The organism is Pseudomonas sp. FP2309 (genome assembly GCF_030687575.1).
Taxonomy (GTDB): Bacteria; Pseudomonadota; Gammaproteobacteria; order Pseudomonadales; family Pseudomonadaceae; genus Aquipseudomonas.
The window spans coordinates 2,440,084-2,495,797 of sequence record NZ_CP117439.1 but is presented as its reverse complement, the minus strand read 5'-3'; the positions used below and the strand labels follow the sequence as shown (position 1 = coordinate 2,495,797).

General features: G+C 62.3%; 58 protein-coding genes and 1 pseudogene (2 of these 59 running past the window's edge). 17 read left to right on the top strand and 42 right to left on the bottom strand.

Translation table 11 applies throughout. The annotated features are described in order from the left end of the window. The 6 genes from PSH59_RS11425 to PSH59_RS11400 form a co-directional block, all read left to right on the top strand. On the top strand, positions 1-53 hold the final stretch of the coding sequence (locus PSH59_RS11425) for an extracellular solute-binding protein (RefSeq protein ID WP_248082577.1). The gene continues 1,777 nt to the left of window position 1, outside the view; the window shows 53 of its 1,830 coding nt (coding positions 1,778-1,830); the start codon falls outside the window, past its left edge; it ends in the stop codon at positions 51-53. Continuing rightward, on the top strand, positions 50-1,888 hold the full coding sequence (locus tag PSH59_RS11420; RefSeq protein WP_305395084.1) for an extracellular solute-binding protein: 1,839 nt from the start codon (positions 50-52) through the stop codon (positions 1,886-1,888). Before PSH59_RS11425 ends, PSH59_RS11420 begins: the two co-directional genes overlap by 4 nt. Continuing rightward, the gene (locus PSH59_RS11415; RefSeq protein WP_305395083.1) at positions 1,889-2,962 is read left to right on the top strand and encodes a microcin C ABC transporter permease YejB; all 1,074 of its coding nucleotides are present in this window, start codon (positions 1,889-1,891) and stop codon (positions 2,960-2,962) included. A gap of 1 nt (position 2,963) precedes the next feature. Continuing rightward, complete coding sequence (locus tag PSH59_RS11410; protein ID WP_305395082.1) at positions 2,964-3,983, top strand: ABC transporter permease; 1,020 nt, start codon at positions 2,964-2,966, stop codon at positions 3,981-3,983. Position 3,984: 1 nt separating this feature from the next. Continuing rightward, positions 3,985-5,586: an ABC transporter ATP-binding protein gene (locus PSH59_RS11405; RefSeq protein ID WP_305395081.1), complete on the top strand. Its 1,602-nt coding sequence runs from the start codon at positions 3,985-3,987 to the stop codon at positions 5,584-5,586. A gap of 169 nt (positions 5,587-5,755) precedes the next feature. Beyond that, positions 5,756-6,631 carry an AraC family transcriptional regulator gene (locus PSH59_RS11400; protein ID WP_305395080.1) on the top strand — a complete coding sequence of 292 codons (876 nt, stop codon included), beginning with the start codon at positions 5,756-5,758 and terminating at the stop codon, positions 6,629-6,631. Here the strand turns inward: PSH59_RS11400 and PSH59_RS11395 are convergent. Next, positions 6,573-7,160 carry a LysE family translocator gene (locus PSH59_RS11395; protein ID WP_305395079.1) on the bottom strand — a complete coding sequence of 196 codons (588 nt, stop codon included), beginning with the start codon at positions 7,158-7,160 and terminating at the stop codon, positions 6,573-6,575. The genes PSH59_RS11400 and PSH59_RS11395 overlap by 59 nt on opposite strands. A 161-nt stretch (positions 7,161-7,321) precedes the next feature. Between PSH59_RS11395 and PSH59_RS11390 the strand changes: the two genes are divergently transcribed. Beyond that, positions 7,322-7,924 (top strand): TetR/AcrR family transcriptional regulator, encoded by a 603-nt coding sequence (locus PSH59_RS11390; RefSeq protein WP_248082590.1) that lies wholly within the window; start codon positions 7,322-7,324, stop codon positions 7,922-7,924. Here the strand turns inward: PSH59_RS11390 and PSH59_RS11385 are convergent. Next, complete coding sequence (locus PSH59_RS11385) at positions 7,921-8,550, bottom strand: ribonuclease T2 (RefSeq protein WP_248082592.1); 630 nt, start codon at positions 8,548-8,550, stop codon at positions 7,921-7,923. The two genes, PSH59_RS11390 and PSH59_RS11385, sit on opposite strands and share 4 nt — an antisense overlap. A 37-nt stretch (positions 8,551-8,587) precedes the next feature. Then, entirely contained in the window at positions 8,588-9,568 is a 981-nt protein-coding gene (locus PSH59_RS11380; protein WP_305395078.1) for a Gfo/Idh/MocA family protein, read from the bottom strand. A gap of 127 nt (positions 9,569-9,695) precedes the next feature. Here PSH59_RS11380 and PSH59_RS11375 point away from each other — a divergent pair, with 127 nt between their 5' ends. Continuing rightward, complete coding sequence (locus tag PSH59_RS11375; protein ID WP_305395077.1) at positions 9,696-10,058, top strand: NUDIX hydrolase; 363 nt, start codon at positions 9,696-9,698, stop codon at positions 10,056-10,058. 72 nt (positions 10,059-10,130) lie between these two features. On the opposite strand, the gene PSH59_RS11370 is transcribed toward PSH59_RS11375, so the two are convergent. From PSH59_RS11370 to PSH59_RS11315, 12 genes are all read right to left on the bottom strand, one after another. Then, entirely contained in the window at positions 10,131-10,598 is a 468-nt protein-coding gene (locus PSH59_RS11370) for an SCP2 domain-containing protein (RefSeq protein ID WP_248082599.1), read from the bottom strand. Further along, the gene (locus PSH59_RS11365) at positions 10,592-11,482 is read right to left on the bottom strand and encodes a U32 family peptidase (RefSeq protein ID WP_248082601.1); all 891 of its coding nucleotides are present in this window, start codon (positions 11,480-11,482) and stop codon (positions 10,592-10,594) included. Before PSH59_RS11365 ends, PSH59_RS11370 begins: the two co-directional genes overlap by 7 nt. A gap of 10 nt (positions 11,483-11,492) precedes the next feature. After that, positions 11,493-12,488 (bottom strand): peptidase U32 family protein, encoded by a 996-nt coding sequence (locus PSH59_RS11360; protein WP_248082603.1) that lies wholly within the window; start codon positions 12,486-12,488, stop codon positions 11,493-11,495. Between the two features lie 9 nt (positions 12,489-12,497). Continuing rightward, positions 12,498-13,724, bottom strand: a complete 1,227-nt coding sequence (glp, locus tag PSH59_RS11355; RefSeq protein ID WP_305395076.1) for a gephyrin-like molybdotransferase Glp — start codon at positions 13,722-13,724, stop codon at positions 12,498-12,500. Then, complete coding sequence (gene moaB / locus PSH59_RS11350) at positions 13,721-14,275, bottom strand: molybdenum cofactor biosynthesis protein B (protein WP_305395075.1); 555 nt, start codon at positions 14,273-14,275, stop codon at positions 13,721-13,723. Before moaB ends, glp begins: the two co-directional genes overlap by 4 nt. An 81-nt stretch (positions 14,276-14,356) precedes the next feature. Continuing rightward, entirely contained in the window at positions 14,357-15,004 is a 648-nt protein-coding gene (gene pdxH, locus PSH59_RS11345; RefSeq protein WP_305395074.1) for a pyridoxamine 5'-phosphate oxidase, read from the bottom strand. A 101-nt stretch (positions 15,005-15,105) separates the two neighbouring features. Continuing rightward, positions 15,106-15,522: a hypothetical protein gene (locus PSH59_RS11340; RefSeq protein WP_305395073.1), complete on the bottom strand. Its 417-nt coding sequence runs from the start codon at positions 15,520-15,522 to the stop codon at positions 15,106-15,108. 10 nt (positions 15,523-15,532) lie between these two features. Then, positions 15,533-16,723, bottom strand: coding sequence for an NnrS family protein (locus PSH59_RS11335; protein WP_305395072.1), 1,191 nt, complete (start codon positions 16,721-16,723; stop codon positions 15,533-15,535). Positions 16,724-16,877: 154 nt separating this feature from the next. After that, entirely contained in the window at positions 16,878-17,360 is a 483-nt protein-coding gene (locus PSH59_RS11330) for a periplasmic heavy metal sensor (RefSeq protein ID WP_248082622.1), read from the bottom strand. Beyond that, entirely contained in the window at positions 17,357-17,788 is a 432-nt protein-coding gene (locus PSH59_RS11325; protein WP_305395071.1) for a hypothetical protein, read from the bottom strand. Before PSH59_RS11325 ends, PSH59_RS11330 begins: the two co-directional genes overlap by 4 nt. Further along, on the bottom strand, positions 17,785-18,363 hold the full coding sequence (locus PSH59_RS11320) for an RNA polymerase sigma factor (protein WP_248082626.1): 579 nt from the start codon (positions 18,361-18,363) through the stop codon (positions 17,785-17,787). The genes PSH59_RS11325 and PSH59_RS11320 overlap by 4 nt, the downstream gene beginning before the upstream one ends. 18 nt (positions 18,364-18,381) lie before the next feature. Continuing rightward, the gene (locus tag PSH59_RS11315; protein WP_248082628.1) at positions 18,382-18,681 is read right to left on the bottom strand and encodes a YXWGXW repeat-containing protein; all 300 of its coding nucleotides are present in this window, start codon (positions 18,679-18,681) and stop codon (positions 18,382-18,384) included. Between the two features lie 222 nt (positions 18,682-18,903). On the opposite strand from PSH59_RS11315, the gene PSH59_RS11310 reads away from it, so the two are divergent. Next, entirely contained in the window at positions 18,904-19,044 is a 141-nt protein-coding gene (locus PSH59_RS11310) for a hypothetical protein (protein ID WP_248082630.1), read from the top strand. A gap of 373 nt (positions 19,045-19,417) precedes the next feature. On the opposite strand, the gene PSH59_RS11305 is transcribed toward PSH59_RS11310, so the two are convergent. The 5 genes from PSH59_RS11305 to PSH59_RS11285 all read right to left on the bottom strand — a co-directional run bounded on the left by PSH59_RS11305 (position 19,418) and on the right by PSH59_RS11285 (position 24,804). Beyond that, entirely contained in the window at positions 19,418-19,747 is a 330-nt protein-coding gene (locus PSH59_RS11305) for a hypothetical protein (RefSeq protein ID WP_248082632.1), read from the bottom strand. Positions 19,748-19,840: 93 nt separating this feature from the next. Then, positions 19,841-22,342, bottom strand: a complete 2,502-nt coding sequence (locus PSH59_RS11300) for a TonB-dependent siderophore receptor (RefSeq protein ID WP_305395070.1) — start codon at positions 22,340-22,342, stop codon at positions 19,841-19,843. A 266-nt stretch (positions 22,343-22,608) separates the two neighbouring features. Beyond that, complete coding sequence (locus PSH59_RS11295; protein WP_248082636.1) at positions 22,609-23,046, bottom strand: DUF3995 domain-containing protein; 438 nt, start codon at positions 23,044-23,046, stop codon at positions 22,609-22,611. Between the two features lie 161 nt (positions 23,047-23,207). Beyond that, positions 23,208-24,227 (bottom strand): ABC transporter substrate-binding protein, encoded by a 1,020-nt coding sequence (locus PSH59_RS11290; RefSeq protein ID WP_305395069.1) that lies wholly within the window; start codon positions 24,225-24,227, stop codon positions 23,208-23,210. A gap of 127 nt (positions 24,228-24,354) precedes the next feature. Beyond that, the gene (locus tag PSH59_RS11285) at positions 24,355-24,804 is read right to left on the bottom strand and encodes a hypothetical protein (protein ID WP_053256453.1); all 450 of its coding nucleotides are present in this window, start codon (positions 24,802-24,804) and stop codon (positions 24,355-24,357) included. A 420-nt stretch (positions 24,805-25,224) separates the two neighbouring features. On the opposite strand from PSH59_RS11285, the gene PSH59_RS11280 reads away from it, so the two are divergent. The 3 genes from PSH59_RS11280 to PSH59_RS11270 all read left to right on the top strand — a co-directional run bounded on the left by PSH59_RS11280 (position 25,225) and on the right by PSH59_RS11270 (position 26,144). Further along, positions 25,225-25,491, top strand: coding sequence for a hypothetical protein (locus tag PSH59_RS11280; RefSeq protein WP_248082639.1), 267 nt, complete (start codon positions 25,225-25,227; stop codon positions 25,489-25,491). A gap of 114 nt (positions 25,492-25,605) precedes the next feature. After that, complete coding sequence (locus tag PSH59_RS11275) at positions 25,606-25,836, top strand: hypothetical protein (RefSeq protein WP_248082640.1); 231 nt, start codon at positions 25,606-25,608, stop codon at positions 25,834-25,836. Positions 25,837-25,907: 71 nt separating this feature from the next. Next, positions 25,908-26,144: a DUF2789 domain-containing protein gene (locus PSH59_RS11270; RefSeq protein ID WP_248082642.1), complete on the top strand. Its 237-nt coding sequence runs from the start codon at positions 25,908-25,910 to the stop codon at positions 26,142-26,144. A 5-nt stretch (positions 26,145-26,149) separates the two neighbouring features. Here PSH59_RS11270 and PSH59_RS11265 read toward each other — a convergent pair whose 3' ends face one another. The 14 genes and pseudogenes from PSH59_RS11265 to iolC all read right to left on the bottom strand — a co-directional run bounded on the left by PSH59_RS11265 (position 26,150) and on the right by iolC (position 40,966). After that, complete coding sequence (locus PSH59_RS11265; RefSeq protein WP_305395068.1) at positions 26,150-26,353, bottom strand: hypothetical protein; 204 nt, start codon at positions 26,351-26,353, stop codon at positions 26,150-26,152. Positions 26,354-26,469: 116 nt separating this feature from the next. After that, positions 26,470-27,699, bottom strand: a complete 1,230-nt coding sequence (locus PSH59_RS11260) for a methyl-accepting chemotaxis protein (protein ID WP_370694419.1) — start codon at positions 27,697-27,699, stop codon at positions 26,470-26,472. A 548-nt stretch (positions 27,700-28,247) separates the two neighbouring features. After that, entirely contained in the window at positions 28,248-28,652 is a 405-nt protein-coding gene (locus tag PSH59_RS11255; protein WP_003191666.1) for a TraR/DksA C4-type zinc finger protein, read from the bottom strand. Between the two features lie 336 nt (positions 28,653-28,988). Then, entirely contained in the window at positions 28,989-30,011 is a 1,023-nt protein-coding gene (locus tag PSH59_RS11250) for an ABC transporter permease (protein WP_248082647.1), read from the bottom strand. A gap of 58 nt (positions 30,012-30,069) precedes the next feature. Continuing rightward, positions 30,070-31,623, bottom strand: coding sequence for a sugar ABC transporter ATP-binding protein (locus PSH59_RS11245; protein ID WP_305395066.1), 1,554 nt, complete (start codon positions 31,621-31,623; stop codon positions 30,070-30,072). A gap of 65 nt (positions 31,624-31,688) precedes the next feature. Continuing rightward, positions 31,689-32,618, bottom strand: a complete 930-nt coding sequence (locus PSH59_RS11240) for a sugar ABC transporter substrate-binding protein (protein ID WP_305395065.1) — start codon at positions 32,616-32,618, stop codon at positions 31,689-31,691. A 48-nt stretch (positions 32,619-32,666) separates the two neighbouring features. Then, positions 32,667-32,843, bottom strand: a complete 177-nt coding sequence (locus PSH59_RS11235; protein WP_305395064.1) for a hypothetical protein — start codon at positions 32,841-32,843, stop codon at positions 32,667-32,669. Between the two features lie 127 nt (positions 32,844-32,970). Further along, positions 32,971-33,999, bottom strand: a complete 1,029-nt coding sequence (locus tag PSH59_RS11230) for a Gfo/Idh/MocA family oxidoreductase (protein WP_305395063.1) — start codon at positions 33,997-33,999, stop codon at positions 32,971-32,973. A 73-nt stretch (positions 34,000-34,072) separates the two neighbouring features. Next, positions 34,073-35,083, bottom strand: coding sequence for a Gfo/Idh/MocA family protein (locus PSH59_RS11225; RefSeq protein ID WP_305395062.1), 1,011 nt, complete (start codon positions 35,081-35,083; stop codon positions 34,073-34,075). A 20-nt stretch (positions 35,084-35,103) separates the two neighbouring features. Then, positions 35,104-37,035 (bottom strand): 3D-(3,5/4)-trihydroxycyclohexane-1,2-dione acylhydrolase (decyclizing), encoded by a 1,932-nt coding sequence (iolD, locus tag PSH59_RS11220; protein ID WP_305395061.1) that lies wholly within the window; start codon positions 37,033-37,035, stop codon positions 35,104-35,106. A gap of 100 nt (positions 37,036-37,135) precedes the next feature. Further along, positions 37,136-37,237, bottom strand: a pseudogene (locus PSH59_RS26295) (xylose isomerase); the annotation flags it as partial. A 23-nt stretch (positions 37,238-37,260) separates the two neighbouring features. Beyond that, positions 37,261-38,049, bottom strand: coding sequence for a 5-deoxy-glucuronate isomerase (gene iolB, locus PSH59_RS11210; protein WP_305395059.1), 789 nt, complete (start codon positions 38,047-38,049; stop codon positions 37,261-37,263). After that, positions 38,046-38,939 carry a myo-inosose-2 dehydratase gene (iolE, locus tag PSH59_RS11205; protein WP_305395058.1) on the bottom strand — a complete coding sequence of 298 codons (894 nt, stop codon included), beginning with the start codon at positions 38,937-38,939 and terminating at the stop codon, positions 38,046-38,048. Before iolE ends, iolB begins: the two co-directional genes overlap by 4 nt. Before the next feature lie 89 nt (positions 38,940-39,028). Then, positions 39,029-40,966: a 5-dehydro-2-deoxygluconokinase gene (gene iolC / locus PSH59_RS11200; RefSeq protein ID WP_305395057.1), complete on the bottom strand. Its 1,938-nt coding sequence runs from the start codon at positions 40,964-40,966 to the stop codon at positions 39,029-39,031. 284 nt (positions 40,967-41,250) lie between these two features. Here iolC and PSH59_RS11195 point away from each other — a divergent pair, with 284 nt between their 5' ends. Further along, positions 41,251-42,159, top strand: a complete 909-nt coding sequence (locus PSH59_RS11195) for a MurR/RpiR family transcriptional regulator (RefSeq protein ID WP_248082671.1) — start codon at positions 41,251-41,253, stop codon at positions 42,157-42,159. Positions 42,160-42,322: 163 nt separating this feature from the next. Here the strand turns inward: PSH59_RS11195 and PSH59_RS11190 are convergent, their stop codons facing one another. Further along, positions 42,323-43,222 (bottom strand): hypothetical protein, encoded by a 900-nt coding sequence (locus PSH59_RS11190; protein ID WP_305395056.1) that lies wholly within the window; start codon positions 43,220-43,222, stop codon positions 42,323-42,325. A 288-nt stretch (positions 43,223-43,510) separates the two neighbouring features. Here PSH59_RS11190 and PSH59_RS11185 point away from each other — a divergent pair, with 288 nt between their 5' ends. Beyond that, a complete protein-coding gene (locus PSH59_RS11185) occupies positions 43,511-44,194 on the top strand; it encodes a response regulator transcription factor (RefSeq protein ID WP_005787712.1) in 684 nt (227 codons plus the stop codon). Beyond that, positions 44,172-45,566: a HAMP domain-containing sensor histidine kinase gene (locus PSH59_RS11180; RefSeq protein ID WP_248082673.1), complete on the top strand. Its 1,395-nt coding sequence runs from the start codon at positions 44,172-44,174 to the stop codon at positions 45,564-45,566. Before PSH59_RS11185 ends, PSH59_RS11180 begins: the two co-directional genes overlap by 23 nt. Before the next feature lie 82 nt (positions 45,567-45,648). On the opposite strand, the gene PSH59_RS11175 is transcribed toward PSH59_RS11180, so the two are convergent. From PSH59_RS11175 to PSH59_RS11160, 4 genes are read right to left on the bottom strand one after another with little or no spacing between them, the layout of a single operon-like run. Further along, positions 45,649-46,065, bottom strand: a complete 417-nt coding sequence (locus PSH59_RS11175; RefSeq protein WP_248082674.1) for an SRPBCC family protein — start codon at positions 46,063-46,065, stop codon at positions 45,649-45,651. A gap of 55 nt (positions 46,066-46,120) precedes the next feature. Further along, entirely contained in the window at positions 46,121-47,416 is a 1,296-nt protein-coding gene (locus PSH59_RS11170) for an FAD-binding oxidoreductase (protein WP_305395055.1), read from the bottom strand. After that, complete coding sequence (locus PSH59_RS11165) at positions 47,413-48,501, bottom strand: polyamine ABC transporter substrate-binding protein (protein WP_248082676.1); 1,089 nt, start codon at positions 48,499-48,501, stop codon at positions 47,413-47,415. The genes PSH59_RS11170 and PSH59_RS11165 overlap by 4 nt, the downstream gene beginning before the upstream one ends. 23 nt (positions 48,502-48,524) lie before the next feature. Beyond that, positions 48,525-49,883, bottom strand: a complete 1,359-nt coding sequence (locus PSH59_RS11160) for a glutamine synthetase family protein (protein ID WP_305395054.1) — start codon at positions 49,881-49,883, stop codon at positions 48,525-48,527. Positions 49,884-50,021: 138 nt separating this feature from the next. On the opposite strand from PSH59_RS11160, the gene PSH59_RS11155 reads away from it, so the two are divergent. Next, positions 50,022-50,918: a helix-turn-helix domain-containing protein gene (locus tag PSH59_RS11155; protein ID WP_248082679.1), complete on the top strand. Its 897-nt coding sequence runs from the start codon at positions 50,022-50,024 to the stop codon at positions 50,916-50,918. A 49-nt stretch (positions 50,919-50,967) separates the two neighbouring features. Here the strand turns inward: PSH59_RS11155 and PSH59_RS11150 are convergent, their stop codons facing one another. Genes PSH59_RS11150 through PSH59_RS11140 form a run of 3 tightly spaced genes read right to left on the bottom strand, consistent with a single transcriptional unit; the run spans position 50,968 to position 54,091 of the window. Then, the gene (locus PSH59_RS11150) at positions 50,968-52,071 is read right to left on the bottom strand and encodes an acetoin dehydrogenase dihydrolipoyllysine-residue acetyltransferase subunit (RefSeq protein WP_305395053.1); all 1,104 of its coding nucleotides are present in this window, start codon (positions 52,069-52,071) and stop codon (positions 50,968-50,970) included. After that, positions 52,068-53,087 carry an alpha-ketoacid dehydrogenase subunit beta gene (locus PSH59_RS11145; protein ID WP_248082683.1) on the bottom strand — a complete coding sequence of 340 codons (1,020 nt, stop codon included), beginning with the start codon at positions 53,085-53,087 and terminating at the stop codon, positions 52,068-52,070. Before PSH59_RS11145 ends, PSH59_RS11150 begins: the two co-directional genes overlap by 4 nt. A 23-nt stretch (positions 53,088-53,110) precedes the next feature. After that, the gene (locus PSH59_RS11140) at positions 53,111-54,091 is read right to left on the bottom strand and encodes a thiamine pyrophosphate-dependent dehydrogenase E1 component subunit alpha (RefSeq protein ID WP_305395052.1); all 981 of its coding nucleotides are present in this window, start codon (positions 54,089-54,091) and stop codon (positions 53,111-53,113) included. A 309-nt stretch (positions 54,092-54,400) separates the two neighbouring features. Here PSH59_RS11140 and PSH59_RS11135 point away from each other — a divergent pair, with 309 nt between their 5' ends. Further along, positions 54,401-55,714, top strand: the 5' portion of a protein-coding gene (locus tag PSH59_RS11135; RefSeq protein WP_305395051.1) for a sigma-54-dependent Fis family transcriptional regulator. The gene runs 549 nt beyond the window's last position; only the first 1,314 of its 1,863 coding nucleotides appear in the window; its start codon is at positions 54,401-54,403; its stop codon lies off the right edge, out of view.

Here is a 55,714-nt window from a genome sequence, read left to right as displayed (position 1 = left end):
ACAGCCTGGGCCTGAGCGCATGGTGGCTGAAAGCTTCGGAGAAAGCCCAATGATGTATTTGCGTACTTCACTGTTTGCCGGCCTGTTGCTGTGCAGCGCAGCCCAGGCGGCACCGCAGCATGCGCTGACCCTGTACAACGAGCCGCCCAAATACCCGGCCAATTTCAAGCACACCGACTACGTCAACCCGGACGCCCCCAAGGGCGGCACGTTCCGCGAATCGAGCCTGTCCGGCTTTGACAGCTTCAACCCATTTATCAGCAAAGGCGTACCCGCCGACAATATCGGCCTGATCTACGACACCCTGGCCACCCAAAGCCTGGATGAGCCGTTTACCGAATACGGCCTGGTGGCCGGCAAGATCGAAAAGGCCCCGGACAACAGCTGGGTGCGCTTTTATCTGCGGCCCGAGGCGCGTTTCCACGACGGCCACCCCATGCGGGCCGACGACGTGGTGTTCAGCTTCCAGACCTTGATCAAGGACGGCACCCCGCTCTACCGCACCTACTACGCCGATGTCGACGAAGTGATTGCCGAAGACCCGCTGCGGGTGCTGTTCAAGTTCAAGCGCACCAACAATCGCGAATTGCCGCTGATCCTCGGCCAATTACCGGTACTGCCCAAACACTGGTGGGCCACCCGCGACTTCAGCAAGGGCAACCTGGAGATTCCGTTGGGCAGCGGCCCTTACCGCGTCGCCGAGGTCAAGGCCGGGCGCTCGGTGAGCTACGAGCGGGTCAAGGATTACTGGGGCAAGGACCTGCCGATCAACAAAGGACTGTACAACTTCGATCGGCGCGTGACCGATTATTACCGCGACGCCACCGTTGCACTCGAAGCCCTCAAGGCCGGGCAGTTCGACTATTGGGCGGAGTTCAGCGCGAAGAACTGGGCAAATGCCTATAACGTGCCCGCCGTCGTGCAGGGCCGACTGATCAAGGAAGAGATCCCCAACGGCAACCCCACCGGCATGCAGGGCTTTGTGTTCAACCTGCGCAAGCCCATGTTCCAGGATGTGCGGGTGCGCAAGGCCATCAGCCTGTTGCTCGACTTCGAGTGGAGCAACAAGCAACTGTTCAACGGTGCGTACACCCGCACCCGCAGCTATTTCGAAAACTCCGACATGGCCGCCACCGGCTTGCCCGGGCCGGATGAGCTGAAAATTCTCGAACCGCTGCGCGACAAAATCCCGCCCCAAGTGTTTACAGAAGCCTTCGAGCCGGCCAAAACCGACGGCAGCGGCATGATCCGCACTCAGCAGCGCGAGGCTTACCAACTGCTGCAGGAAGCCGGATGGAGGATCGTTGACGACAAGATGGTCGACACCACCGGCAAACCGGTAACCATCGAATTCCTGCTGGCCCAGACCGAGTTCGAACGCATTCTGCTGCCGTTCAAGCGCAACCTGGCGGACTTGGGCATCGACCTGGTGATACGCCGGGTGGACGTGTCCCAATTCGTCACCCGCCTGCGTTCGCGGGATTTCGACATGCTGGTGGGCAGTTTCCCGCAATCCTCTTCGCCGGGTAATGAGCAGCGTGAGTTCTGGAAATCCACCAGCGCCGACAAGCCTGGCAGCCGCAATTACATGGGTCTGAAAGATCCGGCCGTCGATGAGTTGGTGGAGCAACTGATTGATTCCGACACCCGCGCCAGCCTGATCGCACACGCCAAATCCCTGGATCGCGTGCTGCAATTTGGCTACTACGTGATCCCCAACTGGCACATCAAAACCTTCCGCGTGGCCTACTGGAACAACCTGGGCCATCCCAAAGTGTCACCGCTGTACGACGTCGGCATCTCCACTTGGTGGAGCAAACCCAACGTACCTCCGGCCGTGGCCCCGGACACTCAAACGAGCGCCGATCCGGCGAGCGGAGGCGATTAAATGCTGGCCTATATTGTTCGCCGTCTGTTGCTGATCATCCCCACCCTGTTCGGGATTTTGCTGATCAATTTCATCATCATCCAGGCCGCCCCCGGTGGGCCCGTGGAGCAGATGATCGCCAAGCTCGAAGGCTTTGACGGCGCCACCAGCCGCATTGCCGGCGGCGGTGCCGAAGTGGCGGTGGCCGGCTCCAGCTACCGCGGCGCCCAGGGCCTGGACCCGGCGCTGATCAAGGAAATCGAAAAGATGTACGGCTTCGACAAATCAGCGCCGGAACGCCTGTGGATCATGGTCAAGAACTACGCCCGGCTGGATTTTGGCGACAGTTTTTTCCGTGACGCCAAGGTCATCGACCTGATCAAGGAGAAAATGCCGGTGTCCATCTCCCTCGGGTTATGGAGCACGCTGATCATGTACCTGGTGTCGATCCCGCTGGGCATCGCCAAGGCCACGCGCCACGGCAGCCACTTCGATGTGTGGACCAGCTCGGCGATCATCGTCGGCTATGCGATCCCGGCCTTTCTGTTCGCCATCCTGCTGATCGTGGTGTTTGCCGGCGGCAGTTATTTCGACTGGTTCCCGTTGCGCGGGCTCACCTCCAACAACTTCGACGAGTTGAGCTGGGGCGGCAAGATCCTCGACTACTTCTGGCACTTGGCGCTGCCGATCACCGCGCTGGTGATCGGTAACTTCGCCACCATGACCCTGCTCACCAAAAACAGCTTTCTCGATGAGATCAACAAACAGTACGTGGTCACCGCCAAGGCCAAGGGCCTGACCAACCACCGCGTGCTCTACGGTCATGTGTTCCGTAACGCCATGCTGCTGGTGATCGCCGGCTTCCCATCGGCCTTCATCGGCATCTTCTTCACCGGCTCGTTGCTGGTGGAAGTGATTTTCTCCCTTGATGGCCTGGGCCTGATGAGCTTTGAAGCGGCGATCAACCGCGACTACCCGGTGGTGTTCGGTACGCTGTTTATCTTCACCCTGCTGGGGCTGATCGTAAAACTGATCGGTGACCTCACCTACACCCTGGTCGATCCGCGGATCGACTTCGCCAGCCGGGAGCATTGAGATGAACCTGTCCCCCCTCAATCGCCGCCGATTCGAGCGGTTCAAGGCGAACAAGCGTGGCTGGTGGTCGCTGTGGCTGTTCCTGGTGCTGTTTGTACTGAGCCTGGGCGCCGAGTTGATCGCCAACGACAAACCGCTGGCGGTGCACTACGACGGCGGCTGGTATTTCCCGGCGCTCAAGCGCTACCCGGAAACCACCTTTGGCGGCGAGTTCCCCCTGGAGGCCAACTACAAAAGTCCGTACATCCGTGAGCTGCTCAAGGCCAAAGACGCCTGGACGTTATGGGCGCCGATCCCGTTCAGCTACCAGAGCATCAACTACGACCTGAAACTGCCGGCCCCCGCGCCGCCGTCTTCGGTGAACCTGCTGGGCACCGACGACCAGGGCCGCGATGTGCTCGCGCGGGTCATCTACGGGTTTCGTGTGTCGGTGTTGTTTGCCCTGACGCTGACCGTGCTCAGTTCGATCATCGGCGTGATCGCCGGGGCCCTGCAGGGCTTCTATGGCGGCTGGGTCGATTTGGCCGGGCAACGCTTCCTGGAGATCTGGTCCGGGTTGCCGGTGCTGTACCTGCTGATCATTCTCGCCAGCTTCGTGCAGCCCAATTTCTGGTGGCTGCTGGGAATCATGCTGCTGTTCTCGTGGATGAGCCTGGTGGACGTGGTGCGCGCCGAGTTCCTGCGTGGGCGCAACCTCGAATACGTGCGTGCGGCCAGGGCCCTGGGGATGCAGAACGGCGCGATCATGTTCCGGCATATCCTGCCTAACGCGATGGTCTCGACCATGACCTTCATGCCGTTCATTCTCACCGGCGCCATCGGCACCCTCACCGCCCTGGACTTCTTAGGCTTCGGCCTGCCGGCGGGTTCACCGTCGCTGGGCGAGCTGGTGGCCCAGGGCAAGTCCAACCTGCAAGCACCGTGGCTGGGCATGAGTGCCTTTGCCGTGCTGGCGATCATGTTGAGTTTGCTGGTGTTTATCGGCGAGTCCGCTCGCGATGCCTTCGACCCGAGGAAATGAGATGAATCAGGACAATCTGATCGAAATCCGCGACCTCAGCGTCGAGTTCGTCACCGGCGAGCATCACCACCGCGTGGTCAACAACGTCAGCTTCGATATCAAGCGCGGCGAAACCCTGGCCCTGGTTGGCGAAAGCGGTTCCGGCAAATCGGTGACTGCCCACTCGATCCTGCGCCTGCTGCCCTACCCGCTGGCGCGGCATCCGAGCGGCACCATTGAGTACGCCGGGCAAGACCTGCTGACTCTCAAGGAAAAAAACCTGCGTCATATTCGCGGTAACCGTATCGCGATGATCTTTCAGGAGCCGATGACCTCGTTGAACCCCCTGCACTCCATCGAGAAGCAGATCAACGAAGTGCTGGGTCTGCACAAGGGCCTCACCGGCAAGGACGCCACCCGGCGCACCCTGGAACTGCTCGAACTGGTCGGCATCCCCGAACCGCATAAACGCCTCAAGGCCCTGCCCCATGAGCTGTCCGGCGGCCAGCGCCAGCGGGTGATGATCGCCATGGCCCTGGCCAACGAGCCGGAGCTGTTGATCGCCGATGAACCGACCACCGCCCTCGACGTCACCGTGCAGTTGAAAATTCTGGAGCTGCTCAAGGAGCTTCAGGCACGCCTGGGCATGGCACTGCTGTTGATCAGCCATGACCTGAACCTGGTGCGACGCATCGCTCATCGGGTGTGCGTGATGCAGCAAGGCTGCATCGTCGAGCAGGCGGACTGTGAGACTTTGTTCCAGGCGCCGCAACACCCCTACACCCAGGAACTGTTGGCGGCCGAACCCAGCGGTGGCCCGGCCGGCAATCCGGTGGGACGGCCGCTGCTGGAGGTCGATGACCTGAAAGTGTGGTTCCCGATCAAGAAGGGCTTTTTGCGCAGCACCGTCGATTACGTCAAGGCGGTCGATGGCATCAATTTCAGCCTGCCCCAGGGCCAGACCCTGGGTATCGTCGGCGAAAGCGGCTCGGGCAAATCCACCCTGGGCCTGGCGATTTTGCGCCTGATTGCCAGCAAAGGCGCGATTCGCTTCGAAGGCCAGCAACTGGACCGCCTGACGCAGCAACAGGTACGCCCCCTGCGCCGGGAAATGCAGGTGGTGTTCCAGGACCCCTTCGGCAGCCTCAGCCCGCGCATGTGCGTCAGCGAGATCGTCGGCGAAGGCCTGCGCATCCACAAGATGGGCACCCCGGCCGAGCAGGAAGCGGCGATCATCGCCGCGCTCAAGGAAGTGGGGTTGGACCCCGAGTCCCGCCATCGCTACCCCCACGAGTTCTCGGGCGGTCAGCGCCAGCGCATCGCCATCGCCCGCGCCCTGGTCCTCAAGCCACGCCTGATCCTGCTCGATGAACCCACCTCGGCACTGGACCGCACGGTGCAACGCCAGGTCGTGGAATTGCTGCGCAGCCTGCAGGCCAAATACAACCTGACCTACCTGTTTATCAGCCATGACCTCGCGGTAGTGAAGGCATTGAGTCACCAACTGATGGTGGTCAAGCACGGGCAAGTGGTGGAACAAGGCGATGCACGGCAGATTTTTGCCGCGCCACAGCACGCCTACACCCGCCAGTTGCTGGAGGCCGCTTTCCTGGTGCCGGCTTAGGGTCCGCTTGCGCCACCCCTGCGCGCGTGGCTGACACAAGCCACGCACTTGCAGGAATCGAGACGGCACGACGCCCGGCGCTTGCGCAACGCTGAAGCTTGAACAATTGCGGTTTTTGTATAAGGCTGCTCCCCGACACATCCAATCACCGCGCTGGGAGCGCCTGCCCATGACCGCCGCGACCGCACCGCTGTTCTGGCGTGATCCTGCCCTGGCCTTTATCGAAGCCCGCACCATCGCCGACGGGCGCAAGGTCACGTACACCCGGCATGCCCACGAGCATTTTTCCATCGGGGCGATCACCGCCGGGCGCAGTTATTACCACTACGGTACGCAGACCTTTGAGATCAGCGCCGGCACCGTGGTGCTGATGAATCCTGGCGATGTGCATGCCTGCAACCCCATCGAAAATGCGCATTGGTCCTACCACATGCTCTACCTCGACACGCCCTGGCTGACCGACCTGCAGTACCAGTTGGGCTTCAGCACCGACCAGGGTTACCGGCCGTTCACTACCCCCCACACCCGCGACCCGGTGCTGTACCGTGGGTTGCTGCAGCTGTACCGGCTATTGGTGGATGAACGCGCCGAACTTCTGCAAAAACAAAGCGCACTGGTGAGTTATTTCAGTGGAGTGCAGCAGCGCCTCAACCCCTCGCCCGCGCCCCTGCGCGAGGTCAACCACAAGCTGGAACGGGCCGCCGACTACATCCACGAACACTGCACCGAGGCCCTGAAGCTGGATGACATTTGCCTGGCCGCAGAGCTGTCGCCGTCATATCTGATCCGCGCGTTCAAGCAGTATTACGGGCTAACGCCCCATGCCTTCCTGGTCAATCGGCGCATCCAGTTTGCCCGCAGCCAATTGCGCCAGGGCGAGCTGATCGCCGACGTGGCCCTGGCGGCCGGTTTCGCCGACCAGGCGCACTTCCAGCGCACCTTCAAACACCATTTCGCCGCCACGCCGGGGCAGTACCGCGATTGGCTCAAGCCATCAGTAAATAACCCACACTGGCCACCAGCAACGCGGCCATTGAGCGGTTGAACAGACGCACCCCCCGGGGGTTGCTCAGGTAGCGTCGCAGAAAGGTCCCGGCGTAGGCCCAGCAGGCCACCGACAAGTAGCAGATCACCAGATAGAGGCTCGCAAACAGCCACACTTGACCCGCGTCGCCATCGGCGGCAAATAAGCCCATCCCCGCCACGCAGGCCAGCCAGGCCTTGGGGTTGAGCCACTGCATGACGGCGCCGTAGAGCATCGATGGCGCGGTGGCACTGCCATCAGCGTCCAACTGGCCGTTGTCCGTCGCCAGTTTCCAGGCCATATACAGCAAAAAGGCGATCCCGCCCCACTGGATCACTTGGGTCAGGACGGGCCAGCGCACCAGCACCTCATGCAGGCCCAGGCCGATCAGCACCAGCAACAGGGTAAACCCCACGGCGGCGCCGACCACGTGTTTCTGGCTGGCGACAAAACCGAAGCGTGCGCCGGAACTCAGCGCCACCACGTTGACCGGTCCCGGCGTGATGGAAGTGGCCAACGCGAACGCGGCCATGGAAATGATAGAGCTCATTGCGGTTCCCTTTTTATGATGATGCCTACTGAGGGCTCCACGGTATAAGGCCCGGCCAAACCGGTATTGAACAAAATCACCCTCGGCCGATCGCCACTCCCTGTACTCTGTCGGCGCGCCGCGGTGGCGCGCTTTCCATTTCCAGCCCCATCAGGATGCCAATGCCCAACCCGATCCCAAGACGACGCGATGCCGCCGTCAGCCGCGAAGCGATTTTGTTGTCTGCGCGCAAGGTGTTTGCCCAATCGGGCTATGAAGCTGCCGACCTGAGTGAAATCGCCGCTGGCGCGGGGGTCACGGCCACGCTCATCAACCGCTACTTCGACTCAAGGGAGCAGCTGTTCACCGAAGTGCTCGCCGACTGCATGGTCGGCCCGGCGCGCGTAGCGCCAGGCACCCTCAGCGCGCACAATTTGGGACGCACCCTTGCCACGGCACTGGTCAGTCTCACCGAAACCGGCGATTTGCCGCTGAACGGTTTGCTGATCTTGCTGCGCTCGGCGTCGAGCAAACGCGCGGCAATCATCGGCCGCGCGGAACTTGAGAAAGGTCCCCAGGCAACCGTGGCGGCAGCGCTCGAGGGGCAGCACCACGAAGAACGCGCGGCGCTGATCATGGCGCTGGTATCGGGCTTCCAGGTGATGCGCCAGACGCTGGAAGTGTCTGCGCTGGTCAAGGCCGATCCCCAGGTGTTGATCGACCTGCTGACGCCGCTGTTCCAGCAGTTGGTGGATGGCGCCAGCACCGAGGCCCTAACGCCTTAACGCTGCGCGGGAATGCGGATATCGCCCTCGCGGCACTGGGTCTTCACGCTGCGCGGGCAGCCGGCGAAGGCCAGGTCTTTGGTCAGGCACACGCGCACCTCCGACAACACTTTGCCTTTGCAGATCACCGCCAGGCCGTGGTTGCCCATGCGCGGGTTGCTCTGGCGAAACAGCGCCTCGATCTCACGCGCAGGCAGCGACGGCGGCGTGTTGAACGGCTGCAACTGCTGCGGAATCACCACCGCCCCCAGCGCTGCATCAGTTTTTTCAAGGTATGCCAGCGGCTCAAGTCCGCTGCAGGTGCCGTGCTTGGCCCATTCATGCTTGAGCAGTGAACGGGTGGGGAACAGCGCTGCGCCCTTGTCCAGGGCCTCAGGCGACAAGCGCGACTGAGCATCACACGACGCCGGCCAGCCGCCCCGCGCGTACTGCGGCCACAAACCGTGCAGCACAAAACCGTAGCCCTTGCCCGAGCACTGTTCGTTGTTGGGGTGCGTCAGGCAAAACGTCGGCGACCATGACAACGACAGCACATAAAAATCAAATTGCCCTGGCGTGCCTTGCTGACGCGGGGCAGCCATGGCGCTGGTGGCGATGACCAGCCACAACGCGATCCAGTACTTCATCCGTTTATTCCTTGAAAAAAAAACCAGTCAATCACGACTAACCGGGATGAAAGGGGTTACGTTGCAGCACCTTGTCGAGGATCCGATCGGTCTTCAGTGCCTCGATCGCCAGCGACGGATGCTCGGCCTCACCCCGGATATGCGCGTTCATGGCCAACACGTGGTGCCATTGGATATGCGCGTGGCAGGGCACGTCGAGCACTTCAGCGGTCTCGCCTTCGAGGTACAGCGGCTGGTCTTCGAAGACCGAGAATTGGATGCGCCCTCGACTGCCGACCAACTCGACCCGATCCTCGCGCCGATCCGCGACGAAATTCCAGCAGCCCATGCCGAGTGCGCCGCTGCTGAACGTCCAGCAGGCGGTCACCGCATCTTCAGCGGCATAGCGCCCGGCCTGGCGCGCGGTAAAACCCGAGACTTCAACGATGTCCCCGGCCAGGTACTGGAACAGGTCAAAACCATGGCTGGCCAGGTCGGCAAAATAGCCGCCGCCGGCAATTTGCGGATCGGTACGCCAGTTGGCGGCGCTGGCATCGTCGGCGCCCGGCGGTTTGCACAAGGTCCAGGTGAGGTGGCGCAGCTCGCCGATGCGCCCGTCCCGCAGCCAGTCGCGCACTTGCTGAAAACGTGGCAGCGAACGCCGGTAATAGGACACGAACAGGTGCAGCCCGGCACGCTCGAACGTGCGTTGCATCAAGGCGCTCTGCTCGGCGTTCAGCGCCATGGGTTTCTCGACGCAGCAATGCTTGCCGGCCGCAGCCACCATGAGGCTGTATTCCAAGTGGCTGTCGGGCGGTGTGGCGATGTACACCGCGTCCACCTGCGGGTCGTCTATCAGGGCTTGGGCATCGGTGTAAAAGCGCGAGATACCGTGGCGTGCCGCATAATCGCGCACCGCCGCTTCACGGCGCCCCATCACGGCCACCAGGGCCGAACCTGGCGCTTTGTAGAAAGCGGGTCCACTCTTTAACTCAGTGACACTGCCACAGCCGATCATCCCCCAGCGTACGGTGTTCATCTGTTGTCCTCGTGCGTTTTCATCAGTCAGGCAGTATCCACATCCCCACGTCGACGCGCCATAACCACTTAGCATGACAATTGCATTACACTTTTGTGACACTCATCCCGCTGCGGGGGCACAGACGATGAAAATCAGGGCAACGGTCATTTGCGAACACGAGGGGCATATCCTCTTCGTGCGCAAGGCCAGATCGAAATGGGCCTTGCCGGGCGGCAAGGTCGAACGCGACGAACGTCCGGTGGGCGCCGCCGAACGCGAGCTGGAAGAAGAAACCGGATTGAACGTCGACGGGCTGCTGTACCTGCAGGAGCTGAAAGCGCGCGACACGCTGCATCACGTGTTCGAGGCCTCGGTGATCAATATCGACGACGCGCGCCCGTGCAACGAAATCGTCGACTGTCAATGGCACGCCTATGGCGCCCTGGACCAACTGGAGACCACCGACGCCACCCGGCACATCGTCAAGTCCTTTCTGCGCCGCCTCTAGCCCCGGGCGCCGCGCTTTGCCTTCTGCCGTTCGACAAAGGATTTGACGAACGCGGCGGCGGGCTTCACGCCGTCAGACTGCCAGGCCCCGCCCTGCCCGCTCCAGACCGCGCCACAACCAGCCAGGCAACACGTCAGGGTCAAGGCTATCGATCAAGTTCTTCACTCCCAACCCCAGTTCCGTGTCCCCCTCAATCACCAGGCGCCGACGGAAGAACAAGGTGTCCGGGTCTTCCTGCCGACTGGCCAGCAACAGGAACTCGCGCCAATTGCCGCTGATCGTCACCTGAGCCGTGGCCTGCTGCGCAATGCGCAAGCCGTCCCGCGCGAGCGTCAGGTACCAGCACAAGCCCAGGTCAGGGATACGCAAACACAGCCAACGCCCACGCAGCAGGTCAAAGCCGCCATCGCGCAAGGGTTCGGCCAGGCAATGGTTGAGCGCCTGCTGCAGGGCCAGGCGTTGCACCGCGAACGGCACACGGCGAATCAGCGGCAGCACACGGTCGGCGCTCTTGAGCAGCCACGCTTTACGCTTCAGCAAAGGCCCACCTCCTCGACCCGCAACATGCCGGCCTGACCGTGCCAGTAGCCGTTGCATCCTTCGACAAACAGCGGTGGCGTGGCGCCGTGGCGCACCTGGTCGAAGGCGCGCACCACCTCGGCCATACCTTCGGCCCGTGGGCTCAGGCGCAGCAGGTCGGCGCCGCCACTGACCAACGCGGGGTAATCGGCGAGCAAGTTGGTGACTTCGGCCGACAGGGTTTGTACGCCATTCAAGGTGAACAGTGGCTGCCCCTCCTGGCTGCTCAAGGCCATGCCGTCGGGGTAGTTGAGGCAACAGAACCGGCAGTCATCCTTGGGCCGGTTTTCCGCGCGGGCGGTAAAGCAGCGCGCCGAATAGGCCAGGGGCAGATGGCCATAGGCGAAGATTTCCACCTCGGGCAGCGGTCGGCCCAACTTGCCCACTTGCTCCAGTACATCGGCGATCAGCGCGTGGGAGCACTCCACCGGCGGCACCCATCGTTGCAGGCCGGCATCGAGCAGTTGCACCAGGGCGTGACCGTTATAGAGGTTGAGTGCCGGCCCGCCGACGAACGGCAGGTTGCGTTCGATCAGCAGCTGTACCGCGCCCATGTCGTTGGCTTCCACCCAAAACTCACCGTTGTCGCACAGGCGCCGCAGGCTGGAGAGTTCCGAAGCGGCTTCGATCAGGGTCAGGCTCGACAGCACGATCTGCGCCGAGCTGCACGCCTGCAATTCACGGCCCAGGCCCAGCCAATGATCGAGGGAAAACGCACGGCGCTTTGAGCACACGGTTTCGCCCAGGTAAATCACGTCCAGGGGCAAGCCGGCCATGTCGGCGTAGAAGCGTCCCAGATGTTCCTTGTCCCAATAAAACAGCACCGGTCCGAGGCTGAGTTTCATAGGTAATTCCTCACTGCCATGCACGGTGGTAGGCACCCAGGGTGGTCTGGCTGCCTTCGGAAAGCCCGGCGAGCACCTGCCGCCATGGCGCCTGCACCACAAAACTGGCCGGGGCGCTGCGGTAAGCGTCGAGCGCCGCGCGCCACACACGGGTGACTTGTTCCACGTAGGCCGGGCTGCGCTGGCGGCCTTCGATTTTCACCGCTGCCACGCCAATGGCGCTGAGTTCGGGCAGCAGGTCCAGGGTGTCGAGGCTGGTGGGCTCTTCCAGCGCGTGGAAACGCTTGCCGCCCACCAGGAAACGCCCCTTGCACAGGGTCGGGTAACCCGCAGGTTCATCGGGGGTGTAGCGGTCGATCAGCACTTCACTCAGGCGCGCACTGAGGCCGTCGGCGTCGTCGCTCCAGCGCACCGCCTTGGCCGGTGAACACACGCCACACAGGTTGGGCGACTCACCAGTGATATAGGACGACAGGTGACAACGCCCTTCGGCCATGATGCACAGGCTGCCGAAGCCAAACACTTCAATCGGCACCGGGCTGCTCGCCGCGACCTGCCGGACCTGCGCCAGGGATAACACCCGCGGCAACACCGCACGGCGAATACCGTAGCGCTCGGCGTAGAACTTAAGCGCCGTCGCATGGGTGGCCGAGCCCTGCACCGACAGGTGCAAGGCCATCTGCGGATGACGCGCGGCGGCGTAGCCCAGCACACCGGGGTCGGCGGCGATCAGCGCGTCCACGCCATGGTCAGCGGCGCGATCCACGGCGCGTTGCCAACGCGACCAGATCTTCGGCTGCGGGTAGGTATTGACCGCCACATACAGCTTGCGCTGGTGCTGGCGGATATGAGCGACGGCCGCATCGAACTGCTTGTCGTCCATGTTCAGCCCGGTGAAATGCCGGGCATTGGTGTCATCGCGAAACCCCACGTACACCGCATCGGCGCCTTGGCGCACCGCGGCTTTGAGGGCGGGCAGGTTACCTGCCGGGCAGACCAGTTGCATGACGACTCCTTATGCAAAATCGGCAAATGATAGAAATGGCACCGGCGCGCCCTTGAGCACTTGCTGCTCGCGTTCGACGATCACCAGGCCGTCGGCCCAACAGGCCGCCGTGAGCATCGCCGAGCTTTGCTGGGGGTGCAGGACCGCGCGCAGTTGCCCATCCACGCCGGGGTTCAAGCGCGCGCGCAGGTACTGGCGACGTTTGTTGGGCTTGAGCCATTCAAAACCGGCCACCACGCTGATCGGCACTGGCAGCACGCGCTCGGCGCCTTGGGCACGCAACAGAAACGGCCGCACCACCACCATCGCCGTGACCAGCGCGGCGCTGGGGTTGCCCGGCAGACCAATCCAGGGTTTGCCGGCCACCGCACCAAAGGCCAGGGGCTTGCCGGGCTGAATCGCCAGGCGCCAGAACGCCACACTGCCCAGTGCCTGGATCGCCTGTTTGAGGTGGTCCTCCTCGCCCACCGACACCCCGCCGGTGGTCAGCAGCAGGTCGCATTCGGAAGACGCCAACAGCAGCGCATCGCGGCTGGTCGCCAGGGCGTCGGCCATCACGCCGTAGTCGAGCACCTCGACGCCCCAGCCGCGCAGCAAGGCCGCGACCAGATGACGGTTGCTGTTGTAGATCTGCCCTCGCGCCAGCGGCTCGCCGGGTTCACGCAGTTCGTCGCCGCTGCTGAGCAGGCACACCCGCAGTGGCCGGTAGACCTTGACCCGGGGGATGCCCGCCGCCGCCAGCAGGCCAATATCCTGGGCGCGCAAGCGTTTGCCGGCGCTCATGACGCGCTGGCCGCGTTGCAGCTCTTCGCCGCGTTTGCGCACGTGCTCGCCCAGGCGCAACGGTGGGCACCAGATACGCTCGCCGTATACCCGGCAGCGCTCCTGGGGCACCACGCTGTCGGCGCCGGGCGGCAGTGGCGCACCGGTAAAAATCCGCACGGTTTGCCCGGCCAGCAACGGCACATCGCTGCACTGCCCGGCGGCAATGCGCCCGGCCAGCACCAGATAGCCGCCCTGCTCCGGCACATCGAAGGCGCGCAGGGCATAGCCATCCATGGCGCTGTTGTCCCAACCCGGTAGATCAAGGGGCGAAAACACCTCCTCGGCAGTCACCCGGCCCAGCGCCTGAGCCAAAGGCACCACCTCGGTGGACGGTGGCGACGGGGCCTGGGCCAACAGCTGGTCGATGGCCTGTTCGACCGGCAGCAAGTCACCGCTGTCGCAGACGTTCATGGGCGTGCCTCGCAGGCGCTGAGTGTTTGATCCAGCTGGGGCTTGAGGTGCGGCACGAAGTTGCAAGGGCCGGTGCGGCTGTCCAACTGGCTGAGCAGGATCTGGTCCCAGGCGGTGCGACAGGCTCCCGGCGAGCCTGGCATGCAGCACACCAGCACGCCGTTGCTGATGCCGGCCAGCGCACGCGACTGCAAGGTCGACATGCCGATTTCGACCAGGGACACCTGGCGGAACAGCTCGCCAAAGCCGTCCACCTGCTTGTCCAGCAACGGCAGCACGGCTTGCGGAGTGTTGTCGCGCGGGGTGAACCCGGTGCCGCCGGTCATCAATACCACCTGCACGCGGGGGTCGGCGATCCACTGCGAGGCGCGTGCGCGGATCTGGTAGATGTCGTCCATCACGATGCCGCGGTCGATCAGCCAGTGTCCGGCGTCTTGCACGCGGTCCACCAGGGTTTGTCCTGAGGTGTCGGTGTCGTAGGTGCGGGTGTCGCTGATGGTCAGCACCGCGATGTTCAGCGAGACAAACTCGCGTCGGGTCAGATGGGCCATGATCAAGGCTCCAGGATTCAAAGAAGCGCTCAGCCTGCGCTGCAAAGGGCGCAGGGCCTATTCCTCGGTGGAGGTATACCGTTAGGGGGCCAGTCGCGTGCGCTGCCATTGACCGTTGTGCAGGCGGTAGTCAAGACGGTCGTGCAGACGGTCAGGTCGGCCTTGCCAGAACTCGATGCGGTGCGGTTGCAGGCAGTAACCGCCCCAGTGCTCGGGACGTGGCGGCTGGCGACCGGCGAAACGCTCGGTGACCTCGCGCAAGCGGCTTTCCAGCTCGCTGCGATGGCCCAGTGGCTGGCTTTGCGGTGACGCCCAGGCGCCCAACCTGCTGGCGGCGGGACGCGCATCGAAATAGTCGTCCGACAGTTCGCCATCCGCCCGCGCCACCGGGCCTTCGATGCGCACCTGGCGCTCAAGCCCTGGCCAGAAAAACGTCATGGCCGCGTGGGGATTGCTCGCCAGCTCTTGGCCTTTGGCACTCTGATAATGGCCAAAGAAGAAAAACCCGTCGGCGCTGAAGCCCTTGAGCAAGAGAATGCGGCAATGGGCATGCCCGTCACGGTCGACCGTGGCCAGGGCCATGCTATTGGCCTCGGCCGGGGGCACTTCGGTCTTGCGTGCCTGATCGAGCCACTGGCCAAACAGCACCAGGGGATCGTCCTGCACCAGGTCGTCCCGCAAGCCATAGAGGGTGTAGTTGCGGCGCAGTTGCGCAAGAGACAAGGGCATGACGCGGTCCTCCGGAAAGTTCGCCACAGTGTGGGAACTGGCGGCGCGTCAGCCCTTGACCACGATCAACACTCGCCCGCGGCATGACGCCGCACGGCCACCTACCACAAGGATTTGGCCAGGATCACGATCAGCACCATGTGCGCCAGGATGCTGCGACGGATCCATAGCGCCCGTTTGGGGCTCAGGCGTTTGTGGTTCAGCAGGTACGCCAGCAACAGGTAATGGCCGATGATGCTCAGGGCCAGGGTGATTTTCAGGCCCAGCAGCAGCGCGAATCTGCCGGTCCAAGGCATGCTCCAGTAGTGCCAGGCCAGGCCGATGCCGGCGCCATACAGCACCACCACCACGCCATGCAGCACCCGGCGTGAACGCCGCGCAATCGCCTGCTCGGACATGAACTGCGCGGACCAGACCAACTCTTCACGGGCGCTGTGCCAAATCACCACCTCGAAAAACAGCGTGCCGATAAAGGCGATAGCCGCCAGCAGGTGCACGATCAACAACCCTGAATACATGGGCGTCCTCCTAACCGGGGTGGCCGTCGACGCGGGCCCGCCACAACATCGGCCCGTAGCGCCACAGATACAGGCCCAACCCGACTGACCAGCACAGCCCCGCCAGCCACAACGCCGTCACGGGCCACACCAGTACCAGTAACACCCGGCACACACACGCCAGGTTCAGCAGCGCAAAGGCCAGAGTCATGCCACCCGGCGACTGCAAGGGACGACCGGTATGGCCCAGGCTGACCCGCGCGATCATCGCCAGGATCAAGCCGCCCATCGCGCCCACTGTGAGCGCATGCACCGCCAGGCTCGGGTTGAGCGGCACACCGAAGTGCCACAACGCCATGCCCAGACAGGCCAGGGCCAGCCAGGCATACGCCAGGTGCAGCGACCACAGCAGCGGCACGCGCCACAAGCCACGATCATGCCAGCGCGCCAGCCGCAGCAGATGGCCGAGGCCAAGGGCGGCGAACAAGGCCCCCAAGCCAAGGCTGGGTGCTGCCGCGCCCCCTGCGGCACAGGCAAGCGCCACCAGGATCGCCCCGCCCAGCAACAGGCGGTCGAGCCACGGCCAGGGACTTACCGCAGCGTTGCGGCCCAGTCCGCGCGCAGTGAAAAACGGAATTACCCGGCCGCCGATCAGGCCCATCATCGCCGCCACCAGCCACAACCCGGTAAGCACCGACTGGCGCTGCCAGCCTTCGTCCTGGCGCCACAGCCCATACAGCGAAATGCCATCGGCCACGGCCAGCAGCGCCAACACCAAGACAATCGGGTAGTTACGGGTTTGCCGCACTTGCCACAGTGTCCAGCCCATCACCCCGGCCACGGCCAACGGGAAGCTCAGCTCAAGTACCGCGAGCAACGGCAATGGCAGGTTCGTCAGCCAACCCAGGCGCGCCGCCAGCCAAAGCGCGGCCAGCAGCGCCAGAGGCGTACCGCTGAGGCCGGGGCGACCGGTCCAGGTCTGCACCGCCGTAAGCAGGAACCCGGCGATCACCGCCACGCCAAAGCCGAACAGCAGTTCATGCCGATGCCATGCCAGCCAACCGCCCGCCGGCTGCCAACTGCCGGTGGCGCCACCCAGGGCCAGCAACCACAACGCAATGGCCAGTACCGCCAACAGGCATGCACCGAGAAAAAAAGGCCGGAAGGCCAAACGAAACAACGGGGTAATCGACATTGCCTTGCGCCGATCCAGTACCTGCATGCCATGGCTCCTCACTCAACGTTGCGCAGAGTGTGTGCCTATGGCAGCCCGCGGTTCTTGTCCTGGATCAATCCCGACCACAGAGCTGGGGGATTAACCCTGAGCCCTCGCCACACGTGCCGTGCCGAGTTCGGCGCTGGGGGATTTTCGCCGCTCAATGCGCCGTTTCACGCGCCGGCCCGGCTTTGCCTTTCGCCGGCCCGCGCACGTACAACGCCTCCACCAGTTTTTGCCGCTCATCCCAGGGCAAGCCGCTGGCAAACTGCGCCAACGTCGAATCCACCAAAGCCCTGAGCGCCGCGTCCGCCTCGCGCGCCTTGGCCAGTTCGGCCACCAGCACGTCGCGGTCCAGGGTCGGCGCCTGCAGTTGTCTGATCACGCCCATGCGCGCCTCACGCCCCGCCATTACCAGCGGCTGGCTGTCGGCGCGGTTATGCCGCAGCAGTTGGCGCAACTCGCGGCGCCGCTCCGGCGGCAGCTTGAACATGGCCTGGCGCAGCCCGTGCTGGTTGACCACCGCTTCAGCCGTTGGCGTATTGGCCTTCCAGTGATAAAGGCCACCGCCTACCCCGCCGATTAAAAACACGTTGAGCAACACCGATACCAACAGCCACGGTTTGAGGGGTCTGGTGGTCATTGTTCGGCTTCCTCTGCATTGACACTGAATACGACCTGCGCATCGCCCTGATCGAAGACACTGGGCAGCCCCTCGGACAACGCGCTCGGCAACGGCATGTTCAGGGACATCACCAACATGCCCGTGACGACACCGGCAATACCCACGCCCACCAGACCGACCGGCGATAACCAGTTGGCATAGCGCGACCAAAACGAGCGGCGCAAGGGCGCTGACCGGCGAATCTGCCGCGCCAGTGCCGGGTCGGCGAAGGGCGCTTGATGGCTGTCCAGTTGCGCATCGAGCCACCCCGCCTGCGCCAGGGCCTCCCGCGCCTGGGGGTGGCCGGCGTCCAACAAGGCCTGGGCCGCACCGCGCTCGGCGACGGGCCAACGTCGCAGATCGGCGCCGTAGGCATCGGCCAGGCAGGCAAAGCGTTCGGGTGTCATGGTGTTCCCCTTCCTGGGCGGGCAAGCCCGGGTGTGTCGGCAAGTCTGTTGCGCAATTGGCGTCGGGCCCGCGACAGCAGGCTCTCCAGTGCCTCGACGCTGATATTCATCAGGGCCGCGGCGTCAATGTTCGACAGCTCCTGGTAGTACTGCAACACAATGGCTTCGCGCTGGCGCTCGGGCAGTGCCGCCAACGCAGCGGCCATGCGTGCGCTGCGTTCGGCGGCTTCGAGCGTTTCATCGGCTGAGGGCGCAGTGTCCGCCAGTTCAAGCACAGCGTTATCGTCCAAAGGGCGCTCTTTACGCCGGCGTAAACGGTCGTGGCACAGGTTGAGCGCCACTCGGTGCAACCAAGTGTCGAAGCGCGCTTCGCCGCTGCGCCAATTGGCGGCGTGACGCCAGATGCGCAGGAAGCTTTCCTGTGCCACATCCCTGGCCTCGTCGGCGTCGCCCAGCAGGCGACTGGCGAGCGCAAGCAAACGCGGCAGCTTGCGCGCCACCATTTCATTAACGGCGGCAGGTTCGTTGTTGCCGATGCGCGCCAGCAGCTCAACGTCCGGATCAGTGTCTTTCAATCGAGCGATTCCAAAAAATCAGCGGATCCAATGCCCTTCACGCCAGTACCAGTTGGGGCCATGGGCTTCCCAGTGACCCGGCTCCCAACGCGCGTTGCGCCGCACCGGCTGCCAGTGGCCAGGCACCCAGCCATAACCGCGCCCTTCCCAGCGCCAATGGCCTTGGTCCCAGGCGTAGCCGGGCCGTTCGACCGGGACCATTTCCACCCGCGGCGGCGGAGGCGCCTGGCGGATGATGATTTCGGTCTGGGCAAACGTCGGGGTGCTGACAAACGCTGCAAAGGCCAGCGGAGCAAGCAAGGCATAGCGCAGTCTCATGGCAACTCCTTCATCGGCGTGCACCCATGCACGCTGTTGATGGGTTGAACGGCACGCGACGGAAAATCCGTCGCGACGGCATTTGGTTTTTTTCAGGAGGGGGTCGAGGCCAGTATTGCGTAGCTGTTGGCGCGACTTGATGAAAGGTTTGAAAGGATCGCGACGGATTTACCCAGGGGCCGCGTTCAAGGAGTGACGTCGCACACACTAAGAGGAAATACCATGTCCCGTCGCCTGTCCCTCTGGGTTGCCGCCCTGTTGATCGCCAGCCTCAGCGGCTGTGTGATCGTGCCCGAACACCGACATTGCTGCTGGCGCTATTACGGCGCGACCGATGCGCCAACCCACACCGTCAACGGCTGACCGAGCGCCGCGCAGCCCCGGCACATGGCGTTGAATTGGTTGCGCGATTCGCCAACTGGGCTTGAGATGCAACGGATGCTGTCCAGGCCCTCAGCGGCGAAGGTCAAATCGCGGGCAAAAAAAATCCCAAGTAGCTGATGGAAACTTGGGATTTAAAAATGCATAAACCGTGGGAGGTGAACGCCGGGCTATATTAACCAGTGTCAAAATCTGTAACAAGATTATTTTAATCCTTTCGTCGGATTAAAAGGGCCGTAAGTCCTTCAATAACCACATGTTTTTTAAGGTCGAGACGGTTATAAGTGCCACTTTTTGGTGCGACTCGCTGTTATATGCCCACTTATAAATAAGGGATATTGAATACAACCAAGCGCTATTTACGCGCCACTTTATAGCGCACGCAGTCCTGATAGAAACTCTGGCGGATCGCCTCGGGTTTGAGTCGTGAACGGCTGTCGTAGGTCTGCTCGGTGATGCCCATGGCCATCATGCGCATCCACGATTTGTTGAACTTGATGGTCTGGATCTTCTGCCGCGCGGCGTACAACGACACGCCCGACAGCTTGAGTTCCTGGGCCCTGGCGGCAGTACCGGCACCCCAACTGCACATGTACTTGTCACCGTCGCGCAACTCCCGTGCCTGCACGGCAGCCGCGCCGCCGGCCAGGGAGCAGGCGATCAGCATGATTCCAACAGTGCGCATTTGCATCCTCACCTAACCACCTGAAAATAAACGCGATTCTGGCGAGGATTTTGTTACAAAGGGGCCATTAAATTGCCTTATCACTCCCTACGGTTACCACTGGTACGTCGCACTCGCCTGCACCGTGCGTTGCGAGCCATACCAGCACCAGGAGTACGAGTAGCACGAGGCCACGTATTCTTTGTTCGCCAGGTTAGTGGCGTTCAGCGCCAGGCGCAGGTTGTCCTGGGGGTTTAGCAGATGCTTGATGTCGTAGTGCACCGCCGCATCGAACAGGGTGTAACCCGGCACCTTCAGCGTGTTGGCCGTATCGCCCCAGGAAGAACCGACATAACGTGCACCGGCGCCGGCACCAAAGCCTTTGAGCGTGCCGTCGTGGAAGGTGTAGTCGGCCCACGCAGACGCCGTGTGGCGCGGTACCGCGTAGGTCGTGGTGCCCTCGGCGTTGATGGCCGGACCTACACCGATATCGCTGATGGGGGCATAGCGCACCGTGTTGTTGGACTTGCTGATGCGGTTGTCCAGGTAAGCGTAGGCCGCCGTGATATCCAGGTTGTCGTTGAGGCTGGCTTTGCCTTCCAGCTCAAAACCACGGGACTGTACTTCGCCGTCCTGGCTCTGGCAGCGGCCGGTACCGCATAGGTGGGTAGGATCGGGATCAGTGGTCAACACATTGGTCTGGCGCAGGTCGAAGATCGCCGCCGTGATAAAGCTATTGCTGCCAGGGGGCTGATACTTGATGCCGACTTCGTACTGCTTGCCTTCGGTCGGCTTGAACACCGCGCCGCCATAGCCGGTGCCCGATTGCGGGTTGAAGGACTCCGAATAGCTGGCATACGGCGCCAAGCCGTTATCAAACAGGTAGACCAGGCCAATACGGCCGGTGAAGGCTTTGCTGTCCAGGGAGGATTGGCTCTTGCTCCCGGTGCTCAGGGTCTTGGTGGTGCTGTCAGTGCTGGCCCAGTCATAACGACCGCCCAACAGCAGCACCCACTTGTCCCACTTCATCTGCTCTTGCAGGTAGACGCCGGTCTGCTCGCTGCGCGAGGTGCCATCGGTGGTGTACGCCGGTACCGGCACGGCGGCACCGTAGACGGGATTGAAAATGTCCAGGGTCGGCCCCGCCGTATAGGTGCCTGACCCTGACAGCGTATCGGTGCTGGTGTTCTGATAATCGAGGCCCATTAACACGGTGTGCTGCAACGGGCCGGTGTCGAATTTGGCCTGCACCTGGTTGTCGAGGGTGTAGGCGTCCATGTCCACATCGGTGGCGATGGTCGAACGGCGAATGGTCCGGTAATCGGCCATCAAATAGTTGCTGTAGAGGCTGCGGTACTGCCCCTCACTGCGCAGATAGCGCGCGTTCTGGCGCACGGTCCACACCTCATCGAAATGGTGCTCGAAGGCATAGCCGAGGGAGTAGTGCTCGCGATCACTCTTCTCGAAATTCTTTTCGCCGTCGTAGAAATCCACGTCGATGCTGCGCCCGGTGGGGCTGTGCAACACCGAGCCCCAGGCCGGCATCGAACCGTAGGACGCGCCCTTGGGATCCTTCTGAAAGTGCCCGAGCAACGTCAGCGACGTGGCGTCGTTCGGACGCCAGGTGAACGCGGAGGACAGCGACTGGCGACGGGTCTCGGTGTGTTCCACCTGGCCGTCGGCGTCATCGAACAGGCCCGCGACCCGATAGGCATACACGCCCTGATCGTCAAGCGGCCCGCTCAAGTCGAAGGTAGTGCGCTTTTTGTTGAAGGTGCCGTATTCGACGCCCACTTCATGAAACGGCGTGTCCAATGGACGCTTGGTGACCATGTTGATCACTCCGCTCGGCGTGCCCTGCCCATACAGCACCGACGCCGGGCCGCGCAGCACCTCCACGCGCTCCAGGTCGAAGGCGTCTTTTTGCGGCAAGGCGTCACGGCTTGACGGCATACGCAGGCCGTCCAGATAGGTGGCCGGCGAGAAGCCACGGATGGTCAACTGGTCCAGACGCGAAGCTGTGGCGCCACGGGTTTCCGGGACCACGGCGGCGCTGTAGCGCAGGATCTGATTGAGGCTTTGGGCGTTCTGCGCGCGCATCTGGTCTTTGGTCACAATGGAGATCGACTGCGGCGTTTCGATCAACGCGGTGTCGGTCTTGGTGCCCGACAAACTGCGCGTCGCCACATAACCGGACACCGGCCCGACAGGGCTCTCGGCCTGGTACGCGCCGCTGATGGTGGTGACCTGCAACTCCATGGCGCCACCGTTATCCGGGAGGGCCTTGAGGCGGTAGCGGTCGGCGGAGATCTTCAAGGCTTGCAGGCCGCTGCCGGCCAGCAGTTGGTTCAGGGCCGCGTCAATGTTGTATTGCCCGCTCAAGCCACTGCTGCGCTTGCCCCGAGTCAAGCTTGCATCAAATGCCAACACCAGCCCCGCCTGTTCGGCCAGGCTATTGAGCGCCTGGCTCAAGTCACCGGCCGGGACCTGGAAGCTGCGCAAGGCGCTGCTGCTTTGTGCGGCAAAGGAAGTCTGGACATTCAGCAACGGCAAGGCGGCAAACGCCATCGCCACCGACAGGGCCAGTGGATGCAAGGGACGAGCAAGGCGCGACATGGGAAATCCTGCGTAAGGGAGGTTCTATTAACCATGACGGCCAAGTCGGAAAATCGGGCAAGAATGAGATCGATTTTTATTTGAGCGCGTTGCTTGGCACGCGCTGCAATCAGTCGTGTCGTGTTTTCGTGTAGCCCATTGAGCTGGGCTAGCGCGGTTCTGTCCCTTTGTTGGTCAGCCCTCTGTGATGTTGCCAACCGTTCATCCTGACGCTTTTGGCTGCGGCAGCGCGTCGACGCCTTGCCCTTTACCGAGCGATCAGCCCCTCAACTCCATGCCACCACCAACAACCCCGCCCCCAAGACCAAACACAACGGCGAATAAAACCAGGTATCCAGCCGCGCAAACCGAGATCCGCCTACCTTCTTGAAAAACCCCACCAATTCCGAATCCCCAATCGCCCTGGCGAACATCACCAACGCAATCGCACTGATGCCCCATTGCAAAGCCCCATGGGACACCGGCGAGAAATACAGGCCAGCCCGCAGACACACGAGCACGGCAATCGCCACCAACCCCATGGCCACTAAAAAGGTGCCCAGCGCCGAGGGTTTGAACGCCGGGCGAGGCCCGCTGGCGAATTCGCCGGGAAGTTGGGGGATGGCGGCGAGGCTGCCGAGTTTGCCGCCAGCCGCCCAGTACAGGTGCACCATGCTGATGCAGGTGAAAACGCCGACGATCCATCGTGCGATGACAAAGCTCATGGCGGGTCTCCCTCAGAAGGTGCGACTCAGCATAGTCGCCAGGAGATTTATTGCAGGCATTTCGTCGGCGGCTGACAGCAAAGTGTTCCTCATGCAAATCGCCCGTTTCAATGCTCAAATGCACCGCGTACGTGGGCCAGCCCACACACGCGGTGCACGCTTTACTGACTTAACCCAGCTTCAACCTTCTGCGCCACATCCTCGGTCAACCACGCCTTCCACACCTCTGGATGCGCTTTCATAAACATCCGGGCCGCCTCCCGTGGCGCTGTGTGGTTCTCACTCATGCTTGCCAGGGCCTTATTCAGCGGATCAATCGGAAACTCGACCTTCTCAAAAAACGCCGCGATCTGCGGATGCGCCTGTTGGAACGGCGTCGACACGCCGATGCTCAACTTGGATGCCAGCGACCGCGTCGGCTTCGGATCGGGGTTATCCGCGTCCGTCAGCGTCTTCCAGGCCTCGGCATCGAACGGCGGCTCTTCCAACTGGATCAGTTTGTAGCGCCCCATCAAAGGCGTGGGGGACCAGTAGTAGAACAACACCGGTTTGCCACGGCGTATCGACGAGGCGATTTCGGCATCCAGCGCCGCGCCCGAACCGCTGCGAAAGTTCACGTAGCTGTCGTCCAGGCCGTAGGCTTTGAGCTTCTGCTTGTTCACCACCTCCGAGGTCCAGCCGATGGGGCTGTTGAGAAAGCGGCCCTTGCCAGGGGATTCCGGGTCCTTGAACACGTCCTTGTAGCGGGCCAGGTCCTTCACGCTTTTAAGCTCCGGCGCCAAGGGTTTGATGCCTTTGACGGGATCGCCCTTGACCACGTACTCCGGCACCCACCAGCCTTCGGTCGCGCCTTTGACGGTATCGCCCAGACCCACCACTTTGCCTTCGGCCTCGGCCTTGACCCACACGGGGCTGCGACCTGCCCATTCTTCGCCGATCACCTGGATATCATTTTTGGCCAGGGCGGTTTCCAGGGTGATGGTAGTACCGGGCAAGGTGTCGGTCGGCAGTTCATAGCCCTTCTCGACAATCACCCGCAGTATTTCGGTGATCAGGCTGCCGCTTTCCCAGTTCAGGTCGGCAAAGTGCACCGGCGCCGGTGCGGCCGCAGCCGGCAGCGAAGCGACTGACAGACTCAGCGTCGTCAGAGAAGCAGCCAACAGCGTTCTCAATCCTTTCATGCCCTTGCACCTCGCGATGTTGCAGCCGATAGCGGACGGCTTTGCTGCATGCGCGCGAAGCCTCTGAATAGTTAAGTCAACTCAACTGTAGAAGAGGTTCCGGGAGATAGAAGATGTTCGCTGTCGGTTATTCGCTGGCCTTGAATGTCACCAGTTCACCCTTGCGCCACTTGGCGGCCTTGCCGGTCACGGCCTTGAGGGTTTTGGTCAGGCCTTCCTGCAGTTGTTCATTGGCGGCGAATACCAGCATGACGCTGTGGCCTTCCTTGAAGACGATGCCCTGACCTTCGGTTGAAGAAACAAAGGCGTAGTCGCCCAGGCCATATACCGTCAACTTGATGTCGCGAAATTTGAGTTCGAACTTGCCGCCTTCGCGACTGGGCAATACAGCTGCGCGAAAGTGGTCACCGACTTTGAGTTCCAAACGAGGTTTGTCATCCACGACCAACGCTGTTTCGGTATCGATTTCGGCGATGTAGATGCCTTCCGGCGTCTGCTCAGTGATGTAAACGAAACGAGATTGAAACTGCTTGACCAACTTTGCGCGCAAATCACCCAGCACGAACAACGCGTGCATATCCAGATTACTGACTGCCAAGGAAACGCCCCCACATCGAAAAGAGCGCTGTCCGCCAAGCGCGGGCAGCACAAAAAAACGGCCTTACAGGCACGATCACACAGCACATGCTCTTTGAAAAAAACTGAAGAAGACCCCGCTGCTGCGCCCCGCGACGGGTACAGCCGTACACGACAGACCTTGTGCAAGGTCATCCGGCATCACAGGAAATCACAGGTTCACTAACCAGAGAATACCGGTCGAACCGCTTCAGAGAATAACCCAATTAAAAACGCTGTTTCCGACAACGTGTACAAACGAAAACACCTCGGTTTGGAACCAGGTGCCACGCGCAGACGACAATACTAAAACAGCAACAGGGGTCAAAACCACCCGAAACACTGCTGGTGTGCCAACAAGATCAATCGACAGGAGCTGACCATGCAACGACGTCAACACGACGCTACGTCTTCCCGCGCTCGTTCATCCTGTCAGGACGAACGCCAATACTACTGCTTGCACAGCCCCAGCGGGTACTCCAATTCCGTTCTTTACCAAGTTGTACCTGCCGGGCGCAATTTCTTTCATATCCTTGAAGTGAACAGCGGCAGGATCAAAGGTTTTCGCAGCGACCACATCCAAGCCTGCGAGCTGGCCAGACAGTTGGAAGCCAACCTGTCTGGAGGGATCGTTTCGTCAGCCGGGTGAGTTTACTGCGCCGCCGCCCCTCAACAACTGCCATACTGGCCCGTCCATTGAAGTTTGCCCCGTGCGGGTCAGGTTTCATCAGTGCAGTTAGTTACCTCGAAGGGAAGGCGATACGTGACGGAATTTGATATTGGCGAATTTTTCATTCATGGCGACGCAAGGGAAGTAGACGGTGAATTTCAAGCCGTGATCGTGATGCGCGCCAAGCCGCCGCTGACCACCGTCACAACGCACCAAGTGGAAAAGGACCGTTGGTTCAAGACCCTGGAGACTGCCGCCAGCGCCGGGAAAGAATCCGCCCTGGCCCTCAAGACTGCCGTGGATTCAGGGGCCCTGACTTCCTGAGACACCGATCGAACTCTGTCACGCTCCAGGCCTCCCATGCATACCACCTTCAAAACCGCAGGGAGAACTACATGGACGCGCCGATACCTACGCTCGAAACCTTATTTGATCAACTGGGCCTGGAGTCGACGCCCGAAGCTATCGACGCCTTTATTGCCGCGCACCCACTGAGTGACGACGTCAAGCTCATCGACGCACCGTTCTGGACGTCGCAGCAGGCGCAGTTTCTCAAGGAGGAGTTACGCGAAGACGCCGACTGGGCCATCGCGGTGGATGAGCTGAACCAGCGCCTGCATCAAGGCCAGTAACGCACTCAGTGCAGGCTGCCTGACCGTTCCAGGCGCAACTGCGCCTCCCAGGCAGCCTTGCAAGCATGCGCTTGATCGCGGCTGGCGAACGCGGCGCCGCGCTGCTCACCGTCGAGCAGCACCACCCAACAGGCGTTCTGGCCCAGCGCGCGCAGGGTTTCGGGGACGCCACTGCCGATAATCACCGCGACATCGACTTTGTTTTGCATAACACTTCTCCGCAATTCGTTAGCTGGCTAACAATGCGCGACATGCTACGACGTTCCATTAATGCGAAAAAGCGATCCCGCGACATAGCTTCGTTGCATAAACAGCAACAATTCCCTCAGACGCCCTTGGCGCCCTCAGGTTTATACCCCAGGCGCAACCCGCCCCAATGACGTCCCCTGACCATGATCGGTACCGACAGATCGTGCATCAGCTCGCCGGTATCGCGGGTGTAGGTCTGCAACAACACCGCTTGCTGATGGCTGCCGCAGCGGATCCCGGTACGGTCGTCGAACTTGCGCTTGGTGCGGTTTTGCACCGCATCGACCTGGGCATCACCGGTCAAGGGCTGGGAAAAGGCCTTGTTATGGGTAGGCACATAACCCTGTTGCGTGCAGGCGATGGCGAACACCAGCCCCTCATGGCGCGGCAACAGCGCTTCCTGAATCGCCGGCAGCACCTGATCGGTATAGCCGTCGAAGCGAGTGTGGTATTTGCTCGGATGGGTATTGGCAATCGGCGTGTAACTGCGGTCGAACAGGTCGTCCAGGCTGATACGATTTTGCAGCACGTCGGCCTCGAATTGCGCCGCAATGCGACTGGCCCCTTCGCGCGCCAGGTCGTAAACCCGCTGGTGATAGTCATCCAGCCCGACCGCCGCCAGGCGTTCACTGATGGTTTCGGCCTGCCCTTCCATTTGCACGGCGGCGTCGGCCAGTTGGCGGGTCTGCTGGTCACTCACATCGAGGTCGCTGCGCATCTGCTCCACGGCGTGGAACAGGCTGTCGAGCTGGAGGCGATTGGTGTCGGCGCCCTGGGCGATTTCATTGACCTGCACTTCCACATTTGCCGCCAGGCTGGCGATGCTGTGCAACTGTTCGCCGGCGTGTTCCACCTGCTCGACACCGGTGTTCAAGTCCGCCGACAACTGGCGAATCTGCTCCACCACCTGAGCCGTGCGCTGCTGGATATCCGCCACCATCACGCCGACCTCATCGGTGGCCGTGGCCGTGCGGCCGGCCAGCCCGCGCACTTCATCGGCCACCACGGCGAAGCCGCGCCCATGTTCGCCGGCGCGCGCCGCCTCAATCGCCGCGTTAAGCGCCAGCAGGTTGGTCTGGCTGGCGATGGATTGGATCACCAGGGTGACGCGCTGGATTTCTTCGCTGCGCTGGCTCAACGCCTCGATCAACTGGCGACTGGCGTTGGCACGCTGGCTGAGCTGGTGCATGCGGGTGATCGACTGGGCCAGCACGTCACGGCCTTCGGTACTGCGCTGATGGGCCTGGCTGGCAGCTTCCAGGGCGTCGCGGCTCAATTTCGAGGTGACTTGTTCGGTACCGATCATCACTTCGGCGCTGCTGACAATCTGTTTGGCCGCGCTCAGTTGCGATTGCACGCGGGCCGCCAGTTGCTTGACCGAATAGGCCACGCCAGCGGCGGACAGCGCGTTATGGCTGGTGGTATAGGACAGGTCGCGGGTCAGGTCGCCGATGGCATCGGTGGCCGCTGTGTGCATTGTTGCCGGTTTGGGCGCTCTCAGGCGGGGCAGCCAGATCACCAGCAAGGCCAATGGCAGGCAGAGGTAGATCGGCAGGCTGGCGAGGGCCAGGCCCAACAGTATCAGCACCAGGGCGGTGCTCTGCATAAGCGGCGTGAGCCAGCCGGGCAACCCGCGCACCACCGGTTGCGGTGGCACAGCTGCGCCCATCAGAGTTCCGTCTCCAGCCATCGTCGTTACCCCCACTGCTTGTCATTGTTGTTCCTGCATTTAACGCCACTATCGGGCCATTATCCATGGGCCTTTAGTGGGGTACGTGCAATAGATCAATAGACGGGGCGTAACGTGTCTTTCTTTGGGGGACCGCTTCAACAATCCCCCCAAACTTCACCGCATCAGGCTTGGCGCTGGTGCTTGTCGATCTGCTCGTGGCGCTCTTGGGCTTCGATGCAGTACTTGGTGGTAGGGCTGATCAGCAGGCGCTTGAGGCCAATAGGCTCGCCGCTGTCATCGCACCAGCCGAAGGAATCTTCCTTGATGCGTTCCAGTGCACGCTCAAGCTGCGGCAGCATGCGCTGGTCGCGGTCGATCGCATTGACCAGCCAGGTGCGCTCTTCTTCCACGGAAGCAGCGTCAGCCGGGTCAGCCGGGGTGTCCAGGCTTTCAATGGCGATACGGTTCTGTTCAATGCGCTCGTGGTGTTCCACTTTCATGTCTTGCAGCAACTTCTCAAAAAAAGCGTGCTGTTCGGCATTCATGTAGTCATCCGCCGGCATGGCCAGCAACTTTTCCTTTGTCATTGATTTCTCTATAAAAAATACGTGCATTAAGGCGAATAAGGGAGCGTTCCGGCCGACCTGTGCAGGCCTCGGAACGGCGCCATCCATTCCAAGCGCCACCCGGCACTCAATTTACGAGGGGCGGCAGTCTAAGGCCGACTTGAGGGCGCAGCAACTGAAAAGACAGGCATTTTTTCCGATACAACCCCAAAAGGCACCAGGACGGGCTTGGCGAACGGTCATCGGAGTGCGTTTATAGCAGGAAAGTTCGTAGAGCAGCTATATGGGATGAGCTGCAAGCTACAAGTGGCAAGTGGAGAGCTTTAAAGCGTGCCACTTGTCACTTGCCGCTGCCACTCATCGCTTGAGCTTGCGCTTGTTGCGGTATTGGTCGATCACCACTGCCACTACGATGATCAAGCCCTTGATGATGTCCTGAATATAAGCATCCACGCCGACGAAGGTGAAGCCGCTGGCCATCACCCCGAGGATCAGCGCGCCGATCACCGTGCCGGTGATGCGCCCTACCCCGCCCGCCAGGCTGGTGCCGCCGATGACCGCCGCCGCGATCGCATCCAGCTCGTAGGACATGCCCATACCCGCCTGGCCGGTGGCGGCGCGTGCCGAGGCCACGACGCCGGCGAGGCCCGCCAGGAGGCCGGCGATGCTATAGACGATGATCAGGTGGCGCTTGACGTTGATCCCCGAGGTCCGCGCCGCCTGCATGTTGCCGCCGATGGCGTAGGTGTATTTGCCGTACTTGGTGTAGCGCAGGGCGATATGGAAGATCACCGCGACGACCAGAAAGATGATCACCGGCATCGCGCCATGGCCGATCGCCGTGTAGGAATCGGAGAGCATGCTCACCGGCTGGCCTTCGGTGTAATAACGCGCCAGACCACGGGCCGAGACCATCATGCCCAGGGTCGCAATAAACGGCGGGATCCCCGTGACTGCAATGATGCTGCCGTTGATCGCCCCCGCCAGCAACCCCACACCCAGCCCCATCGCCACCGGAATCCATACCGGCAGGTCGGTGAGGCTCGGGAACACGGCGCGGGAAAAGTCGGAGGTCTGCGCCAAACTGGCGGCGATCATCGCCGACAGTGCCAGCACCGAGCCGGATGACAAGTCGATCCCGGTGGTGATGATCACTTGGGTCACACCGATGGCCAGCAGGCCGATGATCGAGACTTGCAGGATCATCAGCACCAGGCGCTGAGCGTTCATCAAAAAGCTCTGGTCGCGCACGATCCAGCCGAACAGCTCAAACACCAGGCCAATACCGATCAACACCAAGAAGATGCTCAGCTCGGTGGGCAGGCGCCGCCGCTGCTTGACCGGGGCCGTGGCAGGCTTGTTGTCTGTTATTGCGTTCATAGCCAATCACCTTTTTATTCTATGGCGCGGACCAACCGCAGGCCCGCACGGCTGTTCGTCAGTGGACCGCGGTCATCCCGGAGGCCAAGTGCATGACTTTTTCCTGGGTCGCGTCGGCGCGGTCCAGGGTGCCCATCAGTTCGCCTTCATGCATCACCATTACCCGGTCGCTCATGCCCAACACTTCGGGCAGCTCTGAGGAAATCATGATCACCGCCATGCCCTCGCTGGCGAGGAAGGAGATCAAGCGGTAGATCTCGGCCTTGGCCCCGACGTCAATGCCACGGGTCGGCTCGTCCAGGATCAGCAGGCGCGGGTTGGTCATCAGCCAGCGCGCGAGCAAGGCTTTCTGCTGGTTGCCGCCCGACAGCGTGTCGATGCACTGCTCCAGGGACGGGGTTTTGACCCGCAGCTTTTTGCACATGTCTTCGCACAGCGCGCGCAGGGCTTTCTGCTGGATAAAGCCGTTGTCCGAATAGTGCGGCAGCACAGCCATTTCCATGTTTTCCAGCACCGACAGGCAGGGGAACAGGCCACTGAGCTTGCGGTCCTCGGTCAACAGCGCAAAGCCTTTTTCGATGGCCATGTGCGGGTCGCTGATGCGGACCGGCTGACCGTCCAGCACGATCTGCCCGCCGTCGCTTGGGGTGATGCCAAAAATGGTTTCCGCCACATTGGTACGGCCCGAGCCCATCAGCCCGGCGATACCGAGAATCTCGCCGGCATGCAGGTCGAACGACACGTCCTTGAACACGCCGTCCAGGCGCAGGTCGCGCACCGACAGCAGCAGCTCGCCGATGGGCGTCTCGCGCACCGGGAACAACTGGCTCAGCTCACGCCCCACCATCATCGAGATCAGGCTGTCGCTGTTCATGCTGTCGGCACGTTGCAGGCCGATATAGTGACCGTCGCGGAACACGGCCACTTCATCGGCGATGGCAAACACTTCGTTCATTTTATGCGTGATGTAGACGATGCCTTTGCCCTGGGATTTGAGGTCGGCAATGATCGAAAACAGGTGCGCCACTTCCTTTTCGGTAATGGCCGAGGTGGGCTCGTCCATGATCAGGATGTCGGAGTCGTAGGACACCGCCTTGGCAATCTCGACCATCTGCCGCTCGGCGATGCTCAGGTTGCCGACCTGCTCTTCCGGGTCCAGATTAATCCGCAGGCGCGCCAGCAACTCGGCGGTGCAGCGGTGCATTTCGCGGTGGTTGACCATGTGCAGGCTGTTGAGCTGCTCGCGGCCGATCCAGATGTTCTCGGCGATGCTCATGTGCGGCATCAGGTTGAGTTCCTGGTGGATCATGGCGATCCCGGCCTTTTGTGCCGCCAGCGGCGTCTCAAAGACGATGGGCTCTCCGCGCAGGCGAATTTCGCCGGCGTCGGGCTGGTAGATGCCAGCGATGATTTTCATCAAGGTCGATTTGCCCGCACCGTTCTCCCCCATCAGCGCCAGCACTGTGCCGGGGCGCACGCGCAGTTGCACGTCGGCCAGGGCCACGACGCCGGGAAAGCCTTTGCTGATATTGACGATTTCCAGCAGGTAGGGTTCGTCCAGCGGCAGGGGCTGGATACCGAGGGGCTGCGAGACAGCGGCTTGAGCGAGCATAGGGCGGTACTCCATCGGCAGGGCGGGCACGACCGCCCTGCCGGCTTATTGTTGTTATGTCAGGGCTACTTGAAGTCTTTGACGTTGTCCGGCGTGATCAGCTGGAACGGGATCACCACGTTCTGCTCGATGGGCTCGTTCCTGGCCATCTTGCGCGCGGTGTCCACCGACTTGTCCGCCTGACCCTTGGCGTCCTGGAAGGCCGATACCGTCATGTCGCCCTTGGTGATCGCGTTCAGGCCGTCCGGCGTGCCGTCGACACCGGCGATCAACACGCCTTTCTTGCCCGCTGATTTCAGGGCCATGGACGCACCGATCGCCATCTCATCGTTGTTGGCCAGCACCGCCTGGAAGTCGCGGCCCTGGGTCAGCCAGTCGTTGACCAGGGTCATGCCCTTGTCACGCAGCCAAATGCCGGTTTGCTCCTGTTCGATCTTGATGCCTGGGTACTTGGTCAGGACTTCTTTTACGCCCTTGGTGCGGTTGGTGGTGGAGTTGTTCGCCAGATCGCCGAGCAAAATCACGATATTGCCCTTGCCGCCGAGCTTCTCGGCGATGTACTGCATTTGCAACTTGCCGGCTTCCACGTCATCGGAGGTCACCGCCGCGACACCGGGGGCCAACGTCGCGCTGTCGGGACGACGGTTGACGAACACCAGCGGGATTTTCGCCGCGGTGGCGGCCTTGATGATATTGGCCGTGGAGGCAGTGTCCACCGGGTTGACGATGATCGCATCGACTTTCTGGCTGATGAAATTCTCGACCTGGCTCAGTTGTTTCACCACATCGGCGCGGGCGTCTTCGAACTGCAGCTGCACGCCGTCACCCTTGGGATAAGACTTGGCTTGTTTGTCCATGTCCTCACGCAGGTAGGTGAGAAAGGTGTCATCGAAGGCGGACATACTCACGCCTATCTTCAGATCGGCAGCCGAGGCCACACCACTGGCGAGCAGCATGGACAAGGCCAGCGCGGTAAAACGAATCGGGGTCTTCATGAACGGTCTGTCTCCACTTTCTTGTTGGTTTTTTGGACGTTGCGTTTATCAGAGCTCGGCGGGCAGTCGGACGACCGGTGCGCCTGGAATGCAGCAGACCAGCGCGCCGTGGTTTTCGACGCACAGCACGTTAAGGAAGGAAAAGTAGAACGGCCGGGCGCGGGGCAGATCGCGTGGCGTGTGGGCAGGGCGTAAAACTCGCAGTACAGCGTTGAAGATTTTCATCTGACGGTACCTGGTTGTTTTGATCTTGTTTTTGTTGAGTCGCCGGGATCGAGTCCGCGACGTACTTTATGCAACCTGGAAAAGACTTTATTGGAAAATAATTTCCATATCAACCTGTTTTAGAATTTTATTCTATTTTTGTTGAAACCACCTGCTGGCGCTCGGCGCTCAGGCGTGCGGCGTCCAATATACGGGTAGTTTCCAGCGCTTCATACGCGTCGACCGGCAAGGCCCCCTGCCCTTGCACAGCGGATTGCAACTGCCGATAAAACTGCGTCCAGCAGCCTTTCTCCGAAGGCACCCGCTCGCGGTCCGCGCCATGCTCAAACCAGCCCCAGCGCCGGTGCTCTTCTGCGCCCCAGTGCTCGCCCTCGGTTTTCGGCGACTTGCCGGCCATCAGCGCCTCTTCCTGGCCATCGAGCCCCTCGACGGTGTAACACCCCAGGCTGCCGCTTACCCGAAACCGCGGGGCCTGGCTGTTTTGCAGGGCATTGCCCCACAGGTGGGAAATCACCCCGTTGGCATGGGTCAGCGAGACGAAGAACCCATGGTCGACGCTGGGATGTTCGGCGGTGTAATGCAGTTGCGCGAACACCCGGTCCACCGGGCCGAACAATTGCAGCGCCTGGTCCACCAGATGGCTGCCCAGATCGCGCAACCAACCGCCACCGCTGGCATTGCCGACCGCTTGCGGGCTGAAGCGCTCCACGCGGGATTCAAAACGAGTGATGGTGCCCAGGGCCCCGGCGTCAATCAGTTTGCGCAGGGTCAGGTAATCCGAGTCCCAGCGCCGGTTCTGGTACACCGTCAGCAGTACGGCATGACGCTCAGCCGCCGTGATCAGCGCCTGGGCCTGTTCGGCGTTGGCCGCGAAGGGTTTGTCGCTGACCACCGCCAGCCCGTGTTCGATGGCTTCGAGCACCAGGGCCGGGCGGCCTTTAAGGGTGGTGGAAATCACCAGGGCGTCGACACCGGCCTCGACGATCTGGCCGATGGAGTCGAAGGCCTGGAGGCCGGGATGATCGTTCGCCAGTTGCTGGCGGCGTTCGGGTGAACGTGTGACTACGCCGACGAAGGTTGCGCCCGGCAATGTGGCAATCAGCGGCGCATGAAAAAAGCGCCCTCCGTGGCCGTAGCCGACTAGTCCGATTCGCATGACTTATTCCTTCTTTGACATGGAAACCCAATCAACGGTGGGAAGGAGCTTGCCCCTTCCCACACTGATCGCCTTAACCGTAAAAACGCGGACGATCCGGCAGGCTCACCTTGACGATCTGCTCAGTGCTTTGCGCCTGGATACACGCATCCGCCGCCACCGCTGCCGCAAATCCATCCCACGCCGACGGACCGCCGACCTGCCCGGCGCGCACGCTATCAATGAAGGCCTGCAACTCAACGTCATACGCCCCGATAAACCGGTCCTTCCAGTCCATCAGAATCGCGTTGGACAACTTCGCGCCACTGCGCAGTTGCACCTGGGACGGCTCCGGCAACTTGGCGATACCGGTCTCCCCGACCACTTCACACTGGATGTCGTAGCCGTACTGGCAGTTCACAAACACTTCCACGTCGATGCGCGTGCCTCTGGCGGTTTCCAGCAGCACGATCTGCGGGTCACGCAGGTGGGCCAGGGCCTTGCTGGTCTTGCGCGGGAACACCACCTGCACCGAAACATAATCGTCGTTGAGCAACCAACGCAGTACATCCAACTCGTGGATCAGGGTGTCGGTGATCGCCATGTCGGTCTTGTAGTTCTCGCCCACCTTCGGGTTGCGGTGTGCGCAGTGCAGCATCAGCGGCTCGCCGATCTGGCCGCTGTCGATCACGGCTTTGAGGGCGCGATAGCCTTCGTCATACGGGCGCATAAAGCCCACCTGCACCAGGCGTTTACCGTGGGCCACCTCGGCCTCGACGATCTTGCGGCAGCCTTGGGCAGTGACGGCCAAGGGTTTTTCACAGAACACCGGTTTGCCGGCGGCGATGGCGGCAAGCACGAATTCTTCGTGGCTCGGGCCCCACGAGGTCACCAGCACGGCGTCCACCTGCGGCGAGTGGATCAGCGCGTGGCCGTCCGGGTACACCTCGGCGTCCAGCTTCAGCTCAGCGACGACCCTGGCGGCCTGCTCAAGGTTGATGTCGGTCACCGCCACCACCTGGCTGTTGAGCAGGGTCTGGCTGCACCGACGGATATGGTCACGGCCGATGGCACCGGTACCGATCACTCCAAGCTTCAACGACATACAAACACTCCTCTTGTTATTTAGTACTGCCGGGCCTTCGCCAGGTGCTCATTGAGTTTTTTCGCTGCAGTTTGAGTCCGTTCGCGGGTGGACACCTGCGCCACGCCCACCCGCCACCACGACAGGTAGCCGTGGATCATGGTTTTGGGCAGTACCTTGATGTCGATCAGGGTCGAAACGGTTTGCGTGCGAGCATCGGCCAGCGCCGCTTCGAGCTGTTCGACGGTGCTGACCTTGTAGGTCTTGCAGCCATAGGCCGCCGCGCTCATGGCGAAATCCACCGGCACCAGGCCGCCGTCAAGCTTGCCGCTCTCGGGGTTGCGGTAGCGGAACTCGGTGCCGAAGCTGTCCATGCCATTGCCGATCTGCAGGTTGTTGATGCAACCGAAGGCCATGTTGTCCAGCAGCACCACGTTGATCTTGCGCCGCTCCTGAATCGAGGTGGCCAGCTCCGAGTGCAGCATCATGTAGGAGCCATCGCCGACCAGCGCATACACCTCCTTGGTCGGCTCGGCCAGCTTCACGCCCAGGGCGGCGTTGATCTCATAGCCCATGCACGAGTAGCCATATTCGACGTGGTAGGTGTTGACGCCTTTGCTGCGCCAGGCACGCTGCAGGTCACCGGGCAGGCTGCCGGCCGCGGCGACGATGATTGCGTCGTCGGCCAGACGGGCGTTGAGCACACCGAGCACGCGACTCTGGGTCAGGCTCGAGCCGGTCAGCTCGATAAATTCACGCAGTACCGCGCGGTCCAGGTGGTCGTCGACTTCAGGCACGAAATCATCGCCGTGGTATTCGACCTGATGGACACGGTCCACCTCTGCCTCCAGTTGCGCCTTGGCGTCGGCGATCTGCTCACCCCAGCCGGCGCGGTAATCGCCCAGGGCATCGGCCAGTGCTTCGAGGGCGAGCCTGGCGTCGGCCACCACCTGCACGCCGTCGAGTTTCACCGCGTCGCAGGGGCTGATATTCAGATTAAGAAACCTCACCTCGGCATGCTTGAACAGCGACTTGGACGAGGTGGTGAAGTCGGTATAACGGGTGCCGATGCCAATGATCAGGTCGGCCTGCGGCGCCAGCAGGTTGGCCGCAAGGCAACCGGTCTCGCCCAGGCCGCCCACGTTCAACGGGTGGCTGGACACCACCGCGCTCTTGCCCGCCTGGGTTTCGGCGAACGGGATATCAAAGCGTTCGGCAAAGGCCTGCAGCGCGGCATTCGCGCCTGAGTATTTCACCCCGCCGCCGCAGATGATCAGCGGTTTGCGCTTGCCGCGAAACGCCGCCAACGCATCGCTGATCATTGCAGCGGTGGCCGGGCGCCGGTCGATGCGGTGCACGCGCTTTTGCAGGAAATAATCCGGGTAGTCCCAGGCTTCGGCCTGCACGTCCTGGGGCAACGCCAGGGTCACGGCGCCCGTTTCCGCCGGGTCGGTCAACACCCGCATCGCATGAATCGCGGCGGTCATCAGTTGTTCGGGACGGTTGATACGGTCCCAATATTTGCTCACCGAGCGGAACGCGTCGTTGGTACTGATGCTCAGGTCGTGGAACTGCTCGATCTGTTGCAGCACCGGGTCGGGCTGGCGACTGGCGTACACATCGCCGGGCAACAGCAACAACGGGATGCGGTTGGCGGTGGCGGTCGCCGCGGCGGTCAGCATATTGGCCGCGCCGGGGCCGACCGACGCGGTGCACGCGTAGATTCTGCGCCGCAGGTGCTGCTTGGCAAAACCGATGGCCGCGTGGGCCATGCCCTGCTCATTGCGGCCCTGATGCACCACCAGGTCACCGCTGTCCTGCTCCAGCGCCTGACCCAGGCCCAGCACGTTGCCGTGGCCGAAAATCGTGAACACCCCGGCGACGAACTTGCTCTGCACGCCATCGACTTCGATGTATTGGTTATCCAGAAACTTCACCAGGGCCTGGGCCATGGTCAGTCGGGTTGTGGTCATGTCGCGCCCCTTAACGTTTTTGCAGGTGGGCAATGCTCGCGCCCAGGGCCTGTTGGATATCCGCCAAGCGCATGCGGCGCAGGGCAGACGCTTGGAAGCCGAGCCCATCGCGCCTGAGCGCGGCCGCCAACGGGATAAAGTCCGGCAGGGACAGGCCTGGGGCAACCATACGGTTCAGGGCAAAACGTAGCGGCGACTTCATTGTTGTTCTCCGTCCAAAACCGCTTAAAGGTCCAGCAGCCAGCTGTGCTGCGGGTCATTGTGGAAATGCCAGGCGCGCTTGGGCCCGGCCATCACGTTCAGGTAGTAAGACTCGTAGCCGTACGGCACGCTGACCGGGTGGTAGCCCTTGGGCACCACCACCAGGTCACTGTTTTCCACGGCCATGGCCTCGTCGAGGCTGCGGTCGTCGGTGTACACCCGCTGGAACACGAAGCCCTGGGGTGGGTTGATCTGGTGATAGTAGGTCTCTTCCAGAAAGCTCTGGTGCGGCAGGTCATCGGTGTCGTGCTTGTGCGGCGGGTAGCTCGACGAGTGCCCGGACGGTGTGCGCACTTCCACCACCAGCAGCGAATGGGCCGGTGAGGTATCGGGCAGGATGTCGCACACATAGCGGGTGTTGGCGCCTTTGCCGCGTACGCTGCGCTTGCAGTCTTCGGGGCGAATCAAGCGTGGCGCGTAACCACCCGCGCCGGGCGCGGCGCACACGGCGATCTGCACGTCGCTCAACGCCGTGACTTGGGCCGTGGTGCCAGGCGGCAGGTACGCGGCGAACGGCGACTTGTCTTCGAACACCGACTGGCGATCACCGAGGTTCTGCCAGGTGAAGCCCTCGCCTTCGATCGTCACGCGGCCGCTGAGCAGCACCACGCACAGCTCCTGATCACCGGCGGTGACCGGCAGGGTTTCGCCAAGGCTCAGGCGGTAGGCGGCAAAGCCTACGTATTCCAGGCGCCCCTCTTCCAGGGCGACCATGGTTTGCCCGCGTTTACTGCTCTTTACCAGCAAGCTCATGGTTTGGTCCTCTCGTTGAGAAGCGCACGCAACGTGTCATAACCCTTTTTTGCATAGATATAGCTGGGCGCCACCGCCGGGTCCTGCTCGGCCTCCACTACCAGCCAGCCTTGGTAGTTGGCGGCGAGCAGCACGTCCAGCAGTTCGGCAAAGTCGATATCGCCATCGCCGGGCACCGTAAAGGTGCCGTTGACGATGCAGTCGGGGAAGCTCCACATCTGGTTGCGCGCCAGTTGCACCACCGGTTTGCGCACATCCTTAAAGTGCACATGGCAGACGCGCTCGATGTGTTTGCGCAGCACCTGGAGAGGGTCGCCGCCGCCCATGTAACAGTGGCCCGAGTCAAACAACAGGCCGACTTCCGGGCCCGTTCGCTGCATCAGTTGGTCGATGTCTTCGGGGGACTCGACGTAGGCGCCCATATGGTGGTGGTACGCCAGACGCACGCCCTGTGACAGGGTGAAGCGCGCCAATTCCGTGAGCTTGTCGGCATAGTCCTGCCAGGCCTGCTCGCTGTGAAAGCGCGGGCGCTCGATCAGGCGAATGCGCGAACCCTGGATCGAATCGGCCACCTCGCCGTACACCAGCACCGTGGCGCCGTTCTGTTTCAACACGTCGACATGGCCGGCAATCGCCTCGATCTCTTCGGCCACCGAGCGTCGCGCCAGGCGGCTGGAATACCAGCCGGAGACCAGCGCCAGGTCATAGGGGCGCAGCACATCGCCCACGCCTTTGGCGTCCTTGGGGAATTTGCCGTTAAGTTCAAAACCTTCGTAGCCGATCGCCTGGCCCTCGCTCAAAGCGGTGCTCAGCGGCGTTTCACCACCCAGGGCCGGCAGGTCGTCGTTGCTCCAGGAGATCGGGTTGATGCCAATTCGAATTGCGGGCATGGCTGCACCTTTTGTTTTTATCTGACGTAAGCCTGGTTAGATCGGCGTTGTGTGGGAGCGGGCTTGCTCGCTCCCGCCTTTGAGCCTGTTTACTTTCGCGCGCTGCGCCAGGCGGCAATGAGTTGCTCGAAGGTGGCCTGCACCTGCTGGATCAGGGTTTCGTCATCGATCTCCCCCGCCATCCACGCCTTGCTCGGCGCCTGGAAAATCGTGCGCCCCACGGCAAACCCACGGCAAGTGGTGCTCAGGCGTGCTTGACGAAAGCCTTCGGCAAGGCACTCTGCCGAGGCATTCAAGCCCAGCAGCACCACGCCACGGCAGTACGGATCACGCTCGTGAATCAGCGCGTCAAGCTTTTCCCACTCCTCGGCCGACTGCGCTTCGATCTTCCACCACGCCGGGTAAATGCCCAGGTTGTAAAGGCGCTTGAGGCTGCGGTAGAGCACATCGGGGTAAGTGGACGGGTGCTCCTTGGGCGGGATGACTTCCAGCAGCAGTTCATGGCCGCTTATCAGCGAAGCCTCGTACACCGCCTTGAGTTGGGCTTCCTGCTCCAGGCGCAGCAGCGGCTCGTCGTCTGGATGAAATTGCACCAGGCACTTGATGATCTGCTCCTGGGGCCAGGCGATCAGGTTGCTACCAATCGAACGGCCGTGCTCGAAGGCCAGGGGCCGTGAGTTCTGCACCTCCACCGGACGTGCGATCCACCAGCCACGGCCGCTGGCGGCGTTGAGCGCGTCCTGGCCAAAGCGCTGGTCAGCCAACAGGCCCACATCGGCGTCGACACCCTGATCGGCGAGCTTTGTTTCCACGCGTTCGATGGCCTGGATAAACAGCTGCTTGATAGCGCTGATACGGGTCGGGTCCTGGCCACCGCGTTGCGCCAGGTCGACCAATTGCCAACGATGATCGAAGGCGAAGATGAACAACTGCTTCCACGCCTTGCGCGGCACCGTGACACGGTGCAGACGTTGCAGGGTCACGTCCTGGTCCGGGCGGGTGATCGGCACCGGGCTGTTGAACAGGTACTCCAATTCGGCGGAGGTCGGCATGGCGGGTGCGCAGGCGTGGCGCGACACCACCAGGCCACCGCAGGCGTTGGCCAATTGGCTGCAACGCTCATCGCCGGCGTCGTTGAGCCAACCGCTGAGGAAGCCCGACATGAACGCATCGCCGGCGCCCAGCACGTTGAGCACCTCGACGCGCACCCCAGGGTAGATCGCGCCGTCTTCCAGGCGCGCGGGAATCGCACCGTGAATCACCGTGCAGCCCTGCGGGCCCAGCTTGACCACCAGGGTGGCGGGCGTGAGTTCGCGCACAGTCCGCAGCGCGCCAAGCAGGTCTTCACTGCCACCGGCGATCAGGAACTCCTCTTCGGTGCCCACGATCAGGTCAAACCGCGGCAGGATCTTCTGCACATGCGCGCTCACATTCTGGTCGGCGACAAACCGCGTTTCGCCGTCAGCCTTGCCCGCCAGGCCCCACAGCACCGGGCGATAATCGATGTCCAGGACGCGCTTGACGTTGTGTTTGGCGGCGTACTCCAGGGCCTGGATGCTGGCCTTGTACACGCTGTCGGTGGAGAAATGCGTGCCGGTGATCAGCAGCGCTTTGCTCGAAGCGATAAAGGCTTCGCTGATGTCTTCGGCGCGCAGCGCCATGTCGGCGCAGTTTTCGCGGTAGAACACCAGCGGGAAGGTTTCGCGGTCTTTGAGGCCGAGCAACACCAGGGCGGTGAGGCGTTCCGGGTCGACCTTGATCCCGCTGACATCGCAGCCTTCACGGGCCAGGGATTCCACCAGAAAGCGACCCATATGGTCGTCGCCTACCCGGCTCAACATCGCCGACTTGAGCCCCAGCCGCGCCGTGCCGAAAGCGATGTTGGCGGAAGAGCCGCCGAGGTACTTGGCAAAGCTGGACACGTCCTCAAGCCGCGCACCCACTTGCTGTGCGTAGAGGTCGACGCCCAGGCGCCCGAGGCAAATCAGATCCAATTGACGCCCACTGGCAAAACGAGTCTGGCCCATGCTGGCTCCTGTTATTTTTATCAGCCTGCGTTGTGCCGCCGTGGCGACGGCAAACGCTCTTGGTGGATGCAGACTAGAACGTCCGGCTGCGGCAATCAATATTTATTCCAGAATTATTTTTAGTGGAATATTTTTTCCAATACGTTGGCATAATGGCCCACCAGCCACCGTGCATCGTTTCAGCAGGCCACGGCGGCCGTGATGCCGGGGTATTTTTTTGCGCCTACCCTGTAGACTTGCGCCACCCATCAGCGCATCAGACGAACACGCCAGAAGGATTGCCCATGTCCCGCACCGATCCCGAGACCACACTGGAAGCCCCGCTCGCCAGCCCTCCGATCAATGCCGAACGCCTGTTGCAGCTGATCACCGACGAATACGAAAGCCTGCCGCGCCAACTCAAACGCATCGCCAGCTATATGAGCCAGCAAAGCGACCGGATCATGGTCGACCGCATCAGCGACATCGCCCGCGAATGCGAAGTGCACCCCTCGGCCATCGTGCGGTTCTCCCAACGCTTTGGCTTCAGTGGTTTCAGTGAGATGCAGGCGTTGTTTCGCGAGGCCTACACCCACAAGACCACGCCGGTGCAGAACTATCAGCAACGCATCCGCAGCATGATCGCCAACAAATCGCAGAAGGCCAGCGGCGGGGACCTGGCGCGCGAGTGTGTCAACGCGACGCTGTCGGGCATTGAGCGCCTGGGGCTGGAACTGGATGACGTGGCATTCGACAAAGCCGTGGACCTGGTGGTCAACGCCGACAATATCTACGTGGTCGGCGTACGCCGTTCCTTTGCGGTGGCCGACTACCTGGTCTACAACCTGCAGCACACCAACAAACGCATCCATCTGGTCTCGGGCCTGGGCGGCAGCTACCGCGAGCAGATGCGCAGCGTGCGCGCCAATGACCTGGTGATCGCCATCAGCTTCACGCCCTACGGCAAAGAAACCCAGCACTGCCTGCGCATCGCCCAGCACCACCAGGCCAAGACCCTGATCATCACCGACAGCAACCTCTCGCCCCTGGCCAAGCGGGCCAACGCGGTGCTGTTGGTTAACGAAGGGTCATCGTTCGCCTTCCGCTCGTTGAGCGCCACCCTGTGCCTGTGCCAGGCGTTATTCATCGCCGTGGCCTATCGGTTGGAATTGAAGGTGGATGAGATTCACGAGCAGGTGGGGTTTGACGACTGACGCTCGGTTACCGCAAATAAAACGCGGGAGGGGGATTGCCCCCCTCCCGCATCGGACCGAGATGGCCGCGGTATCAATGCATGAAAATGGCGATCAGGATAATTACCGGGATCGGCACGCCGAGGAACCACAGAAGTAATGAGCGCATGGTGTTCTCCTTGAATTAACGAACGTAGGTTTCGGTCTCGACGTACACCACGGCATCGCGACGACGACCGCCGAAGGTTGCGGCGAAACTGGCGAAGAAGGCGCCGATCAGCAGTGCAACAAATGTCCACAGCGAGGTATAGGCGGCGACTTTGGCGGCTGTATCCGCAGCTTGCTTGGCTTTGAGCTTGGCGTCTTCGACGGCTTTACGGGCATCGCCGTAGACCTTGTCGATACGCGCCTCGGCCTGGCTGAGGTTGGTGCGCTGGCTGATCAACTGCGCCAGGTAGGCACGGTCTTCGGCGGCAAGTTGGCCGTCGTTGCTCAGGGTGCGGGTGAAGATGCGCGCGACCACACCATGGGCCGCGTCATCGCTGACCGCCACGGGGCGGTCATCGCGAAACAGGCTGTCGACGTAGTAGTCGAAGTCGCCGCCGTTGACGCCTTTGGCCGCACTGCCCGCCGCTTGCGTCATACCGCTGGCCGCGCCCGCCGCGACACTGGCACCGGCTTTCACACCCCCACTGACGACGCTGCTGACCGAACCGACGACCAATACCGCGGTGATCAGCGTAGCCACTGCCCAGGCCAGGAAGCCATGGGCCGTGTCGCGAAAATACACCTCATCGCCGTGCATGCCCGCCCACTTCACCCGCAAACGGCCGGCGATGTAACCGCCCAGACCGGAGGCGACGATCTGCGTAAACGCCAGCCAGATAATCGTGGATATGCCCAGCCCTTTGGCGCTGATACCGCTGTCCGCCCACGGCGACACCGCCGAAAAACCCAGGCCGAAGCCCAGCAGCACCAAAATCAGCGACAGTGCAGCCGCCGCAGCGGCCCCGGCAAAGATCGCCCCCCAGGAAACCCCGGAGTGCGTGCTCGACGCTTGCAGCGTGGATGAGGATGTGATCATTGTTATCGTACTCCCGGCAGGAAAGATGGTGTTACAAGTCTCAAAAGGGACAGTGCAGGCACCGTGCCAGTCGCCAAAAAATAAATACCGTTATTTTTCAAAACGTTAGATATTTTGAACTTACCCATTCCATGCAAGTTGCAACACCCGCCCATCGCAGGCGTGCGATATGCATTCCCCTGAAAAACATCGGGCTGCCTGAAACATGAAGTTTTATTTAGGAAGCGTTCAGCCATTTCTTGGCAAAATGCCCTCACTTCTAGTGTGAATCGCTCACCAGGTACTCCTATGACCCGCATTTTGACCATCGAGGATGACGCCGTAACGGCCCGCGAGATCGTCGCTGAGCTGAGTAGCCATGGACTGGACGTAGATTGGGTGGACAACGGCCGCGAAGGCCTGGTCCGTGCTGTGAGTGGTGATTACGACCTGATCACCCTGGACCGCATGCTGCCCGAACTGGATGGCCTGGCCATCGTCACCACCCTGCGCACCATCGGCGTGTCGACGCCGATCCTGATGATCAGCGCCCTCTCCGATGTGGACGAACGTGTGCGCGGCCTGCGCGCCGGCGGCGACGACTACCTGACCAAGCCATTCGCCTCCGATGAAATGGCCGCCCGCGTCGAAGTGCTGTTGCGCCGCAAAAGCACGGTCAAGGAGTTCGAAACCGCCCTGCGCGTGGCCGACCTGGAGCTGAACCTGATCAGCCGCGAGGCCAGTCGCGCCGAGCAGCCGCTGACCCTGCTGCCCACTGAATACAAACTGCTGGAATTCCTGATGCGCAACACCGGGCAGATCCTGTCGCGGATGATGATCTTCGAGGAAGTCTGGGGTTATCACTTCGACCCGGGCACCAACCTGATCGACGTGCACATCGGTCGTCTGCGCAAGAAAATCGATCCACCGGGCCTCACGCCGTTGATCCGCACGGTACGAGGTTCGGGTTATGTCATTGCTGAACCCCTCTAAGGGCTGGCGCTCTTCCAGCAGCCGCTTGCTGGCGCTGTACAGTTCGCTGTTCGTGGCCTGGAGCTGCATCCTCATGGGGGTGCTGTATTACGAGGTGTCGGGCTACCTGAGCGACCTCTCGCGCCATTCGCTGATGCAGCGTCAGCACTTGTTCCAGCGCTTCGACGGTGAAGAATTGGTCGACGCGCTGACCACCAGCATGACCTTCGACATGAAAGGCGTGGACGCCTACGGCCTGTTCGACGAGCAATTTCGCCCCTTGAGCGGGCCGATCCGCGCGGTCCCCCCCGACCTGCCGCTGGATGGCAAGATCCACGCCCTGGCCAATTGCGTCGACTCCGACGACCCCAAACTGCCCAAAGACAGCTGCGACGCCGTGGCCACCCACACCGAAGACGGCCGCTGGCTGGTGCTGGTGCGGGCCAACGGTTCGCTGTTCGGCGTGACGCGGATCATCTGGCATGCGCTGCTCTGGGCATTGTCCCTGACGATCATCCCCGGCGCCGCCGGCTGGCACCTGCTGCGCCGCCGTCCGTTACGGCGGATTCGTGGGATCCAGGCCAGCGCCGAAGCCATCGTCGCCGGTGACCTCACCCACCGTTTGCCGCTGTCGGACCGACGCGACGAACTGGATATGCTCGCGGCCATCGTCAACGCCATGCTCGACCGCATAGAGAAGCTGATGAACGAGGTCAAAGGCGTGTGCGACAACATCGCCCACGACCTGCGCACCCCGCTGACCCGCTTGCGCGCGCAGCTTTACCGCATCAAGCAGCAGGCCGAACACGACTCGGCCCATGCCGTGCAACTGGACGACGCCATCGCCGAAACCGACACGCTGATGGCGCGCTTTCGCGGGCTGTTGCGCATCTCGGAACTGGAAGACCACCAGCGCCGCTCGGGCTTTTTGCTGATGGACCCGCTGCCGCTGCTGCGCGAGCTGCATGACTTTTACCTGCCCCTGGCCGAAGAAGGCGAACTGCATCTGGTGCTGGACGCGCCCGACTCCCTGCCCTGGATCACCGGCGATCGCGCGTTGCTGTTCGAAGCCCTGGCTAACCTGCTGAGCAACTCGATCAAGTTCACCCCACCGGGTGGCGAAGTGATTCTGCGCGGTGTCAATGACGCCGGCAGCACGCGCATCGAAGTGCACGACTCCGGGCCTGGCATACCGGCAGCAGAACGCGCTGCCGTGTTCCGGCGTTTTTACCGCGTGGACGAAGGCGACCAGCGAGGTGGCTTCGGCCTGGGCCTGTCGATTGTCGCGGCGATCATCAACTTGCACGGCTTCAAGCTGGAGGTGGGTACCAGCGCGCGAGGGGGCGCGCGCCTGATCCTGGAGTGCCGCCAACAACTGATGCCCGAAGCCTGAGCCATCCAACGCGAAAGCCAGTGAGGGCAACGTGTGGGAGGGCCTGCTCCCACCGGTGTGCGGCATTGCCTGTCAGATCGGCTCAGGCCGGGAAATTTGCGCGCAGCGCCTCGAGCCCACCGCTGTAAACGCCGGCGAACAAGACCTCCGCCTGCGCATCCGTAGTACCCGCCGACGGGGTGAATACGCCGGACCACGTGACCTTCGCCGACGATTCCGTCAGCGCCTCCACCTGCAACGTCGCCAGGTACGCGCTCACCGGAAACGGCGATTGCTCGATCGTGTAGCTATAGGTGCGGGCCACGTTGTCGAAGGTCTGCAAACGCTCCACCACCACGCCGCCGTCGGCGGTCTTGAGGTGACGTACGCGACCGCCTTCGCCCGCTTCGCTGGTGGCGATCAGCGGCAGCCAATCCGGCAGGCTGTTGAAGCCGCCGACGAGTTGCCAGACGGTGTCGGCCGAGACCGGGATTTCAATCACTGCAGATGCTGTTGGCACGGTAAATCTCCAAAAGTCGTAGGAAAATCTCGCTCAGCCTGCCACGCAAAACCCGTCAATGCATCATTTCCCGCAACCGGTACCACAACATGCCCAGCGCCAGCAGCGGCGAGCGCAAGGCTTTGCCCCCCGGAAACGTCATGTGCGGCACCTGGCTGAAGATATCCAGGCCCTGGCTGTGCCCGGCATGAATCGCCTCGGCCAGCAGCCGTGCGCACCAATGGGTCACGTTCAGGCCGTGGCCCGAATAGCCCTGGGCGTAGAACACATTCGGGTACTGCTTCAAGCGCCCCACCTGCGCAAAACGGTTGGCGGTGATGCCGATCATGCCGCCCCACTGGAACGCGATGGCGGTGTCTGCCAGTTGCGGGAATACCTTGAGCAACTTGGGCTGCATATACGCGGCGATGTCCGCCGGATCACGCCCCGAGTAGTGGCAGGCGCCGCCGAACAGCAAGCGACGGTCGGCGGACAACCGGTAGTAATCCAGGCCGACTTTCTGGTCGCACAACGCCAGGTTCTGCGGGATCAGTTGGTTGGCCAGTCCCACTGACAAGGGCTCGGTGGCGATGATGTAGCTGCCCGCGGGAAGCACCTTGCCGCTCAGGCGCGGTTCGAGCTCTTCCAGATGCGCATTGCAGGCCAGCACCAGATGGGTGGCGCGGACTGTGCCGCCCGCACAACGAACCTGCACAGTCTCGCCATGAATCAGCTCCAGCACGTGGCTGTGCTCAAAGATCCGCACCCCCAGTGACTCGGCTACCCGTGCCTCGCCGAGCACCAGGTTCAGCGGGTGCAAGTGCCCGGAGCCCATGTCCACCAGGCCACCGGCATACTGCGTCGAATCCACCACGTCCAACATGTCCCGTGGCCCCACCAGACGGGTTTGATGCGCGTATCCCTGGCGCGCCAGGCGCTCCTGCTCACCCTTGAATGCGGCGAACTGCGCCGGCGTATTGGCCAACTCGCAAAAGCCCCAGCGCAGGTCACAGTCAATTGCGTGTTCGCGAATACGCTCGCCCACCAGCGCCACCGACTCGATGCCGGCGCGCTGCAAATAGGCCACGCCCTCCTCGCCCACATACCTGGCGAACCCCGACACATCGTGGCCAATGCCGCGAATCAGTTGCCCGCCATTGCGCCCGCTGGCGCCCCAGCCGATGCGCCTGGCCTCCAGCAACACCACCGAAAGCCCGCGCTGGGCCAACTCGATGGCGGTGTTGACGCCGGTGAAACCACCACCGATCACACACACGTCAGCCGTCAGGTCGGCGCCCAGACAAGGGTGCTCCGGCATGGCATTGGCCGTGGCCCGGTAATAGGAGCGCACGTGGTCGTCGGACGGCATCATTTATTGGTCTTCACTTTGCTCCAGGCGCGGGTCATCAGGCGCATGGTCGCCGGGGTGGGCGTGGTGGAAATATAGAGTTTGTCGAGCACCTCCTGAGGCGGGTACACCTCAGGGTTGTTCACCAGTTCCGGGTCCATGAACGCCTTGGCCGCCGGGTTGGCGTTGGCGTAACCCACCGAGGCGCTGACCTTGGCGATCACTTCGGGGTCGAGCAGGTAGTTGATAAACGCGTGGGCCTGTTTCGGATTGCCGGCGTCAGCCGGAATCGCCAGCAGGTCGAACCACAGGTTGGAGCCTTCCTTGGGAATCGAGTACGCAATGTTCACCCCATTCTTGGCTTCCTTGGCCCGGTTGGCGGCTTGGAACACATCGCCTGAATAGCCGAACGCCACGCAGATATCACCGTTGGCCAGGTCCGAAATGTACTTGGAGGAATGGAAGTACGTGATGTACGGGCGCAGGGTCAGCAGTTTGGCTTCGGCTTCCTGATAGTCCTTGGGGTTCTCGCTGCGCGGGTCCTTGCCCATGTAGTTGAGGATCGCCGGGAACAGCTCATCCGCCGAGTCGAGGAAGGCCACACCGCATTGATTGAGCTTCTTGATGTTTTGCGGCTCGAACAACACCGCCCACGAGTCGATATGGTCGATGCCCAGCACCTGCTTGACCTTGTCGACGTTGTAGCCGATGCCATTGGTGCCCCACAGGTACGGTACCGAGTGCGCATTGCCCGGGTCGTTTTTCTCCAGCAGCTTGAGCAGCTTGGGATCGAGGTTCTTGAAGTTGGGCAACTGCGCACGGTCAAGCTTGAGGAACGCGCCGGCCTTCACCTGACGCGCCAGGAAGTGGTTGGACGGCACCACCACGTCGTACCCGGTGCGGCCCGCCAACAACTTGCCCTCCAGGGTTTCGTTGGAGTCGAACACGTCATAGATCACCTTGATCCCCGTTTTGGCCTGAAAATCAGCCAGGGTGGTCTCGCCGATATAGTCGGTCCAGTTGTAGACACTCACCGTTTGTGCCGCTTGGCCGGTGCTGCTGAACGCGGCCACCAGAGCCAGCGGGAGAAGCTTGTTCACAAGACGCATATCGACACCCCTTATTGGTTTTTTTAGACGCTCAACAGCAGGAACTCACGCTCCCAGGAACTGATCACCCGCTTGAAATTCTCATGCTCGGCACGCTTGACCGCCACATAGCCGCGCACGAATTTGTCGCCCAGGTAGCGCTTGACCGTTTCGCACGCTTCCATGCGCGCCAGCGCATCTTCGAGGGTCAGCGGCAAACGCAGGTTGCGGCGCTCATAGGCACGGCCTTGCACCGGCGCGCTGGGGTCGATCCGCTCAATCATGCCCAGGTAACCGCACAGCAGGCTCGCGGCAATCGCCAGATAAGGGTTGGCATCGGCGCCCGGCAGGCGGTTTTCCACGCGCATGGCGTCGGGGCTGCTGGTGGGCACGCGCAGGCCAACGGTGCGGTTCTCTTCGCCCCACTCCACATTGACCGGGGCCGAGGTGTCGGGCAAGAAGCGCCGGAACGAATTGACGTTGGGCGCGAACATTGGCAGCAGCAGGGGGATGTACTTCTGCAAACCGCCGATGTGGTGCAAAAACAGCGGGCTCATGGCGCCGTCGGCATCGACGAACACCGGTTTTCCGGTGGCGATGTCCACCACGCTCTGGTGCAGGTGCATGGCGCTGCCCGGTTCGTCGGCCACCGGTTTGGCCATGAAGGTGGCCGCCACGTTGTGCTTGAGCGCGGCCTCGCGCAGGGTGCGTTTGAACACGGTGATCTGGTCGGCCAGGTCCAGGGCGTCACCGTGGCGAAAATTGATTTCCATCTGCGCCGGGCCGTCTTCGTGGATCAGCGTGTCGAGGTCCAGACCCTGGGCTTCGCACCAGTCGTAGACGTCTTCGAACAGCGGGTCGAATTCGTTGGCCGCGTCGATGGAAAACGACTGACGGCCGGTTTCGGCTCGGCCGGAGCGTCCCACCGGGGTCTTGAGCGGCAGGTCCGGGTCTTCGCAGCGCTGGGTCAGGTAGAACTCCATTTCCGGCGCCACGACGGGCTGCCAGCCCCGGTCGGTGTAAAGCTGCAAGACTTTTTTCAGCACGTTGCGCGGCGACAGCTCGATGGGGTTGCCGCTCTTGTCGAAGGTGTCGTGGATCACAATCGCGGTGGGCTCGATGGCCCACGGCACCACGTAGGTGGCGTTGGATACGGGACGGCAGACCATGTCGATGTCGGCCGGGTCGAGCAGGTCGTAGTAGATGTCGTCGTCGACAAAGTCCCCGGTTACCGTTTGCAGCAACACACTTTCCGGCAGGCGCATGCCTCGCTCATGCAGGAACTTATTGGTGGGCGCAATCTTGCCGCGTGCGATGCCAGTCAAGTCACTGATCACGCATTCGACTTCGGTAATCTTGTGTTCTTTCAGCCAGGTGGACAGCTGATCGAAGGGGGCGTTCATAAGGACCTCGTCATGGGATGGGAGCTGCGCCGCCTTGTACTCGCGGCGCATTGAGGTCTATCTTGAGCCAGCTTTCACACGCCATCTATCCACTTTGCGCCAACCACAACGCACCAATAGAGTGCGCCCAGGTTCCCCATGACACAGGCAACAGCTTTGCGCGTACAGGCCTTCTCCACCGGTGATGTCGCCGCCCAATGCAGCGCGACACCGGGCTGGGTGCAACAGTACCAGCAGATGTCACCGGGGCATTTTGCCGGGCGGATCCGCTACCTCGACCTGCAAGGCGTGCAGGTGTACGAAGAATGCATGAACACCCGCGTCGAGCAACATTTCAACGCACCGCCGGGCGCGTTGGCGTTCTGTTTCGATGGCAGCGACAACGCGCTGTACCTGCTCAATGGCGAGAGCCGCAACACCTGGATCACCCCGGAGAACTACCGCGAAGTGGCGGTGGTGTTCGGCGCACAATTCGTGCAGCGCCATGGGTTGGAGATGAACAGGCTCGAAGGCCTGTTCATGGCACCGCTGACCTGCCAACAGAACGTGCTGTTCACGCGCTGGCTCAGTGGCACGCTGACCCGCCTGGCGACACTCACCGACCCGATCAGCCGCGACGCCCTCACCCGGCAACTGCTCGACGACTGCCTGTTTATCCTCGACAACACCTGCGTAGGCCTGGATCGCAGCGCTTTGCACAAGCGCAGCGCGGAACGCCAGTTGATGGCGCGCATCGGTGAATGGGCCGCCGATGCGCCGGATGAAACCGTCAACCTGCTGCAACTGGCGCAGATCGCTGGTGTGCCGCTGCGTCAGTTACAGCAAGGCTTCAAGACCTACACCGGCATGAGCCCGGCGCAGTGGTTGCGCTTGCGCCGGTTGAACGGCGCGCGACGTGAATTGTTGAATGCGGCCGGGGCGACGGTGGCCGAAGTGGCGATGAATTGGTCGTTCTGGCATTTGGGGCGGTTTTCACACAGCTACCGCGCGTTGTTCAAGGAACTGCCCAGCGAAACGTTGAAGCGCTCACTGTGAAAGGCAAGCCAATGCGGGAGGGGCTTGCCCCTCCCCATTGAGCGCATTTTCAGGGCTGAGTGTTGAGGAAGGTTGCGATCAGTTGGTTGACTTGGTCCGCCGCTTCCAACTGCACCATATGCCCCTGCCCCGGCAATATTTCCAGCTGAGCTTCCAACCCCTGGGCATGCCCGGCCGGGATGATTGCGTCGTCACTGCCCCAGATCACCAGGCTTGGCTGTCGACCGACCACATGGCGCAGGTCCGTCATCTGCCGGCCGCCGTCAAACAACCTGGCATTGAGCTGCCGCAACGCCTGATCCACCCCTTCCAGCCGCTTGAACTTGAGCATGTCCTCCAGCATCTGGCGCGTCACCAGCGCCGGGTCGCTGAACAACTGCACCAACTGCGGTTTGAGCGCGTTGCGGTTATTGGCCTCGGCAAACCCGTGCAGGTAATCGCCATTGATGTCCGGCCCCAGGCCGGCGCTGGCGATCAGCGTCAGCGACGCAACGCGACCGGGGGCCTGGTCGGCAACCGTCAGCGCCACCAGCCCACCCATGGAATGCCCGGCCAGGTGCACGCGGTCGAGCTTGAGGTGATCGAGCAGCGCCAGCAGCGCCTGGCTCAGTTCCTGGGCGTCACCCGTTTGCAACTGCTTGCCCGACTCACCATGCCCCGGTAAATCCAGGGCGATTACCCGGCGTTCGGCGGCCAGGGCCGGTTGGTTGAACAGCCAGTTATTCAAGTCGCCGCCAAAACCATGCACCAGCACCAGCGGCGTGCCGCCTTCGCCGAGGTCCAGATAGCGCAGCAAGCGCCCACCTGCCTCGACTTTCTGCGCGCTCGGCCCCGAGGTTTCGGCCTCGGCCGCACTGGAGACAAACCCGGCCTGGAAGCGGTCGATCACTGCATCAATCTCTTGCTCGGTGGCTTCGCCCTCCACCACGATCCCGAGCAACGCGCCCACCGGCAAGGTCTCGTCGCTCAACGCCAGCACCCGGCGCAAGACGCCGCTGAACGGTGCCTCGACACTGCTGGAGATCTTGTCAGTTTCGACGTCGAGCACCTCCTCGCCCTTCTCCACTCGGTCACCCGGCTGCTTGAGCCAGACGTCGATGCGGCCCTCGGTCATCGACAGCCCCCACTTGGGCATGGTCAAGGTATGGATCATGCGGCAGTCCTCTTGTCGGCGATCTTCAGCACGGCGGCTTCGATCTTCGCGGCGTTGGGGATATACAGGTCTTCCAGCGCATCGGAGAACGGCACCGGCGTGTGCGGCGCGGTGACCATTTCAATCGGCGCGCGCAGAAACGCAAACCCCTGCTGCGCCACCAGCGCGCTGATATCGGTGGCGATGGAACAGCGTGGGTTGGACTCGTCGATCACCACCAGACGCCCGGTTTTCTCCACGCTTTCCAGGATGCTGTCCTCGTCCAGCGGGCTGGTGGTACGCAGGTCCAGCACTTCACAGTCGATGCCCTGGCGGGCCAGATTGGCGGCGGCTTCCAGGGCGATGTGCACCATGCGCCCGTAAGTCACCAGGGTCACGTCGCGGCCTTCGCGGACAAAATTGGCTTCGCCGAAAGGGACGGTGTAGAGCTCCTCCGGCACTTCGCCCTGCAGGCTGTAGAGCATCTTGTGTTCGAGAAAGATCACCGGGTCGTTGTCGCGGATCGCCTGGATCAGCATGCCCTTGGCATCGTACGGCGTGGCCGGGCATACCACCTTGAGGCCAGGGATGTGCGTCCACATCGAGGTGAGCATCTGCGAATGCTGGGCGGCGGCGCGCAGGCCGGCGCCGTACATGGCGCGCACGACCAGGGGCGTGGTGGTCTTGCCGCCGAACATGTAGCGAAACTTGGCGGCCTGGTTGAGCAACTGGTCGAGGCAGCAGCCGATAAAGTCGACGAACATCAACTCGCACACCGGGCGCATGCCCCGCGTAGCGGCGCCGACCGCCATGCCCACGTAGCCGACTTCGGACAGCGGCGCATCGAGCACGCGCTCGGGAAATTCCGGGTACAAGCCCTTGGTCACGCCGAGCACGCCGCCCCAGGCGTCTTGTTCACCGGGGGAACCGGTGCCGCCGGACACGTCCTGGCCGATGATGAACACGCTCTGGTCCCGACGCATTTCCTGGGCCAGGGCTTCGTTGATTGCCTGCTGATAAGTGATTTTGCGAGCCATGGAATTCTCTCCGAAGATGAATGTTATGCGCGGTAGGCGACATAGACGTCGCTGAGCAGGTCGGCGGCTTGGGGCTTGGGATCGGACTTGGCCAGGCGCACGGCGTCGTCAATCAACTGCACCACCTCGGCGTCGATGCGCTCGAACTGCGCGGTGTCCAACCAGCCTTCGGCGCTGCAGCGCTGGCGGAACAACACCAGGCAATCGTGGGATTCGCGCAGGTTCTTCACTTCGTCCGGGCCGCGATAGGTTTGCGCATCGCCTTCAAAATGGCCGTAGAAGCGGCTCAACTTGACCTCGACCAAGGTCGGCCCGGCGCCCTCGCGCGCCCGCGCCACCGCCACGCCCAGCGCCTGGTGCACGGCGAAGAAGTCGTTGCCATCGACAATCACCCCCGGCATGCCAAACCCCACGGCACGCTCGGCGATGTCCTTGCAGGCCACCGACCAACCGGAGCCGGTGGCTTCGGCATAGCCGTTGTTTTCGGCGACGAACAGGCACGGCAGGTTCATGATCGCGGCCAGGTTCATCGCTTCGAACACCGCGCCCTCGTTGGAGCCGCCGTCGCCAAAAAACGCCACGGCCACGCCCTGGCTGCCCTTGAGCTTGGCCGCCAGTGCGGCGCCGGCTGCCAACGGTGCACCGGCGCCGACAATGCCGTTGGCGCCGAGCATGCCTTTCTCCTGGTCGGCGATGTGCATGGAGCCGCCCTTGCCGCCGCACACGCCGGTTTTTTTGCCGTAGATCTCGGCCATCATGCCGAACACATCCACGCCCTTGGCGATGCAGTGGCCGTGGCCACGGTGGTTGGAGGCGATGCAATCATCATCGTTGAGGTGGGCCATGACCCCGGCGGCGCTGGCTTCCTGGCCGGCGTACAAGTGCACGAAACCGGGGATCTCGCCGGTGGCGAATTCCACGTGCAGGCGCTCTTCAAACTCACGAATGGTGCGCATCACCGTGTAGGCATGCAGCAGTTGATCGGTGGACAGGTGAGTGGACATCTTGTTGTTCTCCAGGTTGTCTCGACACACAAAAGGCTGGCTGCGGCCAGCTACAGGCCCTTCAGCACAGCCTGTGCCAATGCCTGCAAAAACCTGGCAAAGCCTTGATCCAGAGCAGTGCCACGCGGTTGTGCCGGCGCGCCACGACACCGCAGAATGAGACCGCGCAGCGCAGCATGCAGGTCGCGTCTCGGCTCGCATGAGACGCTGCGTCTCAGCAGCGGCCCTCTGTCAGGGCGCGCTTGTCCCTGTGCGCCGGTGGGCGCTTAATGGCGGGCATAACAACAAAGATCGAGAACCGGAGGCCTTATGCTCGCCGCGAACTCCAGAGAGCACGTCGACTGCGTCAGTCGCGTGGTACGCAATGCCGAGCGCCTGCCCCAGGCGCCAGTGCCGGCGTTGATTTTCGATTCCTGGCGCCGCTCCATGGAACAACACCACCTGGACCCTGGCTCGCTGCAAGGGCCGCGCATCCTCACCGAACCTTTGCTCAAGGAATGCCGCGAACGCGCCGAGCTGTTCATGCGTATCGCCGGTGAAGCCGTCGGGCAACTGCACCACCGCGTACGCCATGCCGATTACTGCGTGATGCTCACCGACGCCCAGGGCCAGACCATCGACCACCGCGTGGACACGGCCATTCGTACCGACTGCCGCAAGGCCGGCCTGTACCTGGGCACCTGCTGGTCGGAAGCCGAAGAAGGCACCTGCGGCGTGGCCACCGTGCTCACCAGCAAGGCCGCGGTGACGGTGCACAAGCGCGACCACTTTCGCGCAGCCTTTATCGGCCTGACCTGCTCCGCCGCACCGATCTTCGACCCTCAGGGCAACCTGCTCGGCGTGATGGACGCCTCGGCGCTCAAGTCCCCGGATGACCGGCGCAGCCAGCACCTGGTACGGCAAATGGTGGCGCAGAGCGCCGAGGCCATCGAGAACGCGTTCTTCATGCACAGCGCCCGCCAGCACTGGGTGCTCCAGGCCCATAGCACGCCAGGCTACGTGGACAGCCAGCCCGACCTGCTGCTGGCGTGGGATCAGGATGGACGCCTGCAGGCCTTGAACAGCAAGGCACGCCAGGCCCTGCGCCTGCGCTTTGGCCAGGTGCCGGCGCATATCGGCGAGGTGTTTGACCTGGATGCGTTGCGCGCGGTTACCGACCAATCGGCGCGCCACCTGCAATGGCGCGGCGCGGCGGACGCCCTGCATGTGCGGGTCAACACCCCGCAGCGCACGCCGCGCCGGGCGGTGCCGGACACCCAGGTCGACCCGCGCGTGGAGGAGCACCTGCGCCTGGCCGTGCGGGTCAAGGACCGCCACCTGCCGGTGCTGGTGCAAGGCGAAACCGGCGCGGGCAAGGAAGTGTTCGCCCGCCAACTGCATGAGCGCAGTGCCCGTCGCACAGGCCCGTTTGTCGCGGTGAACTGCGCGGCCATCCCCGAGAACCTGATCGAAAGCGAGCTGTTCGGCTATGTCGCCGGGGCCTTTACCGGAGCGTCCAGCAAAGGCATGCCGGGGCTGCTGGTGCAGGCCGATGGCGGCACGCTGTTCCTCGATGAAATCGGCGACATGCCGCTGGCCCTGCAAACCCGCCTGCTACGGGTGATGGCCGAAGGCGAAGTGGCG

Bases quoted from the DNA above. Each gene is read 5' to 3' on its own strand.
- PSH59_RS11420 (WP_305395084.1), top strand. From the start codon at position 50: ATGATGTATTTGCGTACTTCACTGTTTGCCGGCCTGTTGCTGTGCAGC.
- PSH59_RS11415 (WP_305395083.1), top strand. From the start codon at position 1,889: ATGCTGGCCTATATTGTTCGCCGTCTGTTGCTGATCATCCCCACCCTG.
- PSH59_RS11410 (WP_305395082.1), top strand. From the start codon at position 2,964: ATGAACCTGTCCCCCCTCAATCGCCGCCGATTCGAGCGGTTCAAGGCG.
- PSH59_RS11405 (WP_305395081.1), top strand. From the start codon at position 3,985: ATGAATCAGGACAATCTGATCGAAATCCGCGACCTCAGCGTCGAGTTC.
- PSH59_RS11400 (WP_305395080.1), top strand. From the start codon at position 5,756: ATGACCGCCGCGACCGCACCGCTGTTCTGGCGTGATCCTGCCCTGGCC.
- PSH59_RS11395 (WP_305395079.1), bottom strand. From the start codon at position 7,160: ATGAGCTCTATCATTTCCATGGCCGCGTTCGCGTTGGCCACTTCCATC.
- PSH59_RS11390 (WP_248082590.1), top strand. From the start codon at position 7,322: ATGCCCAACCCGATCCCAAGACGACGCGATGCCGCCGTCAGCCGCGAA.
- PSH59_RS11385 (WP_248082592.1), bottom strand. From the start codon at position 8,550: ATGAAGTACTGGATCGCGTTGTGGCTGGTCATCGCCACCAGCGCCATG.
- PSH59_RS11380 (WP_305395078.1), bottom strand. From the start codon at position 9,568: ATGAACACCGTACGCTGGGGGATGATCGGCTGTGGCAGTGTCACTGAG.
- PSH59_RS11375 (WP_305395077.1), top strand. From the start codon at position 9,696: ATGAAAATCAGGGCAACGGTCATTTGCGAACACGAGGGGCATATCCTC.
- PSH59_RS11365 (WP_248082601.1), bottom strand. From the start codon at position 11,482: ATGAAACTCAGCCTCGGACCGGTGCTGTTTTATTGGGACAAGGAACAT.
- PSH59_RS11360 (WP_248082603.1), bottom strand. From the start codon at position 12,488: ATGCAACTGGTCTGCCCGGCAGGTAACCTGCCCGCCCTCAAAGCCGCG.
- glp (WP_305395076.1), bottom strand. From the start codon at position 13,724: ATGAACGTCTGCGACAGCGGTGACTTGCTGCCGGTCGAACAGGCCATC.
- moaB (WP_305395075.1), bottom strand. From the start codon at position 14,275: ATGGCCCATCTGACCCGACGCGAGTTTGTCTCGCTGAACATCGCGGTG.
- pdxH (WP_305395074.1), bottom strand. From the start codon at position 15,004: ATGCCCTTGTCTCTTGCGCAACTGCGCCGCAACTACACCCTCTATGGC.
- PSH59_RS11340 (WP_305395073.1), bottom strand. From the start codon at position 15,522: ATGTATTCAGGGTTGTTGATCGTGCACCTGCTGGCGGCTATCGCCTTT.
- PSH59_RS11335 (WP_305395072.1), bottom strand. From the start codon at position 16,723: ATGCAGGTACTGGATCGGCGCAAGGCAATGTCGATTACCCCGTTGTTT.
- PSH59_RS11330 (WP_248082622.1), bottom strand. From the start codon at position 17,360: ATGACCACCAGACCCCTCAAACCGTGGCTGTTGGTATCGGTGTTGCTC.
- PSH59_RS11325 (WP_305395071.1), bottom strand. From the start codon at position 17,788: ATGACACCCGAACGCTTTGCCTGCCTGGCCGATGCCTACGGCGCCGAT.
- PSH59_RS11315 (WP_248082628.1), bottom strand. From the start codon at position 18,681: ATGAGACTGCGCTATGCCTTGCTTGCTCCGCTGGCCTTTGCAGCGTTT.
- PSH59_RS11310 (WP_248082630.1), top strand. From the start codon at position 18,904: ATGTCCCGTCGCCTGTCCCTCTGGGTTGCCGCCCTGTTGATCGCCAGC.
- PSH59_RS11305 (WP_248082632.1), bottom strand. From the start codon at position 19,747: ATGCGCACTGTTGGAATCATGCTGATCGCCTGCTCCCTGGCCGGCGGC.
- PSH59_RS11300 (WP_305395070.1), bottom strand. From the start codon at position 22,342: ATGTCGCGCCTTGCTCGTCCCTTGCATCCACTGGCCCTGTCGGTGGCG.
- PSH59_RS11295 (WP_248082636.1), bottom strand. From the start codon at position 23,046: ATGAGCTTTGTCATCGCACGATGGATCGTCGGCGTTTTCACCTGCATC.
- PSH59_RS11290 (WP_305395069.1), bottom strand. From the start codon at position 24,227: ATGAAAGGATTGAGAACGCTGTTGGCTGCTTCTCTGACGACGCTGAGT.
- PSH59_RS11285 (WP_053256453.1), bottom strand. From the start codon at position 24,804: ATGCACGCGTTGTTCGTGCTGGGTGATTTGCGCGCAAAGTTGGTCAAG.
- PSH59_RS11280 (WP_248082639.1), top strand. From the start codon at position 25,225: ATGCAACGACGTCAACACGACGCTACGTCTTCCCGCGCTCGTTCATCC.
- PSH59_RS11270 (WP_248082642.1), top strand. From the start codon at position 25,908: ATGGACGCGCCGATACCTACGCTCGAAACCTTATTTGATCAACTGGGC.
- PSH59_RS11265 (WP_305395068.1), bottom strand. From the start codon at position 26,353: ATGCAAAACAAAGTCGATGTCGCGGTGATTATCGGCAGTGGCGTCCCC.
- PSH59_RS11260 (WP_370694419.1), bottom strand. From the start codon at position 27,699: ATGATCGGTACCGAACAAGTCACCTCGAAATTGAGCCGCGACGCCCTG.
- PSH59_RS11255 (WP_003191666.1), bottom strand. From the start codon at position 28,652: ATGACAAAGGAAAAGTTGCTGGCCATGCCGGCGGATGACTACATGAAT.
- PSH59_RS11250 (WP_248082647.1), bottom strand. From the start codon at position 30,011: ATGAACGCAATAACAGACAACAAGCCTGCCACGGCCCCGGTCAAGCAG.
- PSH59_RS11245 (WP_305395066.1), bottom strand. From the start codon at position 31,623: ATGCTCGCTCAAGCCGCTGTCTCGCAGCCCCTCGGTATCCAGCCCCTG.
- PSH59_RS11240 (WP_305395065.1), bottom strand. From the start codon at position 32,618: ATGAAGACCCCGATTCGTTTTACCGCGCTGGCCTTGTCCATGCTGCTC.
- PSH59_RS11235 (WP_305395064.1), bottom strand. From the start codon at position 32,843: ATGAAAATCTTCAACGCTGTACTGCGAGTTTTACGCCCTGCCCACACG.
- PSH59_RS11230 (WP_305395063.1), bottom strand. From the start codon at position 33,999: ATGCGAATCGGACTAGTCGGCTACGGCCACGGAGGGCGCTTTTTTCAT.
- PSH59_RS11225 (WP_305395062.1), bottom strand. From the start codon at position 35,083: ATGTCGTTGAAGCTTGGAGTGATCGGTACCGGTGCCATCGGCCGTGAC.
- iolD (WP_305395061.1), bottom strand. From the start codon at position 37,035: ATGACCACAACCCGACTGACCATGGCCCAGGCCCTGGTGAAGTTTCTG.
- iolB (WP_305395059.1), bottom strand. From the start codon at position 38,049: ATGAGCTTGCTGGTAAAGAGCAGTAAACGCGGGCAAACCATGGTCGCC.
- iolE (WP_305395058.1), bottom strand. From the start codon at position 38,939: ATGCCCGCAATTCGAATTGGCATCAACCCGATCTCCTGGAGCAACGAC.
- iolC (WP_305395057.1), bottom strand. From the start codon at position 40,966: ATGGGCCAGACTCGTTTTGCCAGTGGGCGTCAATTGGATCTGATTTGC.
- PSH59_RS11195 (WP_248082671.1), top strand. From the start codon at position 41,251: ATGTCCCGCACCGATCCCGAGACCACACTGGAAGCCCCGCTCGCCAGC.
- PSH59_RS11190 (WP_305395056.1), bottom strand. From the start codon at position 43,222: ATGATCACATCCTCATCCACGCTGCAAGCGTCGAGCACGCACTCCGGG.
- PSH59_RS11185 (WP_005787712.1), top strand. From the start codon at position 43,511: ATGACCCGCATTTTGACCATCGAGGATGACGCCGTAACGGCCCGCGAG.
- PSH59_RS11180 (WP_248082673.1), top strand. From the start codon at position 44,172: ATGTCATTGCTGAACCCCTCTAAGGGCTGGCGCTCTTCCAGCAGCCGC.
- PSH59_RS11170 (WP_305395055.1), bottom strand. From the start codon at position 47,416: ATGATGCCGTCCGACGACCACGTGCGCTCCTATTACCGGGCCACGGCC.
- PSH59_RS11165 (WP_248082676.1), bottom strand. From the start codon at position 48,501: ATGCGTCTTGTGAACAAGCTTCTCCCGCTGGCTCTGGTGGCCGCGTTC.
- PSH59_RS11160 (WP_305395054.1), bottom strand. From the start codon at position 49,883: ATGAACGCCCCCTTCGATCAGCTGTCCACCTGGCTGAAAGAACACAAG.
- PSH59_RS11155 (WP_248082679.1), top strand. From the start codon at position 50,022: ATGACACAGGCAACAGCTTTGCGCGTACAGGCCTTCTCCACCGGTGAT.
- PSH59_RS11150 (WP_305395053.1), bottom strand. From the start codon at position 52,071: ATGATCCATACCTTGACCATGCCCAAGTGGGGGCTGTCGATGACCGAG.
- PSH59_RS11145 (WP_248082683.1), bottom strand. From the start codon at position 53,087: ATGGCTCGCAAAATCACTTATCAGCAGGCAATCAACGAAGCCCTGGCC.
- PSH59_RS11140 (WP_305395052.1), bottom strand. From the start codon at position 54,091: ATGTCCACTCACCTGTCCACCGATCAACTGCTGCATGCCTACACGGTG.